Genomic DNA, 48,991 nt, shown 5'->3' with positions numbered 1-48,991 from the left:
GGAGGTGGTAGCGGTGGTGGCGGTGGTCATGGCGGAGGTGGTGGAAGCGGCGGCGGTGGCTCGGGTGGTGGCCACGGCGGTAGTGGCAGCGGGCACAGCGGCGATGGCGGTGGCCATGGCGGCCCAGGCCATGATGGCCGCGGGCGCAATGGTGCTGATGATGGCGCCAACCACGAAGCTGATCACGAAGCCAACCATGAGGCGAATCACGAAGCGAATCACGACGTGGGCGAGCCCCACGGTGTAGGGCATGGTGCTGATGATGGGGCTGACCATGATGTTGGGGATGATCGCGGAGGCGATCAGAACTAGCAACTTGGGTGTCTGTGTCGGCCCCTTCGCGGGTAAACCCGCTCCCACAGGGACCGCGCCAAGCTTGAGCTCGGCACGGTCCCTGTGGGAGCGGGTTTACCCGCGAAAGGGCCGGCACAGGTTTACAAGCAATCAGATCGACAACCGCACCACCCGGTTATCCAGCACCTGCTGTTCCTGCCCGCGCCGCTTGTTCACCACCAACTCGCCGATCGCAATCAGCCGGGTACGGGTGATGTTGCGCGACAACCCCAGCAACTGTGCGGTATGTACCTGGTTGTAATGGCAGAACCGATACGCCGACCGCAGCAGGGCATTTTCCACCTTCTCGTACAGGTCGCCAGACTGCTCCTCGTACAAGCGGCTGAACGCCCGCTGCAGCAAATCCTCCACACCATTGCCCGCCGGCTCTTCCTCCTGCCGTTCGATACGCAGGTTGGACAGGCGCAGGTCCTGCGCCTGCACCGTACCGTCGCCGCAGGTCAGCAAGCTGTGGTGAATCACGTTCTCCAGCTCGCGGATGTTGCCCGGCCAGCTGTATTCCACCAGCTTGGCCTGGGCCTTGGCGCTCAGCTCCACCGGCCCGTAGCCCAGCCGGTCGCTGTAGCTGCGGATGAAGTGCCGGGCCAGCGGCAGGATGTCACCCGGGCGGTCGCGCAAGGGGTGCAACTGCAAGGTCACCACGTTCAGCCGGTAGTACAGGTCTTCGCGAAAATGCCCGGCGTTAATCGCCTTTTCCAGCTGCACGTTGGTCGCCGCCAGCACCCGCACATTGATCGGGATGCTCTTGCGCGACCCCAGTCGCACCACTTCGCGCTCCTGCAACACACGCAGCAGCTTGACCTGGATCGGCAACGGCAGGTCGCCGATTTCGTCGAGGAACAACGTGCCGCCGTTGGCCTCCTCGAACCAGCCAGCCTTGGCCGCCAGGGCACCGGTGAAGGCGCCTTTTTCATGGCCGAACAGCTCCGCCTCGACCAGCGACTCGGAGAACGCACCGCAGTTGACCGCGACGAACGGGCCGTTGCGCCGACCGCTGAGGTTGTGGATGTGGCGTGCGACCAGCTCCTTGCCCGTGCCGGTTTCGCCGATGATCAGCACGCTGGCTTCGCTGGGGGCGACCTGTTGCAGGTGGGCGAGCAGCGCCTGCGACCTGGGGTCTTCGAAGACCTGTGCGGTCGCCCGGATCGAGGTGGCCAGTGTCGGGGACGGGGGGAGGGTCAGCAGTTGCATGGGCAATCCTCAGGAATAGAAGGATGGGGCAGGGCGCTTGTCGTTGAGGGCCCACTCGCCGAGTTCGTGGATGCGGTAGTCCACCGGGTCGTGCAGGGTTTGTGTGCGCAGGTTGCGCCAGTGGCGGTCGAAGCGCAGTGAGGCATGGGTGGCGCGGGCGCCGGTGACCTCGAACAGCCGGTTGCAGATGTCCAGACCATGGCGGCTGGCGGCGACCTTGGCGGTGCCGATGGCCAGGGCCAGGTCGCCGCGCTCTTGCGCCGTGAGGGCGTGTTCCTTGGCCCAGGCGGCATCGAGCTGGCGCGCGGCCCGTTCGATCAGCAGGCGCACGCTTTCCAGGCCGACCCAGAACTCGCCGTAATGGCGCAGCACGTAGGGGTCTTCGGCGCTGCTGGCGGCGCTGGAGCGGAACCACGGCCGGCTTTCCTTGAGGGTGTACTGGCGGGCCTCCTCGAACGCCCCCTCGGCAATGCCGAGGAACAGGTTGGCGAAGTGCAACTGGGCAATCAGCGGGCGCAGGGCAGCGAACGGCGTGCTCAAGGGGCCTGGGTCGAGCAGCAGTTCGTTGTGCTCCACCCGTACCCGCTCGAAGGTGGCGCTGCCGCTGTCGGTCTGGCGCTGGCCGATGTTGTTCCAGTCGTTGTGCAGGCTGATGCCGGTACGGCCACTGGGGATGGCGGCGATCAGCAGCTTGCCGCCAGCACGTTCGTCCACCGCCGAGGCGATGAGCATTTCCGAGTCGCTGGCGCCGGAGCAGAAGCTTTTCTTGCCGGAGAACTCGCACCAGCCATCGAAGTGCTTGACCACGGTGCGGGTGTCCAGCGGGTTCAGGGCATTGCCCCAGAACCACTGCTTGCGTGCGGTCTGCTCGAACCACGGTTGCCATTGGTCCGGGCGTGAGAACAGGCGCACGGTGGCCAGCATCAGGTGATGGAAGCCGAATACGTGGGCGATGGAGCTGTCGACCCGGGCGAATTCGCGCACCACCGCGAAGGTGTCGTGCCAGCTGGCGCCCTGGCCGCCGAAGGCCTGCGGGATCACCAGCGACAGCAGGCCGCTGTCACGCAGGGCGTCGCGCTCGGCTTTTGGCGTGCCACCGCGCTCATCGCGCTCGACGGCGGTTTGGGCAAACTGCCCGGCCAGTTCGCGGGCGATGGCCAGGGCAGGGCGCGGGGGCGTATTCACAGGTGCATTCATGGCCGCTCCTCAGGCGCTCTTGCGCAGCGCGTGATGGGCGCCGAACAGCGGCACGGCGCGCTCGGCGGCCAGGCGGATACGGGCGGCGAGGGCTGCGCTGGATACCCGGTAGTCGGCCATTTCTGCCTGGCTGGCGAACACGCCGATGGGCAGGGTCAGGGCTTGCAGGAAGCTGAACAGTGGGCGCAGCTGGTGGTCGAGCACCAGCGCGTGGCGTTCGCTGCCGCCGGTGGCGGCGAGCAGCACCGGTGTGTCGACCAGTGCGTCCTGGCCGATCAGGTCGAACAGGTGCTTGAAGTGGCCAGTGAAGCTGCCGCGGTACACCGGCGTTGTCACCACCAGCAGGTCGGCTTTTTCCACCAGGCGCAGTTGCTGTTCGACGGCCTCGGGCAGTTCGCTGCGCCACAGGGCGCTGCCCAGCGGGCGGGCGATCTCGCCCAGCTCGATCAGGTGCGGCTTGATGTGCAGGTGCTGGGCCAGTTCGGCGAGGATTGCCTCGGTCAGGGCCAGGGTGCGCGAAGGGCGGGAAGTACCGCCGGACAGGGCGACGACGTTCAGTGGGGTGCTCATGGGCAGGTCTCCGGTTCGGGTTGAGCGGGGGACTTTGCTTGAGCAATCGTCGTGCCGAAATTTAATGTTGTTTTACATCAAACAGTTAGCGCGTTTCTGATGCCTGCGGCGCTGTTGCCTTGCGGGCGTTTCCTGTTGATCGGGTGTTGCGCTGCAGACAGTTGGCCGGGTGTTGGCGGCTGTGCAGTTGGGGGATTTATAGAGGATTACGGAATGATGAAAAAGGAATAAGATTTTATATTCTTATTCCCAATTTTTATTTTAATATGCTGGGACCGTTTCGCGCCCCATCGCGACACAAGGCCCACGGGTGCTGCACATAGCTGCCCAGTGCATGGCTGGGGGGGGGGAGGTGGTGCATAGAGCATGCCTTGATTCTTTCTGCGCCAGTGAGATCGAGCGCCGCGCTGCCTGTGACGCAACACTGAACTTGTGGGAGCGGCCTTGCGTCGCGAAAGGGCTGCGAAGCGGCCCCAAAATTCTCAAGTATGCGGCACGCTGCGAGGCGCTACCCCGCCCGCATACTCCGGCTTCAGATGCCCCTGCTCATCCAGCAGATAGGCATCCATCACCTCCCGCACCACCGGCCCCGCCACCCGTCCACCGGCCTCGCCGTTCTCGATCATCACCGCCACCACCACACTTGGGTGATCAGCCGGGGCAAAGCCGACGAACAGGGCGTTGTCGCGGTGCCGCTCCAGGGTCTTGTCGCGGTTATAGCGTTCGCCCTGCTTGATCGCCACCACCTGCGCGGTGCCGCTCTTGCCGGCAATCCGGTACTGCGCACCGGCCGCGGCCGCGCGGGCGATGCCGCGCGGGTCGTGCATGACCATCTGCATGCCCTGGTTGACCTGGTCCCAGGCGTGCCTGTCGTGCAGCACGATATCGGGCATCGGGTGTGGGTCCACCGGCGCATCGCCGCCCACGGTCATGGCCAGGTGCGGGCGGTGCCACACGCCCTTGCTCGCCAGCAGGCTGGTGGCCTGGGCCAGCTGCAGCGGGGTGACCTGCATGTAGCCCTGGCCGATGCCCAGGATCAGCGTCTCGCCCGGGAACCAGGCCTGGCGCCGGGTGGCGCGCTTCCACTCAGCTGACGGCATCAGCCCGGGCGCCTCCTCGAACATGTCCAGCGACACCTTCTGGCCCAGGCCGAACTCGGCCATGTAGTCGTGCAGGCGGTCGATGCCCAGCTTGTGTGCCAGGTCGTAGAAGTAGGTGTCGTTGGAACGCATGATGGCGGTGTACATATCCACCCAGCCATCGCCGCTGCGGTTCCAGTTGCGGTACTTGTGGTCGTAGTTGGGCAGCTCGTAGTAGCCCGGGTCGAACACCCGGCTGCCCGGGGTGATCACGCCGCTGTCGAGGCCGGCGATGGCCACCTCCGGCTTCACCGTCGAACCGGGGGCATACAGGCCGCGCAGCACGCGGTTGAACAGCGGGCGGTCGATGGAGTCGCGCAGGGCGGCGTACTGTTTGAAGCTGATGCCCTTGACGAACAGGTTGGGGTCGAAGCTGGGGTTGCTGACCATCGCCAGCACGTCGCCATTGGCCGGGTCGAGTACCACCACCGAGCCACGGCGGTCGCCCAGGGCCTTTTCCGCGGCCAGTTGCAGGTGCGCGTCCAGGGTCAGGACGATGTCCTGGCCCGGGGTCGGGGCCTTGTGGTTGAGCACACGCATCACCCGGCCCTGGGCGTTGGTCTCGACCTCCTCATAGCCCACGTGGCCGTGTAACTGGCTTTCGTAGAAGTGCTCGATGCCGGTCTTGCCGATCGACTGGGTGCCCCGGTATTCGGTGCTGTCGAGGGCCTTGGCTTCTTTCTCGTTGATGCGCCCCACATAGCCCACCGAGTGGGCGAAATGCTCGGCCAGCGGGTACTCGCGGATGAACTGTGGTTCCACCTCCAGGCCGGGCAGGCGGAACTGGTTCACCGCCACCAGGGCGATCTGCTCTTCGCTCAGGCCGACCATCAGGGTCACCGGCTCGAACGGCTTGCGGCCACGGCGCAGGTCCTTGTCGAACTGCTTGCGGTCGTCGTCGCTCAGGCTCAGCACCTGCGCCAGGGTGTCGAGTACCTTGGCCGTATCGCCACCGGCCCGCTCGCGGGTCATGGTCAGGTCGAAGCTGGGCTTGTTGTCGGCCAGCACCACGCCATTGCGGTCATAGATCAGCCCGCGCTCGGGGGCGATAGGCAGTACGTGCACGCGGTTGTTTTCCGACACGGCGGTCTGCTGGTCGTGTTGCAGCACCTGCAGCACATAGAGCCGGCCCACCAGGACGGCGACCAGGCTGAAGACCAGGGCGGCGCAGGCCAGAAGCCGGCGGTTGACCAGGTGCTTTTCCTTTTCGTGGTCCTTGAGGGGGATGGGTTGCGGCATCAGGGGCTCTTTTCTACGGGGTCGCCTTGGCCGTGCGGGCGCGCGAATGGGCGGGTGATGCTACGCAACCCGCTATGCCGCCTCAAGGCGAGTGCCATCTGGCGATAGCGTGGCATCGGCTGTGAGCCCCGTGATCAGGGCGCTGGCGGGCTATATGAAGATTTGTTCATGGCTGACCCTCCGTGAAGGTTTAATGGAGGTTTTTTTGCCTTTATGGATCCATAAAATTTGTTTGTTCGATAAACGAACAGTAATTCTTGATTTATTTAAGCTAATAACACATTGAAAAATCTAGATTTATTTTGCTTATCTCAAGCATGTAGTGGCGTATTGCTAAACGAAACCCTACGTTCTTGGTTTCACTATGATTGTTTATGGATCCATTATCTGGTTGATTAGCGCCTGACAACGGCCGGGAACCTCCGGCCGTATGCGACAACAATTACAAAAAGGGCCCAGTCATGAATGGCTTTTCAAGGGTGTGGAACCGCGAGGGTTCCTTGCGCTTTGCCTGCACGTGCGCATCTCTTCTCTCACCTGTGAACCGGCAGGTGAGCCCATGAATTCCAACCTCAAGCAACGCCTGGACGCCGACCCGATGGGGCGCTTCCAGTGCCTGGCCATTGGTATCTGCATCATTCTCAACATGATCGACGGCTTCGACGTATTGGTCATGGCCTTCACTGCTGCCTCGGTGTCTGCTGAGTGGAGCCTGAACGGGGCGCAGGTGGGGTTGCTGCTCAGCGCCGGTTTGTTCGGCATGGCGGCGGGGTCGCTGTTCATCGCGCCATGGGCCGATCGCCTTGGTCGTCGCCCGCTGATCCTGTTGTGCCTGGCGCTGTCCGGTATTGGCATGTTGCTCTCGTCGCTGAGCCAAAGCCCGCTGCAACTGGCAACATTGCGTGGACTGACCGGTTTGGGGATCGGCGGCATCCTGGCCAGTAGCAACGTGATTGCCAGCGAGTACGCCAGCAAGCGCTGGCGTGGCCTGGCGGTCAGCCTGCAGTCCACCGGCTATGCGCTGGGCGCGACCTTGGGCGGTTTGCTGGCAGTATGGCTGCTGGGGCACTGGGGCTGGCGCTCGGTGTTCCTGTTCGGCGGCATCGTCACCGTCCTGGTGATTCCGCTGGTGCTGTTGTGGTTGCCGGAGTCATTGGACTTCCTGCTGGCACGCCGGCCAGCCAATGCCCTGGCGCGGGTCAACCGCCTGGCGGCGCGCCTCGGCCAGCCGACACTGGTGCAACTGCCAGCAATGGCGGCAAGGGAGCAGGGCGCAGCCAGCGGTTTCAAGCAGCTGCTGACACCGGTCATGCGCCGCACCACGCTGGTGATCTGGTTGTTGTTCTTCCTGGTCATGTTCGGCTTCTACTTCGTCATGAGTTGGACGCCGAAGCTGCTGGTGGCCGCTGGGCTTTCGGCCGAGCAGGGCATTACTGGCGGGGTACTGCTGAGCGTTGGGGGCATCCTTGGTGCGGCGCTGATCGGCGGCCTGGCCTCGCGCTGGCCACTGACCCGCGTGCTGGCGCTGTTCATGCTCATCACCGCAGCGCTGCTGGTGCTGTTCGTGGCCAATGGCGCCTCGGTCAGCGCGGCGTTGGTATTGGGGTTGTTGATCGGGCTGTTCTCCAACGGCTGCGTGGCCGGGTTGTATGCCTTGTCGCCCGTGGTCTATGGCGCTTCGGTGCGCGCCACTGGTGTGGGCTGGGGCATAGGCATCGGTCGCATGGGCGCGATCCTGTCGCCGACCGTGGCTGGTGTGCTGCTCGATGGCGGCTGGCAACCGTTGCACCTGTACGGGGTGTTCGCCAGCGTGTTCGTGCTGGCCGCAGGTTGCCTGCTGTTGCTGCGGAGCGGAACAAGGCCGACGCCAGGCTTGGCTGGCGATGCACTGAGCCACTGAGTACTGCCCGGCCAGGTCGGGCACCTGAATGCAGCTTGTCTCCCTGTGCCCATGCCGGCACGGGGTGGTCGGCTGCGCCTACGAAAAGCGGAGAACAATAATAATGATGCACACGACTTGTACACTGAACCGTTCGGCCCTGGCGGTTTCGCTGGCGCTAGGCCTGGGGTTGCCGGCCTGGGCCGGGGAAGGGGGCTTCTTCGAGGATGCCAAGGCCGGGTTGACACTGCGCAACTACTATTTCAACCGTGATTTTCGCGACCCAGGGGCGGCCAAGAGCAAGGTTGAAGAATGGGCCCAAGGGTTCATCTTCAAGTTCAGTTCAGGCTACACCCCAGGATTGATCGGTTTGGGCCTGGACGGCATCGGCATGTTCGGCGCAAAGCTGGACAGTGGCCGCGGTACAAGCGGCTCCGAACTGCTGCCGGTGCATGATGAGGGGCGCGCGGCTGACGACTATGGGCGCGCCGGGTTGGCGGCGAAGCTGCGCATTTCGGCCACCGAGTTGAAGGTAGGTGAACTGCTGCCGGACATTCCATTGCTGCGCTACGACGATGGCCGTCTGTTGCCGCAGACCTTCCGCGGCGCAATGTTCGACTCACGCGAAATCGAAGGTCTGAGCTTGCAGGCTGGCCAGTACCGTGAGGTTAGCCTGCGCAACTCGTCGGACATGCAGGATCTTTCTGCCTGGGCTGCGCCAGGGGTGACTGCGGACGGTTTCAACTACGCCGGTGCCGAGTACCGTTTCAACCAGCAGCGTACGCTGATCGGCGTCTGGCATTCGCAACTGGAGGACATCTACCAGCAGAGCTACTTCAACCTGCTGCATAGTCAGCGAGTAGGGTATTGGACGCTGGGTGCCAACCTCGGTTACTTCATCGACCGGGACGATGGCCAGGCGCGCATCGGCGGTATCCAGAGCCGTACAGGCTACGCCTTGCTGTCTGCCGCGCGCAGTGGCCACACGTTGTACCTAGGGCTGCAGAAGGTGAGTGGTGATAGCCAGTGGATGTCGGTGTACGGCAGTAGCGGACGGACCTTGGGCAACGACATGTTCAACGGCAACTTCAGCAATGCTGACGAGCGCTCATGGCAAGTGCGTTACGACTACAACTTTGTCGCGTTGGGCGTGCCAGGCCTGCTGGCCATGGTGCGTTACGGGCACGGCGAGAACGCGACCACGGCGGCAGGCAGCAATGGCAAGGAGTGGGAGCGCGATACCGAGGTCAACTACACCTTCCAGAGCGGGACATTGAAGGACCTCAACATCCGGCTTAACAACGCGACCAACCGGCGTAGCTTCAATGGTGACTTTGATCAGACACGGTTGATCATCACCTATCCGCTGACGTTGTAAGCGCGTCGTATCCTTGAGGTTGCGGTGGGGGACAAAACCGGTCGCATGCTCCGCGTCGTCCACTTTGCGGCCAAACCCGCTCCTGTATCTAAAGCGCATGGCTTGAGGCGGGGGCGCTGTCATGCAACCCGTCAGCCCGAACAGGTCAGCAACAACCTCTCGGCTTGCGCTAAGATACCCGCTCATGTCTCTGGAAGTTGCCTGGATGAGCAAACCCGGTCAAATGGTGCTTGTCGCGTTGCGCAAGATGATCGCCTCGGGCGAGCTGGCGGCCGGCGAGCGCTTGATGGAAGTCCCCACCGCAGAATTGTTCGGTGTCTCACGCATGCCGGTGCGCATTGCGTTCCGTACCCTCGAGCAGGAAGGCTTGCTGGTACGCTTTGGTGGCCGAGGGTTCCAGGTGCGTTCTGTCAGCGCCGATGAGATCGCCGGAGCTGTCGAGGTGCGAGGCGTGCTGGAAGGATTGGCTGCGCGCCAGGCCGCCGAACGTGGCTTGTCCGCGCAAGCTTGCGCGGCCTTGCAACAATGCCTGGTTGATGGCGACCAGCTGTTCGACAAGGGCTTCGTGACCGAAGCAGACCTGCAGGCCTACCACGATCTCAACATGCGCTTTCACCAAGTGATCACCGAGGCCAGCCACAACCCGGCCATTGCCGTAGCACTGGCGCGTAACGATCACCTGCCGTTCGCTTCGGTCACCGCGCTGGCTGTGGACCGCCATAACCTGGCCCGCGAATACCGGCGCTTCAACTTCGCCCACATGCAGCACCATGCGGTGTTCGATGCCTTGATCAACCGCCAGGGTGCCCGCGCCGAAGCGATCATGCGCGAGCATGCCAATGCCACCCTTCGTTACGCCGAGACCTTCGGCGGCGCTGCTCCAGACCCAGGCATGAAGGTCATCCTGCCGACTTCGTGAGCCGGCTCAGATATCCAGCACCAGCAACGGCGTTTTCGACCGCGAGCAACAAGGCGTGAACTGATCGTTCAGGGCTTGCTCCTCCTCGGTGAGGAACATGTCGCGATGGTCGGGCGTACCCTGTAGCACACGGGTCAGGCAGGTACCGCAAATACCTTGCTCGCACGACATCGCGATCTCGATGCCGTTCTGTTCAAGCACCTGCACCACGGTCTGGTCGGCCGGCACCTCGAACACTTGCCCGGTACTGTTGACCTGCACCGAGAAACTACCGTCGTTACTGGCATCCACTGGCGCAGCTGCAAAGTACTCGCGGTGCAGGTTGGCTTCCTGCCAGCCCAGCTCCTTGGCATTCTCGAGCACATGCTGCATGAAGCCACCTGGCCCGCACACATACAGGTGCATATCGCCCTGTGGGTTACCCAGCACTCGAGCAATGTCCAAAGCGGTTTCCGGCTGCTCGTCAAAATGCATGACCAGCCTATCGGCAAACGGCGCATTGTGAATACGCTCGACAAACGCCGCACGCTCGCTGGAGCGGGCGCAGTAGTGCAGTTCGAAATCATGGCCATTGTGGGACAACTGCTCGGCCATGCACAGGATCGGGGTAATGCCGATGCCTCCGGCAAACAGCAAACTGCGCCGTGCATCCTCGGCCAGCGGGAACAGGTTGCGCGGCGCGCTGATACGCAGCCGGGCACCGGCCTGCACCTGCTCGTGCAGGCTGCGTGACCCGCCCCGCGAGGCCGGGTCATTGAGCACGCCGATCAGGTAGCGGTGGCGCTCTTCGGGGTGATTGCACAGCGAATACTGGCGCACCAGCCCATCGGGCAGGTGCACATCGATGTGCGCGCCAGCGCTGAACGCCGGCAGCAGGCTGCCATCTGCCGCCGCCAGCTCGAAACTGCAGATACCCTGCGCTTCATCGTTACGGGATACCACTACGGCATCGATCATGTTGGCAGTTCCTCAGGCAGGGGTGGCGCTGGTAGCGATCAGTTGCGGCTGGGGTGCACGTTCTTTGGCGATGAGCCGCTCCAGCACCTTGCGCGACTGCACGCCGCCGGCATCAATGTTCAGCTTCAGAAGGTTGCGCTCGGGGTTGGCCAGCAGGTTCTGTTGCTGGCGTTCGAGCATCTCCAGGTCTTCGCTGAAAATCTTGCCCTGGCCCTCGCGAATGTTGTCTGTCAGGGTCTGGTCGTGTGTCGCGAAATTGCGCGCCATGCCCCAGAAGTACCAGATCGAGGTATCGCTTTCCGGGGTGATGAAGTCGACCACGATGCTCGACGCCTTGTGCTGCGCCTCGGCGTGGTAGCCACCTTTGCCAGCATGCGCCACGCCGACTTCGATCAGCACATGGCTGGGCGGGGTGAAACGGCAAATCTGCCAGCGGTCCACTGGCACATCGTCGGCCAGGCCGTTGCCGCGCAGGGCCATGCGCCAGAAGGGCGGGGCCATGATGTTTTCCATGTGTCGGGCGGTGACTACTTCGTCGCCGGTGACGGTGGTGACCGGTGGCGCCTCGTCGATTTCTTTCTGGCCGATGCTGGAGGCGTGCACGTAGGTTTCGTGGGTCAGGTCCATCAGGTTGTCGATCATCAGGCGGTAGTCGCAGCCGATGTGGAAAAGCCCACCTCCATAGGCCCACTCATCACTCACCGCCCACTCCAGGTGCGGGATCAGCGCCGGGTCGGCTTGCGCCTGATCGCCCGGCCAGACCCAGATGAAGCCATAGCGCTCGACTGCAGCAAAGGTCTTGTTGCAGGGGAAGCCCCGTACCCGCTGGCCCGGCATCGACACGGTCTTGCCGTCGCAACCCATGACCAGGCCGTGGTAGCCACATACCAGATTGCCGTCCTCGACATAGCCCAGCGACAACGGCGCGCCGCGGTGCGGACAGAAGTCCTCGACGGCCGCTACGCGGTTCTCGCGGCCACGGTAGAACACGATCTTCTCCCCGCAGATCTGTCGGCCCAGGGGCTTGGTGGCGATTTCGTCGGGGGTGCAGGCAACGTACCAAGTGTTCTTGGGGTACATGGGTAGGCTCTCCGGGGTTTTGTTTTTATTTAATGGATCCATTAGAGCCGTACGAGTACGCATGGTCAATATAAAGAGCCCGTTATTTAAGGGTTTTGTGCGGTTATCGGATTATTAGTGGATCCATTTGTGGTGAGTATAGGTACTTTCATGCTCCAGCAGCGCTTGACCTGCTATTACTAAACAGACCTCACCCACCAAGGCCTCTCGATGCTGGTCATCGAAAACCTCTACAAATCATTCCCTACGCCCCAAGGCCCAATCCCGGTTTTGCAGGGCGTCGACCTGCGCCTGGCCCGCGGCAGCAGCCTGGCGCTGATGGGGGAGTCGGGCAGCGGCAAGAGCACCTTGCTGCACCTGGTGGCCGGCCTGGACCGTGCCGACAGTGGCCGCATCCTGATCGACGACGCACCGCTCGACAGCCGTTCCGAGGCGTCGCTGGCGCTGTGGCGGCGGGAGGGCATTGGCCTGGTGTTCCAGCAGTACAACCTGATCAGCAGCCTGGACGTGGGGGCAAACCTCGCGTTCCAGGCCCGGTTGGCCGGTCGGCATGATCCCCTTTGGCTGGCCTACCTGGCGCAGCGCCTGGGTTTGGCGGATTTGCTGGCGCGTTACCCGGAGCAACTGTCTGGCGGCCAGCAACAGCGGGTCGCCATCGGCCGCGCCCTGGCCGGGCGCCCGGCCTGGTTGCTGGCCGACGAACCCACCGGCAGCCTCGACGAAGCCAGCAGCGATGAGGTGCTGAGCCTGCTGTTGCAACTGGTCGCCGAGGCGGGCAGTGGGGTGCTGATGGTGACCCACAGCCCGCGGCTGGCGGCGCGCTTGCAGCAGCGTTGTTACCTGCAAGCCGGCCGTGTGCGGCCTGAGCAGGGCTGATGAGACTTCTATCGCTGGCCCTGCTGGCGCTGCTCAGCCACTGGCGGCGCCATCGCGTGCAGTTTGTCAGCATCTTCACCGGCCTGTGGCTGGCCACGGCGCTGTGGACTGGCGTGCAGGCGCTGAACAGCCAGGCACGCAGCGACTATGCCCGGGCCAGCGCGGTGCTGGCCGGGCCGCTGCAGGCGCAACTGGTGCCACGCCGTGGCGAGCGCTTCGACCAGGCGCTGTATGTGCAGTTGCGCAGGCTGGGCTGGGCGGTAACGCCGGTACTGGAAGGGCGCTTGCGCTTGCCCGGGGAGCCGGGGCGCAGCGTGCGGTTGGTCGGCATCGAGCCGTTGAGCCTGCCGCCGGCCAGCAGCATCGCGGGTGTGCAGCCTCGAACGTTCGATCTGCAAGCCTTCATCGGCATGCCCGGGCAAGCCTGGGTTGGGCCAGACACCTTGCGTCAGCTGAATGCAGGCCCCGGGGCGTCAGTCCGTGGCAGTGAAGGGCAACTGCTGCCGCCGTTGGTTCTGCAACCAGCGCTGGCGCCGGGGGTGATCGTGGTCGATATCGGCCATGCCCAGGCGTTGCTGCACGCACCCGGGCAGTTGTCGCGCTTGCTGGTGGCCGCCACGCCGGGACCGTTACCGGCGGATATCGCGCCTTACCTTGAGCTGCAACCCCAGCAGGATGATGGCGGTTTGCAGCGGCTGACCGACAGTTTCCACCTCAACCTGAGCGCCCTCGGCCTGCTGGCGTTCGTCGTCGGCCTGTTCATTGCCCATGCCGCAATCGGTTTGGCACTGGAACAGCGGCGCGGCCTGATCCGCAACCTGCGCGCCTGTGGCATCGGCCTGCAAACTCTGCTGTGCGCCTTGGTGCTGGAACTGGGGCTGTTCGCGGTGCTGGGCGGTCTGGCCGGCGTGGCCAGTGGTTACGGGCTGGCCGCGTGGTTGTTGCCCGATGTGGCCGCCAGCTTGCGTGGCCTGTATGGCGCGCAAGTCGCCGGGACGCTGAGCCTGCCCGCAGGGTGGTGGCTGATGGGCGTGCTGGTGAGCGTACTGGGGGCACTGCTGGCGGGCTTGGGCAGCGTAATGCGTGCGGCTCGGTTACCGTTGCTGGCGCTGGCGCAACCTCAGGCGTGGCGGTTGGCGCAGGGGCCGTGGTTGCGGCGTCAGGCCCTGGTGGCCGGCCTGTTGCTGTTGCTGGCACTGGGCTGTGGTGTGCTGGGCGACAGCTTGCCCAGCGCGTTCGGCCTGCTGGCAGGCTTGCTGTTGGCGGCGGCGCTGTTGCTGCCGGCCTTGCTCGACCGGGTGCTGGCCTGGTTGGCGCGCCGTTGCCAGCGGCCTTTGTCGCAATGGTTCGTCGCCGACAGCCGCCAGCAACTGCCGGCCCTGAGCCTGGCGTTGATGGCACTGTTGCTGGCGCTGGCCGCCAGTGTTGGCGTGGGCAGCATGACCGAGGGCTTTCGCAAGACCTTTGTCGGCTGGCTTGACCTGCGCCTGTCCGCCGACCTGTATGTCAGCCCAAGGGACACCGCCCAGGGCTTGCAGATAGCCGAGTGGCTCGGGCAGCAGCCTCCAGTTGGTGTGGTGTTGCCCGGCTGGCGTGTGGAAACGCAGCTGCAGGGCTGGCCGGTGCAGGTCCAGGGCATCGTCGATCATCCCGTCTATCGCACACGCTGGCCATTGCTGGCGCAGCAAGAGCAGGCCTGGCAGCAACTGGCCAGTGGGCAGGCCGTGATGCTCAGTGAACAGCTGGCCAGGCGACTGAAACTGCAACTGGGCGATCACCTGAGGCTGCCCGCAGACACTTCTCCAGCCCTGAGGGTTGTGGGGATCTACGCCGATTACGGCAACCCCAAAGGGCACATGCTGGTCAATGCCGACTGGCTGCGCGGGCACTGGCCACAGGCAACCCTGACCGGGTTGAGTGTGGATCTGGCGGTCGAGCAGGTGTCGGCGCTCAAGGCCGCCTTGCAACAGCGCTTTGCCCTGGATGATAGCCGCGTGGTCGAGCAGGCACGTCTCAAGCGCTGGTCGACCGACGTGTTCAACCGCACCTTCGCCGCCACCGCCGCGCTCAACAGCCTTACCCTTGGCGTGGCTGGTGTAGCACTGTTCATCAACCTGCTGACCCTGGGCCAGACCCGCCTGGGCCAGTTGGCACCGCTGTGGGCACTGGGCGTGCGGCGCACGCATCTGGTGTGGCTAAGCCTCGCGCAGACACTGCTGCTGAGCAGCCTTACCGTGCTGCTGGCGATCCCGCTGGGTATCCTGCTGGCCTGGTGCCTGGTCGCGGTGGTGAACGTGCAGGCATTCGGTTGGCGTTTGCCGCTCTACGTGTTCCCTGCGCAACTGCTGCACCTGGCCGTGCTGGGCATGCTTACCAGCCTGTTGGCCAGCGCCTGGCCACTGTGTCAGCTGGCGCGTCGCCAGCCGCGTGAACTGTTGAGGCCGTTTGCCGATGAAACGTAACGCCTGGCTGTTGCTTTGTGGGTTGCTGGGCGGCTGTGATCAGCCGGCCGAACAAAGCTATGCCGGGCTCGGGCAGCAGGCGGGCGAATTCAGCCAGGTAAGCCGCGGCCATCGCCTGGAATTTCCGCGTGACCACGGTGCCCATGATGGCTTTCGCATCGAGTGGTGGTATGTCACCGCCAACCTCCAGGACGCCCAAGGGCGGGACTGGGGCGCGCAGTGGACGCTGTTTCGCTCGGCCCTGCGCCCCGGCCCCGAGACTGCCGGCTGGAACAGCCCGAACCTGTGGATGGGGCACGCGGCGCTGACCGGGCCGGGTGCTCATCAGTCTGCCGAAACCCTGGCGCGTGGGGGGATCGGCCAGGCGGGCGTGCAGGCCCGGCCGTTCCGGGCGTGGATCAATGACTGGTCGTTGCAGGGCAGCAGTGGCATCGAGGATCTGCAAATGGTTGCCGGTGGTGAAGGCTTTCGCTATGACCTGCAACTGCACAGTGATCGGCCCTTGGTGCTGCACGGGGATCAGGGTTACAGCGAGAAGTCCGGCAAGGGGCAGGCTTCGTACTATTACAGTCAACCGTTTTATCGGGTGAGCGGGGAAGTGCAGCGTGACGGCCAGTGCATCGCTGTCACCGGCCAGGCCTGGCTGGACCGGGAATGGAGCAGCCAGCCGCTGGCTGCCGGGCAGACGGGATGGGACTGGTTTTCGCTGCACCTGGGCAGTGGTGCCAGGCTGATGCTGTTCCAGGTGCGCGAGGTGCAGGGGGAGGCCTATCGCGCCGGGACCTGGGTTGGCCCGCAGGGTGAGGTGGTGGCGCTGCAGGGGGCGCAGATCCAGTTGCAGGCGCTGGCCTGGGCCCGGCAGAAGAACGGCAAGCAAGTGCCGACGCGATGGCGGGTGCAGGTACCGGGGCATGGGGTGGATGTGCAGGTCGACGCGGTGGAGCCGCAGGCCTGGATGGAGACGCGGTTCCCGTATTGGGAGGGGCCGGTGCGCTTGAGCGGGAGTGCGGGTGGGCGTGGGTATCTGGAGATGACCGGCTATTAGCACCTCATAGCCCATCCATGACGCGCTCCCACAAGAGACAGCGTCAACCCAGTCAGTCCTTGATCAATCCCCGCAGCACCGCCCGCGCTTCTTCAGTGCGCAGGCACTCGATGAACAACCGGCTTTCCCGCGCCACTGTCGCCTCCAGTTCGGCCCGTTGGCTGTCCTTGAGCAGCCGCTTGCTGATGCGCAGCGCCGCCTGCGGGTAGCCTTGCAGCTGCCGCGCCAGGCGCCGGGCAGCCGCCAGGCACTGTTCCCCGTCTTCATGCAGTTCATTGGCCAGCCCCCAGGCCACCACCTGCTCGCCGTCGAGCAACTCGTTTGCCAGCAGCAGACGAGCCGCTCGGGCATGGCCTAGCAGGCGTGGCAGCAGCAGGCTGGAGCCAAACTCCGGGCACACGCCCAATGGCGCGAAAGGTATGCGCAGCTTGGTCGTACGGCTGACCAGCACCTGGTCGCAATGCAACAGCAAGGTGGCACCAATACCTATCGCCGCTCCACTGACCGCGGCAATCAGCGGCTTCTCCAGGCCCATCACCACCCGCATCAGGCGAAACACCGGGCTGTCCAGGTCGGCGGGCGGGTTGTCGAGGAAGTCGCGCAAGTCATTGCCGGCAGTAAAGCAGTGCGGCCCACCGGTGATGATGATGGCTTCGACATCAGGGTCTTCACCTGCCGCCAGCAGCAGGTCGCCCAGCTGTTGGTACATGGCAGTGTTCAAGGCGTTGAGCTTGTCGGGGCGGTTGAAGGCCAGGGTCAGCAGGCCCTGGTCCAGGTCACGTGTGATCAGGTCGTTCATGGCAGCCGCTTTTGTTGTTGTGGGCATCGGTGCCAAGGGTTTATCACGCAGTCCGGCTTGTTGTACAGTCGTTCAGTCCAGCCCCTAGCCCGAGAGCCGTCGATGAACCAGGAAGCCCGCTACCACCGCATGCTGCCGGAATTGCGCAAAGCCAACCTGGTCGAGGCGACCCTGGTATGCCTCAAGCGCCATGGCTTCCAGGGCGCGTCGATCCGCAAGATTTCGGCCGAGGCCGGGGTTTCGGTCGGGTTGATCAGCCATCACTACGCCGGCAAGGATGAACTGGTGGCCGAAGCCTACATGGCGGTCACCGGCCGGGTGATGGGCCTGCTGCGCGAGGCCATGGCCCAGGCCGCGCCCAATGCCCGCGAGCGGTTGTCGGCGTTTTTCCGCGCCTCGTTCTGCGCCGAGTTGCTCGACCCGCAATTGCTCGACGCCTGGCTGGCGTTCTGGGGCGCGGTGAAGACCGCCGATGCGATCAACCAGGTGCATGACCATTCCTATGGCGAATACCGCAATGAACTGAGCGGGCTGCTGGCCACGCTGGCCGGGGAGGAGGGCTGGCAGGGCTTCGATGCCGACCTCGCGGCCATCAGCCTGAGTGCCTTGCTCGACGGCCTGTGGCTGGAGTCGGGGCTCAACCCCGGTACCTTCACCCCCGAGCAGGGCGTGCTGATCTGCGAGGCCTGGGTCGATGGCCTGCAGGCCGGTGGCCGGTGCCGCTTCAGCCCGCCGGAGGGCTGTTGATCGCCTGTTCAGTAACGAGTACGCTGCTGTCGCGAGTGTGTAGAACAACACCAATAATAAAAGAGACGACACGCAATGACGCCTCGGGTATTGATCGTCGATGACGATCCGCTTATTCGTGACTTGCTGCAGGCCTATCTGTCCCAGGAAGGCTATGACGTGCACTGCGCCGACACCGCGGAAAAGGCCGAAGCCCTGCTCGGCAGCCAGGATGTCGACCTGGTGTTGCTGGACATCCGCCTGCCCGGCAAGGACGGCCTCACCCTGACCCGCGAGCTGCGGGTACGTTCGGAGGTGGGCATCATCCTCATCACGGGGCGCAACGACGACATCGACCGCATCGTCGGCCTGGAATGCGGCGCCGACGACTACGTGATCAAACCGCTCAACCCTCGCGAGCTGGTCTCCCGTGCCAAGAACCTGATCCGCCGCGTGCGCCATGCCCGCGAGGTGCACCCGGCGCCGGCCTGCGCGCAATCGCTGAAGCAGTTCGCCGACTGGGCACTGGACACCGACCGCCGGCGCCTGATCGACGCCCGTGGCGGGCAAACCCTGCTGACCCATGGCGAGTTCCAACTGCTCAGCGTGTTCCTGCGCAACAGCGGCCACACCCTGAGCCGCGACCAGCTGATGGACCAGATCCGCAATCGCGAATGGGTGCCCAACGACCGCTCCATCGACGTGCTGGTCGGCCGCCTGCGGCGCAAGCTGCACGACGACCCGGCCGAGCCCCAGCTGATCATCACCATCCACGGCACCGGCTACCTGTTCACCGCCAGCGTGGCGGCATGACCCGCAGCGCCTGGGTGCTGGCCTTGGCATTGTTCGCCGTGCAAGCCAGCGCAGGGCAACCGGTGCGCTATTGCGACTACCCGGTGTACCCGCCGATTTCCTGGAGTGACGGCCACCAGGTGCGCGGCCTGGCACCCACCGTGGTGCGAGAGCTGTTCGGGCGCATGGGGCATGAGGTGCAGACCGTGGTGCTGGGCAACTGGAAGCGCTGCCTGATGGACGCCGCCGCCGGGCGGGTGGACGTGGTGCTGGCTTATAACAGCGACCAGCGTGACCAGCGCATGCGCTTTTCCACGGTGCCGGTGGTGCGCGAGGAAGTGGCGGTGTTCTACAACCGCCTGCGGCCGGTACAGTTCCAGCGCCTGGAGGACCTGGCGGGCTACCGCGGCGGCCTGCTGTACGGCGAAAGCTACGGCGCCGAGTTCGACCGTTTCGTCGCTCGCCACCAGAACATCGAACGGGTGTCGTCCAGCCAGCAGAACTTCGGCAAGCTGATTCGTGGGCGCATCGACTACGTGATCCAGGAGCGGCGCACCGGTCAACTGTTCATCGAAAACCTCCCCGGGGCGCAGGACATCCGTGTATTGCCCACGGCCCTGAGCGTGGACTACCTGCGCGTTGCGGTATCACGGCTATCGCCCCTGAGCCAGCATATGGACGAAATCGACGCGCAGCTGCTGCGCATGAACCAGGCCGGCGAGATCGAGCGCTGGCTGGAGCAGAGCGAAGTGACCTACCGCGACATGGTCAACCTGCCGGCGGACACTCGATGATCCGCCTGCGCACCGATGGCCTGCTGCGCCGCCTGCTGCTGTTCATCCTGCTGTTCAGCCTGTGCTTCACCGTGCTGGCCAGCTCGGTGCAGCTGTACTTCGAATACCGTCGCGAAATGCGCGATATCGAGGCGCGCATGGCATTGATCCGCGCCGGCTACCTGGCCAGCCTGGAGCGCAGCCTGTGGGACCTGGACGAGGCACAGCTGGATACGCAACTGCGCGGCCTGGTGGACTTTTCCGATGTCGCCCGGGTGCGCCTGCTCAGCGACGACTTCCAGCTGCTGCGCGGTGCCGCCGAGCCCAAGGGGCCGCTGCGCATCGAACGCTTCCCTCTCGATTACCAGCCGCCCTCGGGGCCGGCCAGGCACCTGGGCGAGCTGGAAGTGAGCATCGACCTGGGCGCGGTGCACCGGCGGCTGTATGCCACGGGCCTTGCCAGCCTGCTGTGGATGGGCGTGTTCCTGTGTGGCCTGGCGGTGGCGTTGTCGGGGCTGTTCTACCGCCTGGTCACCCGTCACCTGCAAGTGATGGCCGAGTTCGCCCGGCGTATTGGCGCCGGCCAGTGGCAGGAACCGTTGCGCCTGGGGCGCCGCCCGTCGACGCGCCCGGACGAGATCGACACCGTGGCCAATGCCCTGGATGACATGCGCCGCGCCATCCTCAGCGATATCGAGCGCCGTGAGCGCGACCGCCTGGCGCTGCAGGACAAGCGCGACGAGCTGCAGGCCATGGTCGAGCGGCGCACCGCCAGCCTGGCCCGGGCCAAGGACGAGGCCGAAGCCGCCAACCTGGCCAAGTCACGCTTCCTGGCGACCATGAGCCATGAGCTGCGCACACCGCTCAACGGCATTCTCGGCATGGCCGAGCTGCTGCGCGGCGGCCGGCTGGAGGCGGCCGACCGCCTGCGCGTCGAGGCCTTGTACAAGGCCGGCGAAGGGCTGTTGGCGATTCTCAATGAAGTGCTGTATTTCGCCCGGCTCGAAGAGGGCGAGAGCCGCGCCGAGCTGGTCGGTTTCTCGCTACGCCAGTTGTGCCAGGAAGTGCTGGCGCTGCTCGAACCCATGGCCAGGGACAACGGCGACGCACTGCAGCTGGACATCGACGAGCAATTGGCCGAGTACCAGCACGGTGCCGAACAGTACCTGCGCCAGGTGCTCAGCAACCTGCTGGCCAATGCCATCAAGTTCACCGAACACGGCCAGGTGCGGCTTGCGGTGCAGGTACTGGCCAGTGACCAGGGCTCGCAGCGAGTGCGGGTGTCGGTCAGTGACAATGGCATCGGCATCGAGCCGGCGGTACAGGCCAGGGTCTTCGACCGCTTCGTCCAGGCCAGCGAGGCGGTGGCCCGGCGCTACGGCGGCACCGGCCTGGGCCTGGCGATCTGCAAGCACCTGGTGGAAAAGCTGGGGGGCTGCATTGGCCTGGACAGCGTGCAAGGGCAGGGCAGTTGCTTCTGGTTCGAGCTCGACATGGCCAGCGGGCAGCCAGTGCTGGCCAGTGCACCAGCCCCTTCGCCCCTGGCCAGCCTGGATATCCTGGTGGTCGAGGATGTGGCGTTGAACCGCGAGGTGGCCGGTGGGCTGCTGCTGCGCGATGGCCACCGGGTGAGCTTTGCCGAAGACGCCGGGCAGGCCCTGCTGGCCTGCGCACAGCGGCGCTTCGACCTGATCCTGCTCGACGTGCACCTGCCCGGCATGAGCGGGGTGGAACTGTGCCGGCAGATTCGTGCCACCCCCGGGCCGAACCGCCACAGCCGGATCCTGGCGCTGACGGCCGGCGTGCAACCGGGGCAAGTGCCGGGTTACCTGGCCGCCGGCATGCAGGGAGTGCTGGCCAAGCCCCTGCGGCTGGACAACCTGCGCCAGGCGCTGGCCGAAGCGGCGCCCACTGAAGTGGCTGGCGCCGACGCGACAATGGACTGGTCATTGCTGGACACTCACCGCTCGCTGCTGGGTGAACAGAAGCTGCAAGGCCTGTTGAAGGTGCTGCGCCAGTCGCTGGAGCAGCACGCCACGGCGTTGGCCGAGGCGCTGCCGGCCCAGGACTTTACCGAAGTGCTGCACCTGGCCCACCGGCTGGCCGGCAGTTGCGACTCCCTGGGCTTTTCTGGCCTGGCTGCGCTGCTCCGACGCCTTGAGGACGCTGCCCGGCAGCATGACGAACAGGCATTGAAAGCGCTCTGCGAGCCGTTGGCCACCGAGCTTGCCCAGGCCCGCGCCACCCTGGAACAGCTGATCCAGAGCTGACGTACAAAAAACTTACGACTTTTTACATCTTCGATCCGTTCGTACAACGGCACCTTACATCCGTTTCCAATAATCCATGGCAACCGTGTTGCACGCGGTCCATGAGGCTTATTGGAGACAAGAATAATGACATGCCGTAGCGCTCAGCCCCTCCTTCCTACCACCCCGCGCGGCACCACCGCGTGGCCAGGCACCGGCCGCCAAGGCGAGGTGCGCCATGACTGACATCCGCGAAAAGATCCAGCTCACCCGCGCGCTGAAAAGCCGGCACATCTTCATGCTGTCGCTGGGCGGGGTGATCGGCACCGGGCTGTTCATGGGCTCGGGCGTGACCATCAACCAGGGCGGCCCGGTCGGCGCGATCCTGGCCTACCTGGTCGCAGGTTTGCTGATGTACCTGGTGATGGTCTGCCTGGGTGAGCTGTCGGTGCAGATGCCGGTGTCCGGCTCGTTCCAGGCTCACGCCACCCAGTTCATCGGCCCGGCCACCGGCTTCATGATCGGCTGGGTGTACTGGATGAGCTGGGCCACCACTGTGGGCCTGGAGTTCACTGCCGCCGGCATGCTGATGACCCGCTGGTTCCCGGAGGTGCCGATCTGGTACTGGTCGGCGCTGTTCGTGGTCGTGCTGTTCGGCCTCAACGCCCTGGCCACCCGCGCCTTTGGTGAGGCGGAGTACTGGTTTTCGGGGATCAAGGTGGCGACCATCCTCGGCTTCATCATCATCGGCGTGCTGGTGATTTTCGGCGCCATCCCGCTGAGCAGCGGGGCGCCGGCACCGATGCTGGACAACCTGGTGGGCGAGTCGCTTTTCCCCCATGGCCTGTCGGCGGTGTTCGCGGTGATGATGACCGTGGTCTATGCCTTCCAGGGCTGCGAAATCATGGGGGTGGCGGCCGGGGAGACCGAGCACCCGGAAAAGAGCATCCCACGGGCCGTGCGCAACGTGGTGTTCCGTGTGCTGATCTTCTACGTGCTGGCGATTGCCGTGCTTTCGGCCATCGTGCCGTTCGAGCAGGCCGGGTTGATGGAGAGCCCGTTCGTGCAGGTGTTCGACATGGTCGGCATTCCCTTTGCCGCCGACCTGATGAACTTCGTCATCCTCACTGCCATCCTCTCGGTGGGCAACTCCGGGCTGTATGCCTCCACACGCATCCTCTGGGCCATGTCCAAGAGCGGCATGGCGCCGAAAAGCCTGTCGCCGCTGAGCAAGCGTGGCGTGCCGTTGCGGGCGCTGAGCATCACCCTGTGCTTTGCGCTGATCTCGCTGATGACCAGTTTCATTGCTGCCGACACCCTGTTCATGGTGCTGATGGCGGTGAGCGGCATGTCTGGCACCGTGACCTGGATCGTTATCGCCCTGGCGCAATACCGCTTCCGCAAGGCCTACCTGCGTGACGGTGGGCAACTGCAGGACCTGAAGTACAGGGCGCCGCTGTACCCGCTGGTGCCACTGCTGTGCATCACCCTGTGCAGTTCGCTGTTCGTGTTCCTGGCGCTGGATGAAACCCAGCGGCCGTCGTTGTACTGGGGCTTTGGCTTCATTGCCCTGTGCTATGCGGCGTACTTCTTCGTCAACCGCCGTCGGCAGGGGGCTTTCGAGCCTAGCGCGCCGGGGGTTTGATGCCGTGGTTCGTTGGTTGTAAGTGTTCGTCGAAGCATTTCTATTGCCTGTGAGATCGAGCGCCGCCCGCGCGGCGCTCGATCTCACGGGCAACGAAAATGCCATGCCGAAAGCAAACCGCGTAACAGCAAAAACCGAGTTGTGCGAAGTTGTAACAGCCCATCCCGCCTTGTTGAACACTCGTTTAGTATCTCCCTCATCAAGCCCTCCCAAAACCATCACAACAACACCGAGGCCCCCATGACCACCCCGTCGTCACTGCTGAGCAAGGTCGAAGCCGGCGTTGCCTGGATCACCCTCAACCGCCCCGAGCAGCGCAACGCGCTGGACATCCCCACCCTCAAGCAACTGCACGCCCTGCTGGAAGCCTGCAACACCGACCCGGCCGTGCGCGTGGTGGTGCTGACCGGCAGCGGCCGCAGCTTCTGCGCCGGTGCCGACCTGGCCGAATGGGCCGCGGCCGAGGCCCAGGGCACCCTGGAAAGCTACGGCTGGACCGAAACTGCCCACACCCTGATGTTGCGCCTGCACAGCCTCGACAAGCCCACCATCGCTGCCATCAACGGCACCGCCGTGGGCGGTGGCATGGACCTCAGCCTGTGCTGCGACCTGCGCATCGCCGCGGCCTCGGCGCGCTTCAAGGCCGGTTACACCAGCATGGGCTACAGCCCCGATGCCGGCGCCAGCTGGCACCTGCCCCGACTGATCGGCAGCGAGCAGGCCAAGCGCCTGTTGTTCCTCGATGAGCTGTGGGGGGCCGAACGTGCCCTGGCGGCCGGGCTGGTCAGCGAAGTGTGCGCCGACGAGCAACTGCCCGCCGTGGCCGCCGAGCTGGCCGGGCGCCTGGCCAACGGCCCCACCTTCGCCTACGCGCAGACCAAGCGGCTGATCCGCGACGGCGCCCGGCGCACCCTGGCCGAGCAGCTTGAAGCAGAGCGCCAGGCCGGCCTGCTGTGCGGCCGCAGCCACGACGGTGCCGAGGCGCTGCAAGCCTCGGTGGAACGCCGCGCCCCCCGTTTCACCGGCCAGTAACCCGATAACCGACCCTCACCAGGACCTTCGCAGATGAATTTCCAACTGACCCAAGAACAAGAAATGTTGGTGGAAGCGGTACGCAGCTTTGTCGCCAAGGAGCTGCTGCCCCATGAGGAGGCGGTGGATCGCGCCGACGCCGTGCCGCCCGAACTGGCTGCGCAGATCCGCGGCAAGGCTATCGCTGCCGGGTTCTATGCCTTCAACATGCCCGAGGAAGTCGGCGGCGGTGGCCTGGACTACCTGTCACAGGCGCTGATCGAGCGCGAGCTGTCCAAAGTGTCCTGGGCCTTGCACGTGTTCGTTGCGCGGCCGTCGAAAATCCTCATGGCCTGCAAGGACGAGCAGGTCAACGACTACCTGTTGCCGTGCGTGCAGGGCGAAAAAATCGACTGCTTCGCCCTCACCGAGCCGGGCGCCGGCTCCGATGCCAACGCCATCAAGACCCGCGCCGTACGCCAGGGTGACGACTTCGTCATCAACGGCAGCAAGCACTTCATCAGCCATGCCGGCCACGCCGATTTCGCCATCGTCTTTGCCGTCACCGATACCTACGAGCACAACGGGCGCAAGCGCAATGCGGTAACCGCCTTGCTGGTCGACCGTGGCACCCCGGGCATGACCATTCGCCGCGGCCCCAAGTGTGTGAGCAACCGTGGCTACCACACCTACGAGCTGTTCTTCGACGACTGCCGGGTACCGGCCAGCAAGGTGCTGGGCGAGGTCGGCAAGGGCTGGGAGGTGGCCAATGCCTGGCTCACCGCCGGCCGGGTGATGGTCGCCGCCAACTGCGTGGGCCAGGCCCAGCGTGCCCTCGACCTGTCGCTGCAATGGGCCGCCGATCGCAAGCAGTTCGGCCAGGCCATCGGTAGCTACCAGGGCGTGTCGTTCAAGCTGGCCGACATGGCCACGCAGATTCGCGCTGCGGAAATGCTCACCCTGCACACCGCCTGGAAGATGGACCAGGGCAGCATGACCGATGGCGAGGCCGGCATGGCCAAGCTGTTCGCCAGTGAGGTGCTGGGCAAGGTCGCCGACGAAGCCGTGCAGATCTTCGGCGGCATGGGCCTGATGGACGAAGGGCCGGTCGAGCGCATCTGGCGCAATGCACGCATCGAGCGCATCTGGGAGGGCACCTCGGAAATCCAGCGGCACATCATCGCCCGCGAACTGCTGCGCCCGCTGCTGCGCTGAGCGCCAGGAGAACACCCATGTCGCATACGATTCGTGACAACCTCAAGCGCCTGCTGGCACCCCGGCACCTGGCCTTCGTCGGCGGGCGCAGCATGGCGCGGGCGCTCAAGCGCTGTGCTGAAGGTGGCTTTGGCGGCGAGCTGTGGCTGGTCAACCCGCAGCATGACAGCCTTGAAGGCATCCCCTGTGTGGCGCGGGTGGCCGACTTGCCCTATGCCCCGGACGCGGTGTTCATCGCCACCAACCGTGAGCTGACCTTGCAGTGCGTTGCCGAGCTGGCCGCACGCGGCGCAGGCGGTGTCATCTGCTATGCCTCGGGCTTTGCCGAAAGCGGCGAGGAAGGCCGCCAGCTGCAGCAACGCCTGCTCGCTGCCGCTGGCAACATGGCCTTGCTCGGCCCCAACTGCTACGGCCTGCTCGACTACCTGCACGGTGCTGCCCTGTGGCCGGTGGCCCATGGTGGCCAGCAGGTGGAGAAGGGCGTGGCGATCCTCACCCAGAGCGGCAACTTTGCCTACAACCTGTCCATGAGCGACCGCTCGCTGCCGGTGGCCTACATGGCCTCGGTCGGCAATCAGGCACAACTGGGCGTGGCCGAGCTGATGGACGTGCTGCTCGACGACCCCCGGGTGACCGCCATCGGCCTGCACCTGGAAGGCCTGAAGAACGTGCCCGGCTTCGCCCGGGCCGCCTGCAAGGCGTTGCAGCAGGGCACGCCGATCATTGCCTTGAAGACCGGCGTGTCGCAGATTGGCGCCGAACTGGCGCTCAGCCACACCAGCTCGTTGTCCGGCTCCGATGCCTTGTACGACAGCCTGTTCCAGCGCCTGGGCGTGATCCGCGTCAGTGGCCCGGTGAGCTTCGTTGAAACCCTCAAGGCCGCCGCCTGTGGCCGCCTGCCGGTGAATGGCGAGCTGATCGCCCTGGCCTGTTCCGGTGGCGATGCCGGCTTGATCGCCGACTATGCAGAGCGCAACCAGCTGGTTCTGCCGAAGCTTGAACAAGGGCAGGTGGCGCAGTTGGCCGAGGTACTGCCGGCCTATGCCAACCTGGTCAACCCGCTGGATTTCACCACGGCCATCTGGGGTGATGCAGCGGCCCTGCAACGTATGCTCGACAGCACCCTGAGCGGCGCTGCCGACGCGGCCATGCTGGTGCTGGACTACCCGGCGGCGTTCACCGGCGAACGCAAGGAATGCGACCTGCTGCTGGCGCTGTACTGCGATGCGCTGGAACGCCACGGCAAGATCGGCTTCGTCACTTCGGCGTTCCCGGAACTGTTGCCCGCCTGCGCGCGCGAGCGCTTGCACGCACGTGGCATCGCCGCCCTGCAGGGCGTGGAGGATGGCCTGGCAGCCTGGGGCCGCATCGTCGCCTACCAGCGCAACCGCCAGCGGCTGCTGGAACAGGGTGAGGCCACGCGGGTGCCGCTGTGCCCACAGGCTTACGCGGGCGAGAGTCGCCTGTTGGACGAATGGCAATCCAAGCAAGCCCTGCGTGCCTTTGGCCTGCCGGTACCGGCCGGGGTGCTGAGCACACCCGAACGCGCCGTGGCAGACGCCGCCCGCGTCGGTTATCCGCTGGTACTGAAGGCGGTCAGCGCGCAGTTGCCGCACAAGACCGAAGCCGGTGCGGTGGCGCTGAACCTGCGTGATGCCGCTGCCCTCGAGATCGCGCTGGTGCAGATGCGCCAGCGCATCGCCGCCTACGCCCCCCAGGTAGCGTTCGATCAGGTGCTGCTCGAACCCATGGCCGAGCCGCCGCTGGCCGAGCTGATCGTCGGCATCAAGCGCGAGCACGACTTCGCCCTGGCCCTGGTGATCGGCGCCGGTGGCGTGCTGGTCGAGTTGCTCAAGGACAGCGTCAGCCTGTTGCTACCGACCACTGACAACGCCATCCGCGCCGCGCTGCTCAGCCTGCGCAGCGCCAGCCTGCTGCAAGGCTTTCGTGGCCGCCCGGCCGCCGACCTCGACGCGCTGGTCGCAGCCATCCGTGCGGTGGCCGACTACGCCTGCGAGAACGCCGGGCAACTGCTGGAGCTGGATGTGAACCCATTGATGGTCGGTGCCCATGGCACCACCGCGGTCGACGCGCTGATCCGCCTCGGCCAGGCGCAAGGAGAACGACATGAATAAGCACACCCGGACTGCCGGCCAGGCGTTAGTGCGCCTGCTGGCCAACTACGGCGTGGAAACGGTATTCGGCATCCCTGGCGTGCACACCCTGGAGCTGTATCGTGGGCTGCCGGGCAGCGGCATCCGCCATGTACTGACCCGCCACGAGCAGGGCGCCGGCTTCATGGCCGACGGCTATGCCCGGGTCAGTGGCAAACCGGGGGTGTGCTTCGTCATCACCGGCCCGGGCGTGACCAATGCCGCCACTGCCATCGGCCAGGCCTATGCCGACTCCATCCCGATGCTGGTGATTTCCAGCGTCAACCACACCGCCAGCCTGGGCAAGGGCTGGGGCTGCCTGCACGAAACCCAGGACCAGCGCGCCATGACCGCGCCGATTACCGCCTTCTCTGCCGTGGCCCTGCGCGGCGACGACCTGCCCGAACTGATTGCCCGCGCCTGGGCCGTGTTCGACAGCGAACGGCCGCGCCCGGTGCATATCTCGGTGCCGCTGGACGTGCTGGCCGCACCGGTCAGCCGTGACTGGAGCGATGAGGTGGTGCGCCGCCCCGGGCGTGGCCAGCCGTGCCGCGACATCCTCGACCAGGCTGCCGTGAAGCTGGCAGCCGCCAAGCGCCCGATGATCATTGCCGGCGGTGGGGCATTGCACGCGGCCGAGCAGCTGCAGGAGCTGAGCACCCGGCTGGCAGCCCCACTGTTCACCAGCGTGGCTGGCAAGGGCCTGCTGCCAGCGGATGCGCCACTGAATGCCGGCGCCAGCCTGTGCGTCGAACCCGGCTGGCAGCTGATCAGCCAGGCCGATGTGGTGCTGGCCGTGGGGACCGAAATGGCCGACACCGACTTCTGGCGCGAGCGCCTGCCGATCACTGGCCAGCTGCTGCGCGTGGACATCGACCCGCGCAAGTTCAACGACTTCTACCCCTGTGCCATGGCCCTGCACGGCGATGCCCGGCAAACCCTGGCCGGCCTGCTCGAACACCTGCCAGTGCTGCACCGTGACCCGGCCCAGGCCAGCGAAGCAGTGGCCAACCTGCGCCAGGCCATTCGCAGCGGGCATGCGCCATTGCAGGCCGTGCACCAGGCAATCCTCGACCGCATTGCCGCCGTGCTGCCCGACGATGCCTTCATCAGCAGTGACATGACCCAGTTGGCCTACACCGGCAACTACGCTTTCGCCAGCCGGGCGCCGCGCAGCTGGCTGCACCCCACCGGCTACGGCACCCTCGGCTACGGCCTGCCGGCCGGCATCGGCGGCATGTTCGCCAGCGACCACCGCCCAGGCCTGGTACTGGTGGGCGACGGCGGCTTCCTCTACACCGCCCAGGAGCTGGCCACGGCAGTCGAGGAACTGGAGCGACCGTTGGTCGTGTTGTTGTGGAACAATGACGCCCTTGGCCAGATCCGCGACGACATGCTCGGGCTGGATATCGAGCCGGTCGGCGTTCTGCCGCGCAACCCGGATTTCATCGGTCTGGCCCGTGCCTTCGGTTGCACGGTGCGCCAGCCGCGTGACCTGGACGCGCTGCAGGCCGATCTGGCCAGCGGTTTCGCCACCCCCGGCGTCACCTTTATCGAACTTAAACACACCTGCGTCTGCTAAACCGCAGACACCACGAACAACAAGAGAAGACACCATGCCATTTCGCCGTACCCTCCTGGCTGCATCCCTGGCGCTGCTGATCACTGGCCAGGCCCCGCTGTATGCCGCACCGCCGCTGTCGATGGACAACGGCACCACGGCCCTGACCGTGCAGAACAGCAACGCCTGGGTCGAAATCAGTGCCGGCGCGCTGCAACACAACATCCGTACCTTGCAGGCCGAGCTGGGCGGCAAGTCCAAGCTGTGCGCCGTGCTCAAGGCCGACGCCTATGGCCACGGTGTCGGCCTGGTGATGCCTTCGATCATCGCCCAGGGCGTGCCCTGCGTGGCGGTGGCCAGCAACGAGGAGGCCCGCGTGGTCCGCGCCAGCGGCTTCACCGGGCAACTGGTACGGGTACGCCTGGCCAGCGTCAGCGAAGTGGAAGATGCCCTGCAGTACGACATGGAAGAGCTGGTCGGCAGCGCCGAGTTCGCCCGCCAACTCGATGCCCTCGCCGAACGCCACGGCAAGACCTTGCGCATCCATCTGGCGCTCAATTCCAGCGGCATGAGCCGCAACGGCGTGGAAATGGCCACCTGGTCCGGCCGTGGCGAAGCGCTGCAGATCACCGACCAGAAGCACCTCAAGCTGGTCGCGCTGATGACCCACTTCGCCGTGGAAGACAAGGACGATGTGCGCAAAGGCCTGGCAGCGTTCAACGAGCAGACCGACTGGCTGATCAAGCACGCGAAGCTTGATCGCAGCAAGCTCACCCTGCACGCCGCCAACTCCTTCGCTACGCTGGAAGTGCCGGAAGCGCGCCTGGACATGGTGCGCACCGGCGGCGCGCTGTTCGGCGACACCGTGCCGACGCATACCGAATACCAGCGTGTCATGCAGTTCAAGTCGCGCGTGGCGGCGGTACACAGCTACCCGGCAGGCAACACTGTCGGCTACGACCGCACCTTCACCCTGGCGCGTGATTCGCGCCTGGCCAACATCACCGTCGGCTACTCCGATGGCTACCGCCGGGCGTTCACCAACAAGGGCCATGTGCTGATCAACGGCCACCGTGTGCCGGTGGTGGGCAAGGTGTCGATGAACACGTTGATGGTCGATGTCACCGACTTCCCCGATGTGAAGGGTGGCAACGAAGTGGTGCTGTTTGGCAAACAGGCCGGGGGTGAGATCACCCAGGCCGAGATGGAAGAAATCAACGGTGCGCTGCTCGCCGACTTGTACACCGTATGGGGCAGTTCCAACCCGAAGATTCTCGTCGACTGAAACCGCCAATGAAGGGAGATTGCCATGCGCTACGCCAAGCTCACTCAACGCATCGCCGGCGACGGGGCTGCAGCCTGGGACATCCACTACCGCGCCCTGGCGCTGCAGGCCGAGGGCAAGGATATCCTGCTGCTGTCGGTGGGTGACCCGGACTTCGACACCCCCGCGCCGATCGTCGAGGCGGCCATCGACAGCCTGCGTGCGGGCCACACCCATTACGCCGATGTGCGCGGCAAGCTGGCGCTGCGCCAGGCCATCGCCAACCGCCACCGCCAGCGCAGCGGCCAGGCCGTCAATGCCGACCAGGTGACGGTGCTGGCCGGGGCCCAGTGTGCGCTGTACTGCGTGGCCCAGTGCGTGCTCGACCCGGGTGACGAGGTGATTGTCGCCGAGCCCATGTACGTGACCTACGAGGCGGTGTTTGGTGCCTGTGGCGCCAAGGTGGTTCCGGTGCCGGTCAAGCCGGAGAACGGCTTTCGCGTGTGCCCGCGTGACGTGGCCGCGCGCATCACCCCGCGCACCCGCGCCCTGGCCCTGAACAGCCCGCACAACCCCTCGGGGGCGAGCCTGCCGCGCGCCACCTGGGAAGCGCTGGCCGAACTGTGCATCGCCCACGATTTGTGGCTGATCTCCGACGAGGTCTACAGCGAGCTGCTGTACGACGGCGAGCATGTCAGCCCCGGCAGCCTGCCGGGCATGGCCGAGCGCACCGCCACCCTCAACAGCCTGTCGAAGTCGCATGCCATGACCGGCTGGCGGGTGGGCTGGGTGGTGGGTTCGACCGAGCTGGCCGCCCACCTGGAAAACCTCGCCCTGTGCATGTTGTACGGTTCACCGGACTTCATCCAGGACGCCGCCGTGGTAGCACTGGAGCAGCAATTGCCCGAGCTCGATACCATGCGCGAGGCCTATCGCCAGCGCCGCGACCTGGTGTGCGAGCAGTTGTCCGGTTGCCCGGGCATCAAGGTGCTCAAGCCCGATGGCGGCATGTTCGTGATGGTCGATATCCGCGAGACCGGCCTCAGCGCCCAGGCCTTCGCCGATCGCCTGCTCGACAGCCAGGGTGTGTCGGTGCTCGCCGGCGAAGCCTTCGGCCCCAGCGCTGCCGGGCATATCCGCCTGGGCCTGGTACTGGGTAACGAGGCCTTGGCCGACGCTTGCCAGCGCATCGCCCGCTGCGCCGCCGCACTGATGCAGGGGCAGGCCCATGCGTGAGTATGCGCGGCTGTACATCGACGGCGCCTGGCAGGTACCGAGCGGGCAGGGCATGGCCGAGGTGATCGACCCGGCCACCGAACAGGCCATCGGCCGCGTGCCGTTGGGCGCCGAGGCCGATGTCGAACGGGCGGTGATGGCCGCGCGGCGGGCCTTTGATGGTTGGTCACGCACGCCGTCCAGCGTACGGGCCGGGTACATAACGGCGTTGGCCGCACAGCTGAAAAGCCGCGCGGCGGAAATGGCCTCGGTCATCACCGACGAGCTGGGCATGCCGGTGCAGTGGTGCCAGGCGGTGCAGGTAGAGGGCCCGATCGCCGGGCTGGAGCAGTACGCCGAACTGGCCGGGCTGATGGATGAGGTGCGCGAAGTCGGTAACTCACTGGTGTACCGCGAGGCCGTTGGCGTGTGCGCGTTCATCAACCCATGGAACTACCCGCTGCACCAGATGATCGGCAAGCTGGCGCCGGCCTTGGCCGCCGGCTGCACGGTGGTGGTCAAGCCCAGCCAGGAAACGCCGCTGCATGCGTTCATGCTGGCCGAGATGATCGAGGCCATCGGCCTGCCGGCCGGGGTGTTCAACCTGGTCAGCGGGCCGGGGGCCAAGGTCGGCGAGGCCCTGGCCCGGCACCCGCAGGTGGACATGGTGTCGTTCACCGGCTCCACCGGCGCCGGGGTGCGCGTGGCCCAGGCGGCCGCGCCCACGGTGAAGCGGGTGTGCCTGGAGCTGGGCGGCAAATCGCCGCTGCTGATTACCGCGGACGCCGACCTGCACGCGGCGGTGCGCCATGGCGTGCAGGACGTGATGATCAATTCGGGGCAGACCTGCACGGCCCTGACCCGCATGCTGCTACCGGCCAGCCGCTACGCCGAAGCGCTTGAGATTGCCGAGGCCGAGACCCGCGCGTTGGTCATGGGCGACCCGCGTGACCCGGCCAGCTTCCTCGGGCCGATGTGTTCGGCAGGCCAGCGGCGCACCGTGCTCGACTACATTCGCCTGGGGCAGGAGGAGGGGGCGCGCCTGCTGTGCGGCGGCGACACGCCAGCCGGCTTCGAACGCGGCTTCTACGTGGCGCCGACGTTGTTCGCTGACGTCGACAACCGCATGCGTATCGCCCAGGAGGAAATCTTCGGCCCGGTGCTGTGCCTGATCCCCTATGCCGACGAGGCCCAGGCGTTGGCCCTGGCCAATGATTCGCCGTTCGGCCTGTCCAGCGCGGTGTGGGCCGGCAGCCGCGAGCACGGCCTGGCCCTGGCGCGGCAGATACGCGCCGGGCAATGCTTCATCAACGGTGGCGGGTTCAACTACCAGGCACCGTTCGGTGGCTACAAGCAGTCGGGCAACGGGCGCGAGTGGGGCGAGGAAGGCCTGGCGGAGTTCGTCGAGGTGAAAGCGGTGCAGTGCTGAGCCACAGCTGGAAGACAACCTGTTTTGTGTGAGGAGAATGTTTGTGAATGTACTGATCGTCCACGCTCACCCCGAGCCGCAATCGTTCACTGCTGCCCTGCGTGACCAGGCCGTAGAAACCTTCCGCGCCCAGGGCCATCAGGTGCAGGTCAGCGACCTGTACGCCATGGGCTGGAACCCGGTGGCCAGTGCCGATGACTTCACCCAGCGCGAGAACCCCGAGTATCTGGTGTATGCCCTGGAGCAGCGCCAGGGGGTCAAGCGCGGCGCCATTGCCGCGGATATCCAGCAAGAGCTGGACAAGCTGCTGTGGGCCGACTTGCTGGTGTTGAACTTCCCGGTTTTCTGGTTCTCGGCGCCGGCCATGCTCAAGGGCTGGATCGACCGGGTGCTGGTGTCGGGGGTCTGCTATGGCGGCAAGCGCTTCTACGACCAGGGCGGGTTGGCGGGCAAGAAGGCGCTGGTGACCGTGACCCTGGGCGGGCGCGAGCACATGTTTGGCGACGGGGCGATCCACGGGCCACTGGAGGACATGCTGCGGCCGATTTTGCGCGGCACGCTGGCCTATGTCGGGTTCGAGGTATTGCCGCCGTTCGTGGCCTGGCATGTGCCGTACATCAGTGACGAGGCGCGGCAGGGCTTTCTACAGCAGTACCGGCAGCGCCTGGAGCAGCTTTCGGACGACCAGCCACTGGTGTTCCCGCGCCTGGAGCAGTTCGACGAGGCGCTTTACCCGCTGACCTGACCTTTCTCCTGTGCCAGCCACTGGGGCCGCGTTGCGGCCCTTTCGCGACACAAGGCCGCTCCCACAAGGACTGCGCAGCCTTCGAAGCTGGCAGTGAACCTGTGGGAGCGGCCTTGTGTCGCGAAAGGGCTGCAAAGCAGCCCCCCAAAGATTCGGCAGGCTGTTGAGATCCACCTGCCAAAAAACGACCACCCACACATTCGGGGTATGTCCCCCTTCGGCAAATCCCTCGATAGTGCCCCCATCGGCTCGATCCCGAGCATTCACACGATGGAGTTGCCATGCGCAAGGTACTGAAGGTGATTGGCGGTCTGCTGCTGGCGTCTGGCGCCAGTCTGGCCCAGGCGGCAGAGGTGGACAGCGGTAACACGTTGCGGTTGTACAACTGGACCGACTACATCGGCGAAACCACCCTGGCCGACTTCGAGAAGGCCACCGGCATCAAGGTCATCTACGACACCTTCGATGGCTACGAAACAGTCCAGACCAAACTGCTCACCGGCCGCTCCGGCTACGACCTGGTCATGCTCAACGCTTCCCTGGTACCCCCGCTGATCAGCGCCGGTGTGTTCCAGGCGCTGGACAAGCAGCAATTGCCCAGCTGGCACAACCTCGACCAGCAGGTGGTGAACAACCTGCAAGGCTATGACCCCGGCCTGAAATACTCGGCGCCCTACACCTGGGGCAGCTCGGGGGTGACCTACAACGTCGACAAGATCACCGCGCGCATGCCCGATGCCCCCATCGGCTCGCTGGCCATGCTGTTCGACCCTCAGATCGTCTCGCGCTTCGCCGACTGTGGCGTCACCCTGATGGACGCGCCGACCGAAGTCATCCCGCTGGCCCTGCAGTACCTGGGCAAGGACCCACGCAGTGCATCGCCGGCCGACCTCAAGGCGGCTGAACAACTGCTGCTGGGCATTCGCCCGTACATTCGCAAGTTCGACTCGGTCAACTACCTCACCAGCCTGCCCAACGGCGATGTATGCCTGGCCCTGACCTGGTCCGGTGACTACGCCACCGCCCAGGCCCGCGCGGTGGAAGCGAAGAAGGACATCAAGCTGTCGTTCTTCATCCCCGAGGAAGGCTCGCTGATCTGGTTCGACAACCTGTACATCCCCAGGGATGCGCCGCACGCGGCCAACGCCCACCGCTTCATCGAGTTCCTGCTGCAGCCGCAGACCATGGCCAAGGTCACCGACTACATCCACTACGCCAACAGCAACGCCGCCGCCACTGCGCTGGTGCGCGACGAGATCCGCCATGACCCGGCCATCTACCCCGACGCGCAAACCCGCGAGCGCCTGTTCGCGCAGAAAACACAGAGCCCGAAGGACATGCGCGCCATCACCCGGGTCTGGAGCACGGTCAAGACCGGTTTCTGAACACTGCCCAACGATCACTGCCAAGGAGCTGCCCATGGCCACCCCAAGCAAAGCATTCGCCATTGCCCACGACCCGCTGGTGGACGCCGACAAGGCCCACTACATGCACGGCTACCATGTGTTCGACGAGCACCGCGAGCAAGGTGCGCTGAACATCGTTGCCGGCGAGGGCGCCTACATCCGCGATACCCACGGCAACCGCTTCCTCGATGCCGTCGGCGGCATGTGGTGCACCAACATTGGCCTGGGCCGCGAGGAAATGGCCCTGGCCATCGCCGATCAGGTACGCCAGCTGGCCTATTCCAACCCGTTTTCCGACATGGCCAACGATGTGGCCATCGAGCTGTGCCAGAAGCTCGCGCAGCTGGCGCCGGGCGACCTGAACCATGTGTTCCTCACTACCGGCGGCTCGACCGCGGTCGACACCGCCTACCGGCTGATCCAGTACTACCAGAACTGCCGTGGCAAACCGCACAAGAAGCACATCATCGCCCGCTACAACGCCTACCACGGCTCCACCACCCTGACCATGTCGATCGGCAACAAGGCTGCTGACCGGGTGCCGGAGTTCGATTATCACCACGACCTGATCCACCACGTGTCCAACCCCAACCCGTATCGCGCCCCGCACGACATGGACGAGGCCGAGTTCCTCGACTTCCTGGTGGCCGAGTTCGAGGACAAGATCCTCTCGCTGGGGGCCGACAACGTGGCGGCGTTCTTCGCCGAGCCGATCATGGGCTCGGGCGGGGTGATCATTCCGCCCAAGGGCTACTTCCAACGCATGTGGCAGCTGTGCCAGACCTACGACATCCTGTTCGTCGCCGACGAAGTGGTGACTTCGTTCGGGCGCCTGGGCACCTTCTTTGCCAGTGAGGAACTGTTCGGCGTCACCCCCGACATCATCACCACCGCCAAGGGCCTGACCTCGGCCTACCTGCCGCTGGGGGCGTGCATTTTCTCCGCACGCATCTGGCAGGTGATCGCCGAGCCGGGCAAGGGCCGCTGCTTCACCCACGGCTTCACCTACAGCGGGCACCCGGTGTGCTGCACTGCGGCCTTGAAGAACATCGAGATCATCGAGCGCGAGCAGTTGCTGGAGCACGTCAAGGACGTCGGCGGCTACCTGGAGCAACGCCTGCAAAGCCTGCGCGAGCTGCCGCTGGTGGGGGATGTGCGCTGCATGAAGCTGATGGCCTGCGTCGAGTTCGTTGCCGACAAGGCCAGCAAGGCGCTGTTCGCGGATGAGGTGAACATCGGTGAACGCATTCACAGCAAGGCCCAGGCCAAAGGGTTGCTGGTGCGGCCGATCATGCACCTGAACGTGATGTCGCCGCCGTTGATCATCACCCATGCGCAAGTGGACGAGATCGTCGAAACCCTGCGCCAGTGCATCATCGAAACTGCGCGCGAACTCACGGCGCTTGGCCTGTATCAGGGCCGATGAACCTGGCGCAAAGGGCTGTGCGTGGGCGTGCCTGGCAGGCTAGACTGCCGGGCATGACCCAGGCCTCTCCCGACACTCCGCTTACCCTTTCACTGGGCGCGCTGCAGCAATGGCATGCGGCGCTACAGCGCGCGCTGGCCCACAGCGAAACGCCCGAGGCGCTGGCGCATGTGGCGGCTGCCATCGGCCAGCTGGTGCAGGTGGAGTCGATGATGATCAGCCTCGAGTGCCAGGGGCGGGCGCCACAGCTGCTGTACCAGCAAGGCATCCCCGACCTGCACCGCGCCGCCGTGCTGGAGCGCTACTTCAGTGCCGGCTACCTGCTCGACCCGTTCTGCCTGGCCGTGCAGAGCGGCCTGGCCGAGGGCTTCTACCACCTGCAGGAAATCGCCCCGGACAACTTCTTCGACAGCGACTACTACAAGGCCTATTACCTGGGTACCGGTTGCAGTGAAGACAGCTACTACATCGTCGACCTCAGCGCTGGCCGCAAGTTGTCGCTGAGCCTGTTCCAGGGCTGCAGCGGCACACGCCTGAGCGCCGGGCAGATCGACCTGCTGCGGGCGCTGGAGCCGATGGTGCGTGAACTGCTGGGGCGCTATGCCAGGCATCATCTGGAGCCCGACCCGGCACCGGCCGAGCGTGGCAGCCTGCAGGCGGCGTTCGACAGTTTCGGCTGCCAGGTGCTGACCGACCGTGAGCGGGAGGTGGCGCACATGATTTTGCGCGGGCATTCGGTGAAGTCCACCGCGCTGGAGCTGGGCATCTCGCCGGAAACCGTGCGCATGCACCGCAAGAATCTGTACCTGAAGCTGGAGATCAACTCGCAGTCGGAGTTGTTTGCGCGGTTCATCGATTGGCTGCGCGGCGATCACCTGCCGGCCTAGCAGCAAATGAGCAACAGCCTTACTCAAATCTGAAAGCTGGCGCGATCCCTGTGGGAGCGGGTTCACCCGCGAAGCAGACACCGCGGTGGATGGCACGGGCTTCGCCCGTGTTCGCGGGTGAACCCGCTCCCACAGGTACAGCGCTGCCCCCCCAATAATTCTCAGCCCCTGCCTTTAGCCAGATAGGCCGCAAACTCCGCGTCCGGCACCATGCTGCCACCGGTCCCCCACACCAGATGCGTAGCCTGGTCCATGCGCCCGGCCGACAGGCCCATGCGTGCCAGGTAGTCAGGCGATTCAAGCACCTTGACCATGCCCGGCATCCCCGCCAGCGCCGAAGGTTCCAGGCGTGCATTCTCCTGGTCATGGGCCAGCACCAATAGCCGATACAGCGTCTCGTCGCTGACCGTGTAATAGCCATCGAGCAAACGCTGCATCGCCTTGCCGACAAAGCCGGAAGGGCGGCCCACTGCCAGGCCGTCGGCGGCGGTCAGGTTGTCGATGCCAAAATCCTGCACGCTGGTGGCGTCATGCAAACCGCTATACACCCCCAGGAACATGCAGGGCGAGTGGGTGGGCTCGGCGAAGATGCAGTGCACATGGTCGCCCCAGATCAGCTTCAGGCCGAACGCTACGCCACCCGGGCCACCGCCGACCCCGCAGGGCAGGTAGACGAACAACGGGTGCTCGGCATCCACCCTGATACCCGCGGCCTCGAACTGGCCCGCCAGCCGCTCGGCCGCCACGGCATAGCCGAGGAACAGGTGTGGCGAGTTCTCGTCGTCGACGAAGTAGCAGCTCGGGTCCGCCGCCGCCTGCTGTCGCCCTTGCTCCACTGCTACGCTGTAGTCGCTTTCGTACTCGACCACGCTCACGCCATGGGCGCGCAGCTTGTCCTTCTTCCACTGGCGGGCGTCGGCCGACATGTGCACGGTGGCCTGGAAGCCCAGCCTGGCGCTCATGATGCCGATCGACAGGCCGAGGTTGCCGGTCGAGCCGACCGCAACCTTGTACTGGCTGAAGAATTGCCGCGCCTGGTCGCTGGCCAGTACCCGGTAATCGCTGTCGAGGCTGATCAGGCCGGCGGCCAGGGCCAGGTCCTCGGCATGCTTGAGAACTTCATGAATACCGCCGCGGGCCTTGATCGAACCGGAGATCGGCAGCTCGCTGTCGGCCTTGAGCCAGAGCGAACCGCTGGCCGGCAGGCCCGCCGCCTGCAGCAAGGTGGCGTGCAGGGTGGGCAGCGGGCGCAATGGCGACTCGATGATGCCGCCGGCGGCGGCGGTATCCGGGAACACGCCGGCCAGGTACGGGGCAAAGCGTGTCAGCCGGGCACTGGCGGCACTGACGTCGGCGGCGCTCAGGCCGACATCGGCCAGGGCCTGGGCGGCAGGGGCGATACTCGGGTTGAACCAGCGGGTTTCGCGCAAGGCCACCAGGTCATCGATCAGGGGGTGGGTGCTGCACCATGCTTGCAGTGTCTTGCCGTGAATCATGCTGGGTATTCCTGTTGGTTGATGATGGCCGGGGTGTGACACAAAAATGCGCCTACAGACAGACGCGGGCCCTGTGGGAGCGGGTTTACCCGCGAAGAATGCAACTCGGTGCATGGCACGGGCTTCGCCCGTGTTCGCGGGTGAGCCCGCTCCCACAGGGTCAGGTGTTTAGCCAGACCGTTGATTCCAGGAGCGCGTGCTCATTCGGCCTGCTGCGCAATCAATGCCAGGCAACGCTGCACGATCGGGCTCACGTCGCCCTTGCGCCGGCTGAGGATGATCGGGCTGACGGCGCCACTGTCGAGCAGGCTGACATATTCGATATCGGTGCGGTGTTGCTGCTGCACCGACGCCGGCACCAGGGTCACGCCCACACCAACGGCCACCAGGCCAATGGCGGTCTGCAGTTCATTGGCCCACTGGCTGACGCGGATGCTCATGCCGTGGTGGGCGAACAGCGCCAGCACATGGTCGGCATAGCTGGGCCTTGGGTTGGCCGGGTAGAGGATGAACGCCTCGCCAGCCAGCTGGGCAAGCGTAAGCGGGCTGCTGGCCAGCGGGTGGCCCTTGGGCAGCACGGCCACCAGCGGGTCCTCGCGCAGCACTTGCTGATGTATGGCCGGGTCATCGATGCGAATGCGCCCGAAGGCGATGTCGATGCGCCCGCTTTTCAGAGCCTCCACCTGCTGCAGCGTGGTCATCTCGTTCAGGCCCAGTTCCAGTTCGCTGTCCTGGCGCAGCTCGCGGATCAGCTCCGGCAGCACCGTGTACAGGGTCGAGGGAGCGAAGCCGATCCCCAGCCACTGGCGCTGGCCCTGGCCGATGCGGCGGGTGTTGTCGCTGATGTTCTCCAGCTGCTGCAGCACGGTGCAGCTCTGTTCATAGAAAAAGCGACCCGCCTCGGTCAGCCGCAGCGGGCGCTCGCGCACCACCAGCAACGTGCCGAGCTGGTCTTCGAGTTGGCTGATCTGTCGGCTCAGCGGTGGCTGGGCAATGTGCAGCAGCTCGGCGGCGCGTGTGAAGTTCAGGGTTTCGGCCAGGACCTTGAAGTACCGCAGGTGGCGCAGCTCCATCAGACCTCCAGGGTATGGTGGGAGATTCATTCGATATTGGACGGCTATCAGGGTCTCGCGCAATGCTTGAACAAGCAAGTAAATGCACCACTCGGGCCTGCGGTTGGCAGCCCGATATAACGGGACCTGGCAACAATGACAAGCGCGCTGATTGAACGTATTGAGGCAATTATCGTCGACCTGCCGACGATTCGCCCGCACAAGCTGGCGATGCACACCATGCAGCAGCAGACCCTGGTGGTATTGCGTGTTCGCTGCAGCGATGGTGTGGAAGGCATCGGCGAAGCCACCACCATCGGCGGCCTGGCCTATGGCTACGAAAGCCCCGAGGGCATCAAGGCCAACATCGATGCGCACCTGGCGCCGGCGCTGATCGGCCAGCCGGCAGACAACATCAATGCCGCCATGCTCAAGCTGGACAAGCTGGCCAAGGGCAACACCTTTGCCAAGTCGGGTATCGAGAGTGCCTTGCTCGACGCCCAGGGCAAGCGCCTGGGCCTGCCGGTCAGCGAACTGCTGGGTGGCCGCGTGCGCGACAGCCTGGAAGTGGCCTGGACCCTGGCCAGCGGCGACACCGCCCGCGACATTGCCGAAGCCGTGCACATGTTGGAGATTCGCCGGCATCGGGTGTTCAAGCTGAAGATCGGCGCCAACCCGTTGCATCAGGACCTCAAGCACGTGGTCGCGATCAAGCGCGAGCTGGGCGACAGCGCCAGCGTGCGGGTAGACGTCAACCAGTACTGGGACGAGTCGCAGGCCATCCATGCCTGCCAGGTGCTCGGCGACAACGGTATCGATCTGATCGAGCAACCGATTTCGCGCATCAACCGCAGCGGCCAGGTGCGCCTGAACCAGCGCAGCCCGGCGCCGATCATGGCCGATGAATCGATCGAAAGCGTCGAAGACGCCTTCAGCCTGGCCGCCGACGGCGCGGCCAGCATCTTCGCCCTGAAAATAGCCAAGAACGGCGGCCCCCGCGCCGTATTGCGCACCGCGCAAATTGCCGAGGCTGCCGGCATCGCCCTGTATGGCGGGACCATGCTCGAAGGCTCGATCGGCACCCTGGCCTCGGCTCATGCCTTTCTTACGCTGCGTCAGCTTACCTGGGGCACCGAGCTGTTCGGGCCGCTGCTGCTGACCGAAGAAATCGTCAACGAGCCACCGCAGTACCACGATTTCCAGTTGCATGTTCCACGCACCCCGGGCCTGGGTCTGACCCTGGACGAACAGCGCCTGGCGCGCTTCGCCCGTCGCTGAATCGCGAGGGCTGAAAACACACACAACCCCTGTGGGAGCGGCTTTGGCCGCGAAGCAGGCGACGCGGTGGATGGCACGGGCTTCGCCCGTGTTCGCGGGCTCGCCCGCTCCCACAGTGTTCGCGCCAAATAAGAGAAAGGAGATACCAGCATGCTGTTCCACGTGAAGATGACCGTGAAACTGCCGGTCGACATGGACCCGGCCAAGGCCGCCAAGCTCAAAGCCGACGAAAAGGAACTGGCCCAGCGCCTGCAGCGCGAAGGCATCTGGCGCCACCTGTGGCGCATTGCCGGGCACTACGCCAACTACAGCGTGTTCGATGTACCCAGCGTCGAGGCGCTGCACGACACCCTGATGCAGCTGCCACTGTTCCCGTACATGGACATCGAGGTCAACGGCCTGTGCCGGCACCCCTCGTCGATCCACAGCGACGACCGCTGAGTCGCACCTGTCTACCTGACAAGAACAAGATGAGGTAAGCACGATGACCGTGAAAATTTCCCACACTGCCGATGTTCAGGCGTTCTTCAAGGAAGTGGCCGGCCTGGGCCATGCCGAAGGCAACCCACGCTTCAAGCAGATCGTCCTGCGTGTGCTGCAGGACACTGCGCGGTTGATCGAAGACCTGGAAATCACCGAGGATGAGTTCTGGCATGCCGTCGACTACCTCAACCGCCTGGGTGCCCGTAACGAAGCCGGCCTGCTGGCTGCGGGCCTGGGCATCGAGCACTTCCTCGACCTGCTGCAGGACGCCAAGGACGCCGAGGCCGGGCTGAGCGGCGGTACCCCGCGCACCATCGAAGGCCCGCTGTATGTGGCGGGGGCGCCGCTGGCGCAAGGCGAAGTGCGCATGGACGACGGCAGCGACCCGGGCGTGGTGATGTTCCTCCAGGGCCAGGTGTTCGACGCCGACGGCAAGCCGTTGGCCGGCGCCACTGTCGACCTGTGGCACGCCAACACCCAGGGCACCTATTCATACTTCGACTCGACCCAGTCCGAGTACAACCTGCGCCGGCGCATCATCACCGATGCCGAAGGGCGCTACCGCGCGCGTTCCATCGTGCCGTCGGGGTACGGCTGCGACCCGCAGGGGCCAACCCAGGAGTGCCTGGACCTGCTCGGCCGCCACGGCCAGCGCCCGGCGCACGTGCACTTCTTCATCTCGGCGCCGGGGCACCGCCATTTGACCACGCAGATCAACTTTGCCGGTGACCAGTACCTGTGGGATGACTTTGCCTATGCCACCCGTGACGGGCTGATCGGCGAGCTGCGCTTTGTCGAGGATGCTGCGGCGGCGCGTGATCGCGGCGTACAGGGCGAGCGCTTTGCCGAGCTGGCGTTCGACTTTCACCTGCAGGCGGCCAAGGCGCCGGACGCCGAGGCGCGCAGCCACCGCCCGCGTGCGTTGCAAAACAGCTGATCCCTTACCAATCGATGACGGGTTTTTGCCCGGGCCTTTCCGTGCGGGGAGGGCCCGGGCTTTTTGCTGCCAGGGGCTGGTAATCTAGAATCCGCCTTTTGCCCGAGCCCACCACCATGCTGCCCATCGAACTGCTGGCGACCACCGCCGACCAGGCTCCGCTGATTCGCAACCTCTACCAGTTCTACGCCTACGAGTCCTCCGACTGGGAACAGGAAGACGTGGAAGTGGACGGCCGCTTCTATATCCATGACGAACACCTGCAACGTTACTGGCAGGCCGATGGCTGGGGCGCGTACCTGGTGTTGGCAGATGGCTTCATCGCCGGCTTCGTGCTGGTTGAACGCAGCGAGCTGCCGGGTATCGACGCGTTCGAACTGGCCGATCTGTTCATCCTGAAAAAGTACCGCCGCCAGGGCATCGGCCGGGCGGTGGCGTTGCAGCTGCTGGGCGGCGAGGGCGACTGGCTGTTGCGCTGTTACGCACAGGACGCGCCTGCCGTGGCCTTCTGCAAGGACGTATTGGCCGGGCTATCGCGCCCGGCGCAGGCGATAGCCCTGGATGACGAACCGGCCTTGCTCAATTTCCTGGTGACGGGCGGGCGGCACCGGCGAACGAGCGGTTGAAGCAGGTCATGACGCCGGCATAACGGTTTGCGCGGGCCGCTCCCACAGAGATCGTGCCAGCTTTCAGATATTGAGCAGCGCTCAGCTGTTCCAGTCTGGCGCGAACGCCGGGCTCACCACCCGCTGGTCCTTCGGCAACCCGGCAATCGCCATGCGGTCCTCGTCATCCAGTTGCACGTTCAACGCCGCCAGGTTGGCCAGCTGGTTCTCGCGGCTGCCGGCCTTGGGGATCACCGCCACGCCGTCCTGGTCCAGCAACCACTTCAGCGCCACCTGGCTGGGCAGTACGCCATGCTTGCGGGCAATCGCCTGGATCACCGGCTGCGCCGCCGCCTGCCCACGGGCCAGCGGGGTGTAGGCGGTGAGCAGCAGGTCGTGGCGGCGGGCATAGTCCAGCAGCGGTTGCTGGCCGAGTAGCACGTGGTATTCCACCTGGATCGCCGACAATGGCGCGCCCAGGGTTTCCACCACCTGGCGCAGCAACCCCAGCGGGAAGTTGGCCACGCCGATGCTGCGCGCCTTGCCCTCGTCACGCAGTGCTACCAGGGTTTCGATGCTGCGGGCCAGGTCCCAGTCCTGGCCGGGCCAGTGGATGTAGAACAGGTCGACCTGCTCGGTCCCCAGCGCGCGCAGGCTGTCCTCCAGCGACTGGCGCATGGCCTTGGGCGCCAGGCGATCCCACCACACCTTGGTGGTCAGGTGAATCTGCTCGCGTGGCACGTCGCTGTCGCGCAGGGCCTGGCCGACGGCGGCTTCATTGTCATAGGCAGTGGCGGTGTCGATGTGCCGGTAACCCACTTCAAGCGCCTGGCGCACGGCCTGGGTGCACTCGCTGCCAGTCATTGGCCAGGTGCCCAGGCCGATCGCGGGCAGGTTCAGGCCGTTACGGGTGGTGAGCCTTTGCATGTAAATTCCTTGTAGGGTGTGCAGGGTTCGCACTCGATGGTCGGCGATCAGCACGGCACGGGCCATGCGCGTGGAGCGGAAAGTGGTCGATCAGCGAACAGAAACTGCAGCCGACCTGGACAAGCGGCAATTGAACTTCCTTATGCTTCGGTATCTCTTCTAGAATCCGATCTGATGCATCCGCCAGGCAACGCCTGCGCGGCCTTCCCTGGGCGCCGCATCCAGCCGCGCCGTCATCGAGAGTGCCATGAGTTCCAGCACACCGCTGTCCGGAGTCAACCAACCCCTGCGCGGCATCGCCCTGGTGGTGGTGGCGACGTTCCTGTTCGCCAGTCACGATGCCCTGTCCAAGTTCCTCGGCGGCCTGTACCCGATCATCATGGTGGTGTGGGCGCGGTATGTGGTGCACACGTTGCTGATGGCCAGCATTTTCCTGCCCAAGGCCGGGCTCAACGTGCTGCGCACCCGCCGGCCGTTGTTGCAGACGTTACGTGCCCTGAGCCTGCTGAGTACCAGCCTGCTGTTCACCACCGGTCTGCAGTACCTGCCGCTGGCCGAGGCCACGGCGGTCAACTTCCTCGCCCCGGTGCTGGTCACCGCGCTGTCGGCGCCGCTGCTGAAGGAGCGGGTGACGGTGGGGCAGTGGGTGGCGGTGGTGATGGGCTTCATCGGCGTGCTGGTGGTGGTGCACCCGGGCGGGGCGATGTTTACCCCAGCCATCCTGTATCCGTTCGGTTCGGCGCTGGGCTTCTGCTTCTATCAGTTGCTGACGCGTATCCTGGCTGCGCATGACAGTCCGACCACCAGCAACTTCTATGCGGGGTTGTGCAACACCCTGGCGATGAGTGCGCTGGTGCCGTTCTTCTGGGAGATGCCGCGTTGGGACCATGCGCTGCTGATGCTGGCGCTGGGTGGCTTTGGCATGACTGCGCACCTGCTGCTGACCCAGGCCTTCCGCCATGCGGCACCGGCGTTGCTGGCACCGTTCAGCTATTGCCAGATCGTGTTTGCCGGGTTGCTTGGGTTGGTTGTCTACAGCCAGGTGCCGGATACCCTGAGCCTGGTGGGCATCTCGGTGATCTGCCTGAGTGGGCTGGGGGCGGCGTGGATGCAGCGGGGCAAGTGACAACCTGTAATGGCCTCTTCGCGGGTAAACCCGCTCCCACAGGTCCAGCGCCCTGGCCGAGGGTTGCGATGTGCCTGGGGGAGCGGGTTTACCCGCGAAAGGGCCTTCAAACGCGCCTCTTCAATAGAGCCTGCAACGAATCGTCAAAGTCCCGCAGTGCATCCGCCTGTACCGCACGCTCATCCTCGACCACCCGTGCCACATCGCCCAGGCGCTTGCTAGCCCGCCCTTCAGCCCGGCCGATATAGGTCAGCTGGTCATCGAAAAAACGCGCCACCACCCGGCTTTCGATATCGGCACTGGCCAAACGGCTTTCGGTGTCCAGCAGCACGATCACATCCGGGTGGTCGCCCAGCAGCGTGTCGAGGTCGTCATAGAAAGTCACGTCGGCGAACTGCTGTGCCAGTGACCGCGCCAGCCAGTCATACGCCTGGCTCTCGCTGCTCAAGGTCGCCACCGGGACGCGCTTGCCCTGGGCCTTGGCGGCGGCCTGGGTGCGATGGCTATCGAGGTATTCGAGGGTCGCTGTGGTGTCACGCCCCAGCAGCACCGCCACCCGTTGGCCGGGGGCCAGGGCGACGCTGGAAATGGCCGTGGCCGAATAGAAGTGCCCATAGGGCTGCGTGTCGGTAGCGGCCGGGCTGGCACAACCGCCAAGGGCGGCCAGCAAGGCGAGCAGGGCAGCGATCATGCCGGTTTTCATGGGAGGCCTCATCAATCAGTGAATGCCGCCATCTTCCGCCCGGGCTGGCAGCAGCGGAACTTGATGGCATTCATGGTGGCTATCGATGAGGTCGATGCATCACCGCGTGGCCATGAACTGCAGGATGCGTTCGCGCAGCCAGCGCTCGGCCGGGTCGTTGTCCTGGGCGCCGCTCCAGACCATCGACAGTTCGGCTTCGGTGATCTCGAACGGTGCCGGGTCGGCGCGCAGGCTGCCGTCGTCGGCCAGGGCGCAGGCGGCGTAGTCCGGCACCGTGGCGATCATCTCGGTGTTGCGCAGCAGGGCGCGCAGGCTGCCGAACTGCGGCACCGCCAGCACCACCTTGCGGCAGCGGCCGATGCGCGCCAGGTCAAGGTCGATATTGCCGCTCATGTCGCCGGAGAACGACACCATCACATGCGGGCGGGCGCAGTATTCGTCGAGGGTCAGCGGGCCCGGGCGGTCATCGGCGCGCAGCACCCGCACGCCGATGTCGCGCAGCTTGCGGCGCTTGGCGGTGGCCGGCAGGTCTGTGGTGTAGCTCACGCCCACCGAGATCTCGCCGCTGGCCAGCAGCCCCGGCATCAGCAGGAAGTTGGCCCGGCGCACCACCACGCTGATGTTCGGGGCCTCTTCGCGCAGGGCCTGTAACAGGGCAGGGAACAGGCCGAATTCGGCATCGTCCGACAGGCCCAGGCGGAACACGTTGCAGCTGTTGGCCGGGTCGAACTCACGGGCGCGGCTGATGGCGGTGGAAATCACGTCCATGGCCGGCCCCAGCTCGGCGAAGATCTGCATGGCCCGTGGCGTGGGCTCCATGGCCCGGCCGTTGCGGATCAGCAGCGGGTCGTCGAACAGTTCGCGCAGGCGGGCGAGGGCGGCGCTGACGGTGGGCTGGGTGATGAACAGCTTTTCGCCGACCCGGGTCAGGTTGCGTTCGATCATCAGGGCTTCGAACAGTACCAGCAGGTTCATGTCGACGCGGCGCAGGTCGTTGCGGTTCATGAGGTGGCGGGTTCCGGAGTAGAGGGGGTGGCGGTGTATTGAAGCATGTGGGCAGCCTGATTGCCTTGTATGGATGTGCCGGCCTCCTCGCGGGTAAACCCGCTCCCACAGGATCACCACAGGTCTTGAGGGCTGTACAGTACCTGTGGGAGCGGGTTTACCCGCGAAGAGGCCGCCACAGGAAAGCTGACAGAGCCAGGCTATCACCCCTCAATAGCCACTCTATTAGAACTCTGCCCAAGCTCGGCTAGTCTTTCCTCTGGCCCCGCGAATTCCGCGAACGGGCGGCATGTCAGCACTTGCGTGCAAGACCCCGCCAACCCCGTCGTGACAGCTTCGCAAGCCCCGTGTAGACCTTATGAGGGGTAGCACGAGCCCACGCGCTCGGCTGAAAGAACACCTGGCACAGACCGGAAATCTGGATAACCGACCCAAAGGTACCCGCAGATGTCGAACGAATCGAAATGCCCGTTCCATCAAACCGCAGGTGGCGGCACCACCAACCGTGACTGGTGGCCTGACCAGCTCAACCTGAGAATTCTTCACCAACATTCCTCCAAGTCCGACCCGATGGACCCGGGTTTCGACTATGCCAAGGCGTTCAAGAGCCTCGACTTCCAGGCCCTGAAGAAAGACCTGACCGCCTTGATGACCGACTCCCAGGACTGGTGGCCCGCCGACTTCGGCCACTACGGCCCGCTGTTCATCCGCATGGCCTGGCACAGCGCCGGGACCTACCGTATCGGCGATGGCCGGGGTGGTGCAGGCTCTGGCCAGCAGCGCTTCGCCCCACTCAACAGCTGGCCGGACAACGTCAGCCTGGACAAGGCCCGGCGCCTGCTGTGGCCGATCAAGCAGAAGTACGGCAACAAGATCTCCTGGGCCGACCTGATCGTGCTCACCGGCAACGTCGCACTCGAATCCATGGGCTTCAAGACCTTCGGCTTTTCCGGCGGGCGTGCCGATGTGTGGGAGCCGGACGAAGATGTGTACTGGGGTTCGGAAAAGGTCTGGCTGGGCGGTGACACCCGCTACGGCAAGGCCCAGCCGCCCGGCCAGGGCGACCTGGTGGCGGAGCCGGCCAAGCGTCCGGAGGAGCAAAGCCGGACCTTGCAGGGCGAGCGCAACCTGGAGAACCCGCTGGCTGCCGTGCAGATGGGCCTGATCTACGTGAACCCGGAAGGCCCGGAAGGTATCCCCGACCCGGTGGCTTCGGGCAAGGATATCCGTGACACCTTCGGCCGCATGGCGATGAACGATGAAGAAACCGTGGCGCTGATCGCTGGCGGCCACGCCTTCGGCAAGACCCACGGTGCCGGCCCTGCCGACAACGTCGGTCCCGAACCGGAAGCCGCTGGCCTGGAACTGCAGGGGCTGGGTTGGGCCAACAAGTTCGGCAGCGGCAAGGGTGGCGATACCATCACCAGTGGCCTGGAAGTGACCTGGACTTCGACCCCCACCCGGTGGAGCAACGAGTACCTCAATAACCTGTTCAACTTCGACTGGGAACTGACCAAGAGCCCGGCCGGTGCTCACCAGTGGCGGCCGAAAGAGGGCAAAGGGGCAGGCACCGTGCCGGATGCCCACGACCCGGCCAAGCGCCATGCGCCATCCATGCTCACGTCCGACCTGGCGCTGCGCTTCGACCCGATCTATGAGCCGATCGCCCGTCGCTTCAAGGACAACCCTGATCAGCTGGCCGACGCGTTCGCCCGTGCCTGGTACAAGCTGATCCACCGCGACATGGGCCCGCTGGCGCGCTACCTGGGCCCGGAAATGCCCAACGAAGAGTTGCTG

At 65.2% G+C, this 48,991-nt stretch carries 41 protein-coding genes (1 of these 41 only partly in view); 28 read left to right on the top strand and 13 right to left on the bottom strand.

Annotation, left to right across the window (positions count from 1 at the left end; genetic code table 11):
• The 5 genes from J5M71_RS05550 to mrdA all read right to left on the bottom strand — a co-directional run.
• Nucleotides 1–315: hypothetical protein (locus J5M71_RS05550; RefSeq protein WP_207830633.1), on the bottom strand; the 315-nt coding region annotated here is incomplete at its 3' end.
• A 129-nt stretch (nucleotides 316–444) separates the two neighbouring features.
• The gene (gene sfnR, locus J5M71_RS05545; protein WP_085593485.1) at nucleotides 445–1,545 is read right to left on the bottom strand and encodes a sigma54-dependent transcriptional activator SfnR; all 1,101 of its coding nucleotides are present in this window, start codon (nucleotides 1,543–1,545) and stop codon (nucleotides 445–447) included.
• Between the two features lie 9 nt (nucleotides 1,546–1,554).
• Complete coding sequence (locus tag J5M71_RS05540) at nucleotides 1,555–2,742, bottom strand: acyl-CoA dehydrogenase family protein (protein WP_063914933.1); 1,188 nt, start codon at nucleotides 2,740–2,742, stop codon at nucleotides 1,555–1,557.
• Between the two features lie 9 nt (nucleotides 2,743–2,751).
• Nucleotides 2,752–3,312, bottom strand: coding sequence for an FMN reductase (gene msuE / locus J5M71_RS05535; protein ID WP_207830630.1), 561 nt, complete (start codon nucleotides 3,310–3,312; stop codon nucleotides 2,752–2,754).
• A gap of 482 nt (nucleotides 3,313–3,794) precedes the next feature.
• Nucleotides 3,795–5,690: a penicillin-binding protein 2 gene (mrdA, locus tag J5M71_RS05530; RefSeq protein ID WP_207830628.1), complete on the bottom strand. Its 1,896-nt coding sequence runs from the start codon at nucleotides 5,688–5,690 to the stop codon at nucleotides 3,795–3,797.
• 559 nt (nucleotides 5,691–6,249) lie between these two features.
• Between mrdA and J5M71_RS05525 the strand changes: the two genes are divergently transcribed.
• The 3 genes from J5M71_RS05525 to J5M71_RS05515 all read left to right on the top strand — a co-directional run bounded on the left by J5M71_RS05525 (nucleotide 6,250) and on the right by J5M71_RS05515 (nucleotide 9,866).
• A complete protein-coding gene (locus J5M71_RS05525) occupies nucleotides 6,250–7,590 on the top strand; it encodes an MFS transporter (RefSeq protein ID WP_207830625.1) in 1,341 nt (446 codons plus the stop codon).
• A gap of 103 nt (nucleotides 7,591–7,693) precedes the next feature.
• Nucleotides 7,694–8,947: an OprD family porin gene (locus J5M71_RS05520; RefSeq protein ID WP_207830623.1), complete on the top strand. Its 1,254-nt coding sequence runs from the start codon at nucleotides 7,694–7,696 to the stop codon at nucleotides 8,945–8,947.
• 205 nt (nucleotides 8,948–9,152) lie between these two features.
• On the top strand, nucleotides 9,153–9,866 hold the full coding sequence (locus J5M71_RS05515) for a GntR family transcriptional regulator (RefSeq protein ID WP_207830620.1): 714 nt from the start codon (nucleotides 9,153–9,155) through the stop codon (nucleotides 9,864–9,866).
• A 6-nt stretch (nucleotides 9,867–9,872) separates the two neighbouring features.
• Here the strand turns inward: J5M71_RS05515 and J5M71_RS05510 are convergent, their stop codons facing one another.
• Nucleotides 9,873–10,823 carry a PDR/VanB family oxidoreductase gene (locus tag J5M71_RS05510; RefSeq protein ID WP_207830617.1) on the bottom strand — a complete coding sequence of 317 codons (951 nt, stop codon included), beginning with the start codon at nucleotides 10,821–10,823 and terminating at the stop codon, nucleotides 9,873–9,875.
• A 12-nt stretch (nucleotides 10,824–10,835) separates the two neighbouring features.
• Nucleotides 10,836–11,903, bottom strand: a complete 1,068-nt coding sequence (locus tag J5M71_RS05505) for an aromatic ring-hydroxylating dioxygenase subunit alpha (protein ID WP_207830615.1) — start codon at nucleotides 11,901–11,903, stop codon at nucleotides 10,836–10,838.
• Nucleotides 11,904–12,113: 210 nt separating this feature from the next.
• Here J5M71_RS05505 and J5M71_RS05500 point away from each other — a divergent pair, with 210 nt between their 5' ends.
• The 3 genes from J5M71_RS05500 to J5M71_RS05490 are packed head-to-tail and all read left to right on the top strand — an operon-like array spanning nucleotide 12,114 to nucleotide 16,286.
• Nucleotides 12,114–12,779: an ABC transporter ATP-binding protein gene (locus J5M71_RS05500; protein WP_207830613.1), complete on the top strand. Its 666-nt coding sequence runs from the start codon at nucleotides 12,114–12,116 to the stop codon at nucleotides 12,777–12,779.
• Nucleotides 12,779–15,241 carry an FtsX-like permease family protein gene (locus J5M71_RS05495; protein ID WP_207830611.1) on the top strand — a complete coding sequence of 821 codons (2,463 nt, stop codon included), beginning with the start codon at nucleotides 12,779–12,781 and terminating at the stop codon, nucleotides 15,239–15,241. Before J5M71_RS05500 ends, J5M71_RS05495 begins: the two co-directional genes overlap by 1 nt.
• Nucleotides 15,231–16,286 (top strand): lipocalin-like domain-containing protein, encoded by a 1,056-nt coding sequence (locus J5M71_RS05490; RefSeq protein ID WP_207830609.1) that lies wholly within the window; start codon nucleotides 15,231–15,233, stop codon nucleotides 16,284–16,286. The genes J5M71_RS05495 and J5M71_RS05490 overlap by 11 nt, the downstream gene beginning before the upstream one ends.
• A 52-nt stretch (nucleotides 16,287–16,338) precedes the next feature.
• Here J5M71_RS05490 and J5M71_RS05485 read toward each other — a convergent pair whose 3' ends face one another.
• On the bottom strand, nucleotides 16,339–17,085 hold the full coding sequence (locus J5M71_RS05485) for an enoyl-CoA hydratase (protein WP_207830607.1): 747 nt from the start codon (nucleotides 17,083–17,085) through the stop codon (nucleotides 16,339–16,341).
• A 102-nt stretch (nucleotides 17,086–17,187) separates the two neighbouring features.
• On the opposite strand from J5M71_RS05485, the gene J5M71_RS05480 reads away from it, so the two are divergent.
• From J5M71_RS05480 to J5M71_RS05405, 16 genes are all read left to right on the top strand, one after another.
• The gene (locus J5M71_RS05480) at nucleotides 17,188–17,832 is read left to right on the top strand and encodes a TetR family transcriptional regulator C-terminal domain-containing protein (RefSeq protein WP_207830605.1); all 645 of its coding nucleotides are present in this window, start codon (nucleotides 17,188–17,190) and stop codon (nucleotides 17,830–17,832) included.
• A gap of 75 nt (nucleotides 17,833–17,907) precedes the next feature.
• Complete coding sequence (locus J5M71_RS05475) at nucleotides 17,908–18,624, top strand: response regulator (RefSeq protein ID WP_012271826.1); 717 nt, start codon at nucleotides 17,908–17,910, stop codon at nucleotides 18,622–18,624.
• Entirely contained in the window at nucleotides 18,621–19,397 is a 777-nt protein-coding gene (locus tag J5M71_RS05470; RefSeq protein WP_207830602.1) for a transporter substrate-binding domain-containing protein, read from the top strand. Before J5M71_RS05475 ends, J5M71_RS05470 begins: the two co-directional genes overlap by 4 nt.
• Nucleotides 19,394–21,646, top strand: a complete 2,253-nt coding sequence (locus J5M71_RS05465; RefSeq protein WP_207830599.1) for an ATP-binding protein — start codon at nucleotides 19,394–19,396, stop codon at nucleotides 21,644–21,646. Before J5M71_RS05470 ends, J5M71_RS05465 begins: the two co-directional genes overlap by 4 nt.
• A gap of 217 nt (nucleotides 21,647–21,863) precedes the next feature.
• On the top strand, nucleotides 21,864–23,270 hold the full coding sequence (locus tag J5M71_RS05460) for an amino acid permease (protein ID WP_207830596.1): 1,407 nt from the start codon (nucleotides 21,864–21,866) through the stop codon (nucleotides 23,268–23,270).
• 240 nt (nucleotides 23,271–23,510) lie between these two features.
• Complete coding sequence (locus tag J5M71_RS05455; protein WP_207830593.1) at nucleotides 23,511–24,302, top strand: enoyl-CoA hydratase-related protein; 792 nt, start codon at nucleotides 23,511–23,513, stop codon at nucleotides 24,300–24,302.
• A 33-nt stretch (nucleotides 24,303–24,335) separates the two neighbouring features.
• On the top strand, nucleotides 24,336–25,496 hold the full coding sequence (locus J5M71_RS05450; protein WP_207830590.1) for an acyl-CoA dehydrogenase family protein: 1,161 nt from the start codon (nucleotides 24,336–24,338) through the stop codon (nucleotides 25,494–25,496).
• Nucleotides 25,497–25,513: 17 nt separating this feature from the next.
• A complete protein-coding gene (locus tag J5M71_RS05445; protein WP_207830587.1) occupies nucleotides 25,514–27,631 on the top strand; it encodes an acetate--CoA ligase family protein in 2,118 nt (705 codons plus the stop codon).
• On the top strand, nucleotides 27,624–29,231 hold the full coding sequence (locus J5M71_RS05440) for a 5-guanidino-2-oxopentanoate decarboxylase (protein WP_207830585.1): 1,608 nt from the start codon (nucleotides 27,624–27,626) through the stop codon (nucleotides 29,229–29,231). The genes J5M71_RS05445 and J5M71_RS05440 overlap by 8 nt, the downstream gene beginning before the upstream one ends.
• 34 nt (nucleotides 29,232–29,265) lie before the next feature.
• A complete protein-coding gene (gene alr / locus J5M71_RS05435) occupies nucleotides 29,266–30,495 on the top strand; it encodes an alanine racemase (protein ID WP_207830582.1) in 1,230 nt (409 codons plus the stop codon).
• Nucleotides 30,496–30,519: 24 nt separating this feature from the next.
• The gene (locus J5M71_RS05430; RefSeq protein WP_207830579.1) at nucleotides 30,520–31,710 is read left to right on the top strand and encodes a pyridoxal phosphate-dependent aminotransferase; all 1,191 of its coding nucleotides are present in this window, start codon (nucleotides 30,520–30,522) and stop codon (nucleotides 31,708–31,710) included.
• The gene (locus J5M71_RS05425) at nucleotides 31,703–33,118 is read left to right on the top strand and encodes an aldehyde dehydrogenase family protein (RefSeq protein WP_207830577.1); all 1,416 of its coding nucleotides are present in this window, start codon (nucleotides 31,703–31,705) and stop codon (nucleotides 33,116–33,118) included. The genes J5M71_RS05430 and J5M71_RS05425 overlap by 8 nt, the downstream gene beginning before the upstream one ends.
• Before the next feature lie 43 nt (nucleotides 33,119–33,161).
• Nucleotides 33,162–33,863: an NAD(P)H-dependent oxidoreductase gene (locus J5M71_RS05420; protein ID WP_207830575.1), complete on the top strand. Its 702-nt coding sequence runs from the start codon at nucleotides 33,162–33,164 to the stop codon at nucleotides 33,861–33,863.
• A 281-nt stretch (nucleotides 33,864–34,144) separates the two neighbouring features.
• On the top strand, nucleotides 34,145–35,248 hold the full coding sequence (locus tag J5M71_RS05415) for a polyamine ABC transporter substrate-binding protein (RefSeq protein WP_207830573.1): 1,104 nt from the start codon (nucleotides 34,145–34,147) through the stop codon (nucleotides 35,246–35,248).
• A gap of 34 nt (nucleotides 35,249–35,282) precedes the next feature.
• The gene (locus J5M71_RS05410; protein ID WP_207830571.1) at nucleotides 35,283–36,695 is read left to right on the top strand and encodes an aminotransferase; all 1,413 of its coding nucleotides are present in this window, start codon (nucleotides 35,283–35,285) and stop codon (nucleotides 36,693–36,695) included.
• A gap of 53 nt (nucleotides 36,696–36,748) precedes the next feature.
• Nucleotides 36,749–37,582 (top strand): helix-turn-helix transcriptional regulator, encoded by an 834-nt coding sequence (locus J5M71_RS05405; RefSeq protein WP_233694361.1) that lies wholly within the window; start codon nucleotides 36,749–36,751, stop codon nucleotides 37,580–37,582.
• A 161-nt stretch (nucleotides 37,583–37,743) separates the two neighbouring features.
• Here the strand turns inward: J5M71_RS05405 and J5M71_RS05400 are convergent, their stop codons facing one another.
• A complete protein-coding gene (locus J5M71_RS05400; RefSeq protein ID WP_207830567.1) occupies nucleotides 37,744–39,078 on the bottom strand; it encodes a D-serine ammonia-lyase in 1,335 nt (444 codons plus the stop codon).
• Nucleotides 39,079–39,278: 200 nt separating this feature from the next.
• On the bottom strand, nucleotides 39,279–40,151 hold the full coding sequence (gene catR, locus J5M71_RS05395) for an HTH-type transcriptional regulator CatR (RefSeq protein WP_207830564.1): 873 nt from the start codon (nucleotides 40,149–40,151) through the stop codon (nucleotides 39,279–39,281).
• A gap of 135 nt (nucleotides 40,152–40,286) precedes the next feature.
• Between catR and J5M71_RS05390 the strand changes: the two genes are divergently transcribed.
• The 4 genes from J5M71_RS05390 (at nucleotide 40,287) to J5M71_RS05375 (ending at nucleotide 43,454) form a co-directional block, all read left to right on the top strand.
• Complete coding sequence (locus tag J5M71_RS05390; protein WP_207830561.1) at nucleotides 40,287–41,408, top strand: muconate cycloisomerase family protein; 1,122 nt, start codon at nucleotides 40,287–40,289, stop codon at nucleotides 41,406–41,408.
• A 150-nt stretch (nucleotides 41,409–41,558) separates the two neighbouring features.
• Entirely contained in the window at nucleotides 41,559–41,849 is a 291-nt protein-coding gene (catC, locus tag J5M71_RS05385) for a muconolactone Delta-isomerase (RefSeq protein ID WP_207830558.1), read from the top strand.
• Between the two features lie 43 nt (nucleotides 41,850–41,892).
• Nucleotides 41,893–42,828: a catechol 1,2-dioxygenase gene (catA, locus tag J5M71_RS05380; RefSeq protein WP_087501315.1), complete on the top strand. Its 936-nt coding sequence runs from the start codon at nucleotides 41,893–41,895 to the stop codon at nucleotides 42,826–42,828.
• Between the two features lie 116 nt (nucleotides 42,829–42,944).
• Nucleotides 42,945–43,454 carry a GNAT family N-acetyltransferase gene (locus tag J5M71_RS05375; protein WP_207830555.1) on the top strand — a complete coding sequence of 170 codons (510 nt, stop codon included), beginning with the start codon at nucleotides 42,945–42,947 and terminating at the stop codon, nucleotides 43,452–43,454.
• Between the two features lie 81 nt (nucleotides 43,455–43,535).
• On the opposite strand, the gene J5M71_RS05370 is transcribed toward J5M71_RS05375, so the two are convergent.
• A complete protein-coding gene (locus J5M71_RS05370; protein ID WP_063914964.1) occupies nucleotides 43,536–44,360 on the bottom strand; it encodes an aldo/keto reductase in 825 nt (274 codons plus the stop codon).
• A gap of 247 nt (nucleotides 44,361–44,607) precedes the next feature.
• On the opposite strand from J5M71_RS05370, the gene J5M71_RS05365 reads away from it, so the two are divergent.
• A complete protein-coding gene (locus tag J5M71_RS05365; protein ID WP_063914965.1) occupies nucleotides 44,608–45,486 on the top strand; it encodes a DMT family transporter in 879 nt (292 codons plus the stop codon).
• Between the two features lie 106 nt (nucleotides 45,487–45,592).
• Here the strand turns inward: J5M71_RS05365 and J5M71_RS05360 are convergent, their stop codons facing one another.
• Both J5M71_RS05360 and J5M71_RS05355 read right to left on the bottom strand, forming a co-directional pair.
• Entirely contained in the window at nucleotides 45,593–46,189 is a 597-nt protein-coding gene (locus J5M71_RS05360) for an ATPase (protein WP_207830551.1), read from the bottom strand.
• 99 nt (nucleotides 46,190–46,288) lie between these two features.
• Nucleotides 46,289–47,194 carry a LysR family transcriptional regulator gene (locus J5M71_RS05355; protein ID WP_207830548.1) on the bottom strand — a complete coding sequence of 302 codons (906 nt, stop codon included), beginning with the start codon at nucleotides 47,192–47,194 and terminating at the stop codon, nucleotides 46,289–46,291.
• Between the two features lie 447 nt (nucleotides 47,195–47,641).
• Between J5M71_RS05355 and katG the strand changes: the two genes are divergently transcribed.
• On the top strand, nucleotides 47,642–48,991 hold the 5' portion of the coding sequence (katG, locus tag J5M71_RS05350; RefSeq protein ID WP_207830545.1) for a catalase/peroxidase HPI. 897 nt of this gene lie beyond the right edge of the window; only the first 1,350 of its 2,247 coding nucleotides appear in the window; the start codon lies at nucleotides 47,642–47,644; its stop codon lies off the right edge, out of view.

It is taken from the genome of Pseudomonas sp. 43(2021), assembly GCF_017490805.1.
In the GTDB taxonomy this organism is placed as follows: domain Bacteria; phylum Pseudomonadota; class Gammaproteobacteria; order Pseudomonadales; family Pseudomonadaceae; genus Aquipseudomonas.
Note: the sequence above shows the minus strand (reverse complement) of the source record. Positions and strands in the feature narration are given on the sequence as shown.

Excerpts from the sequence above, each read along its gene's own strand:
- sfnR (WP_085593485.1), bottom strand. The coding sequence starts at position 1,545 with ATGCAACTGCTGACCCTCCCCCCGTCCCCGACACTGGCCACCTCGATC.
- J5M71_RS05540 (WP_063914933.1), bottom strand. The coding sequence starts at position 2,742 with ATGAATGCACCTGTGAATACGCCCCCGCGCCCTGCCCTGGCCATCGCC.
- msuE (WP_207830630.1), bottom strand. The coding sequence starts at position 3,312 with ATGAGCACCCCACTGAACGTCGTCGCCCTGTCCGGCGGTACTTCCCGC.
- mrdA (WP_207830628.1), bottom strand. The coding sequence starts at position 5,690 with ATGCCGCAACCCATCCCCCTCAAGGACCACGAAAAGGAAAAGCACCTG.
- J5M71_RS05525 (WP_207830625.1), top strand. The coding sequence starts at position 6,250 with ATGAATTCCAACCTCAAGCAACGCCTGGACGCCGACCCGATGGGGCGC.
- J5M71_RS05520 (WP_207830623.1), top strand. The coding sequence starts at position 7,694 with ATGATGCACACGACTTGTACACTGAACCGTTCGGCCCTGGCGGTTTCG.
- J5M71_RS05515 (WP_207830620.1), top strand. The coding sequence starts at position 9,153 with ATGAGCAAACCCGGTCAAATGGTGCTTGTCGCGTTGCGCAAGATGATC.
- J5M71_RS05510 (WP_207830617.1), bottom strand. The coding sequence starts at position 10,823 with ATGATCGATGCCGTAGTGGTATCCCGTAACGATGAAGCGCAGGGTATC.
- J5M71_RS05505 (WP_207830615.1), bottom strand. The coding sequence starts at position 11,903 with ATGTACCCCAAGAACACTTGGTACGTTGCCTGCACCCCCGACGAAATC.
- J5M71_RS05500 (WP_207830613.1), top strand. The coding sequence starts at position 12,114 with ATGCTGGTCATCGAAAACCTCTACAAATCATTCCCTACGCCCCAAGGC.
- J5M71_RS05495 (WP_207830611.1), top strand. The coding sequence starts at position 12,779 with ATGAGACTTCTATCGCTGGCCCTGCTGGCGCTGCTCAGCCACTGGCGG.
- J5M71_RS05490 (WP_207830609.1), top strand. The coding sequence starts at position 15,231 with ATGAAACGTAACGCCTGGCTGTTGCTTTGTGGGTTGCTGGGCGGCTGT.
- J5M71_RS05485 (WP_207830607.1), bottom strand. The coding sequence starts at position 17,085 with ATGAACGACCTGATCACACGTGACCTGGACCAGGGCCTGCTGACCCTG.
- J5M71_RS05480 (WP_207830605.1), top strand. The coding sequence starts at position 17,188 with ATGAACCAGGAAGCCCGCTACCACCGCATGCTGCCGGAATTGCGCAAA.
- J5M71_RS05475 (WP_012271826.1), top strand. The coding sequence starts at position 17,908 with ATGACGCCTCGGGTATTGATCGTCGATGACGATCCGCTTATTCGTGAC.
- J5M71_RS05470 (WP_207830602.1), top strand. The coding sequence starts at position 18,621 with ATGACCCGCAGCGCCTGGGTGCTGGCCTTGGCATTGTTCGCCGTGCAA.
- J5M71_RS05465 (WP_207830599.1), top strand. The coding sequence starts at position 19,394 with ATGATCCGCCTGCGCACCGATGGCCTGCTGCGCCGCCTGCTGCTGTTC.
- J5M71_RS05460 (WP_207830596.1), top strand. The coding sequence starts at position 21,864 with ATGACTGACATCCGCGAAAAGATCCAGCTCACCCGCGCGCTGAAAAGC.
- J5M71_RS05455 (WP_207830593.1), top strand. The coding sequence starts at position 23,511 with ATGACCACCCCGTCGTCACTGCTGAGCAAGGTCGAAGCCGGCGTTGCC.
- J5M71_RS05450 (WP_207830590.1), top strand. The coding sequence starts at position 24,336 with ATGAATTTCCAACTGACCCAAGAACAAGAAATGTTGGTGGAAGCGGTA.
- J5M71_RS05445 (WP_207830587.1), top strand. The coding sequence starts at position 25,514 with ATGTCGCATACGATTCGTGACAACCTCAAGCGCCTGCTGGCACCCCGG.
- J5M71_RS05440 (WP_207830585.1), top strand. The coding sequence starts at position 27,624 with ATGAATAAGCACACCCGGACTGCCGGCCAGGCGTTAGTGCGCCTGCTG.
- alr (WP_207830582.1), top strand. The coding sequence starts at position 29,266 with ATGCCATTTCGCCGTACCCTCCTGGCTGCATCCCTGGCGCTGCTGATC.
- J5M71_RS05430 (WP_207830579.1), top strand. The coding sequence starts at position 30,520 with ATGCGCTACGCCAAGCTCACTCAACGCATCGCCGGCGACGGGGCTGCA.
- J5M71_RS05425 (WP_207830577.1), top strand. The coding sequence starts at position 31,703 with ATGCGTGAGTATGCGCGGCTGTACATCGACGGCGCCTGGCAGGTACCG.
- J5M71_RS05415 (WP_207830573.1), top strand. The coding sequence starts at position 34,145 with ATGCGCAAGGTACTGAAGGTGATTGGCGGTCTGCTGCTGGCGTCTGGC.
- J5M71_RS05410 (WP_207830571.1), top strand. The coding sequence starts at position 35,283 with ATGGCCACCCCAAGCAAAGCATTCGCCATTGCCCACGACCCGCTGGTG.
- J5M71_RS05405 (WP_233694361.1), top strand. The coding sequence starts at position 36,749 with ATGACCCAGGCCTCTCCCGACACTCCGCTTACCCTTTCACTGGGCGCG.
- J5M71_RS05400 (WP_207830567.1), bottom strand. The coding sequence starts at position 39,078 with ATGATTCACGGCAAGACACTGCAAGCATGGTGCAGCACCCACCCCCTG.
- catR (WP_207830564.1), bottom strand. The coding sequence starts at position 40,151 with ATGGAGCTGCGCCACCTGCGGTACTTCAAGGTCCTGGCCGAAACCCTG.
- J5M71_RS05390 (WP_207830561.1), top strand. The coding sequence starts at position 40,287 with ATGACAAGCGCGCTGATTGAACGTATTGAGGCAATTATCGTCGACCTG.
- catC (WP_207830558.1), top strand. The coding sequence starts at position 41,559 with ATGCTGTTCCACGTGAAGATGACCGTGAAACTGCCGGTCGACATGGAC.
- catA (WP_087501315.1), top strand. The coding sequence starts at position 41,893 with ATGACCGTGAAAATTTCCCACACTGCCGATGTTCAGGCGTTCTTCAAG.
- J5M71_RS05375 (WP_207830555.1), top strand. The coding sequence starts at position 42,945 with ATGCTGCCCATCGAACTGCTGGCGACCACCGCCGACCAGGCTCCGCTG.
- J5M71_RS05370 (WP_063914964.1), bottom strand. The coding sequence starts at position 44,360 with ATGCAAAGGCTCACCACCCGTAACGGCCTGAACCTGCCCGCGATCGGC.
- J5M71_RS05365 (WP_063914965.1), top strand. The coding sequence starts at position 44,608 with ATGAGTTCCAGCACACCGCTGTCCGGAGTCAACCAACCCCTGCGCGGC.
- J5M71_RS05360 (WP_207830551.1), bottom strand. The coding sequence starts at position 46,189 with ATGAAAACCGGCATGATCGCTGCCCTGCTCGCCTTGCTGGCCGCCCTT.
- J5M71_RS05355 (WP_207830548.1), bottom strand. The coding sequence starts at position 47,194 with ATGAACCGCAACGACCTGCGCCGCGTCGACATGAACCTGCTGGTACTG.